This is a genomic window from Methylobacterium sp. E-066 (genome assembly GCF_022829635.1).
Classification (GTDB): Bacteria; Pseudomonadota; Alphaproteobacteria; order Rhizobiales; family Beijerinckiaceae; genus Methylobacterium.
Window position 1 is genome coordinate 1 of the sequence record NZ_JAKSYO010000031.1, and the last position, 57,671, is coordinate 57,671.

The following is a 57,671-nucleotide window of genomic DNA, read 5'->3' on the forward strand; positions in this document are numbered from 1 at the left end:
GCCCATCACCAGGTGGGGCTACGACGTGTAACAATCGTTGCCGGATGGAGACGAAGGCCGGACCCAAGAGCGTCTCCGCCCCCCCTCTGCGGGGGAGGGTGGGCCTCGCGTCAGCGAGGGTCGGGAGAGGGGAACCCGGCGTCCGGAGGAGGCAGCGCCGGCGGGCAGGCCGGAGCTTTGTCTTGCACCGTCGCTCCCCCCTCCCGACCCCCTTCGGGGGCCACCCTCCCCCGCAAGGGGGGGAGGGAGAGCCGCGGTGTCTCCAGCGTATCCTGCGACCCCGATGTGTGAATCCGCTAGCCCGCACGGGAGAGGGGGCGCGTCGCGGCCTGCCAAGAGCGCCTGCGCCTCAAACCCGCGTAGCCCGTGCAGAGAGATGGGGAGAGCGCATCTCTCGCCGGACCAAGCTCCTTCAGAACCGGGGAGGTGGCTCGAACAGCCGTCTCAGTTGTTCGCCGTCCGGAACGTGTCGCAGGCCTTGGTCTGGCCGCTCTTGAAGCCGGCGGTGAACCAGCGCTGGCGCTGGGCCGAGGAGCCGTGGGTGAAGGAATCCGGCACCACGTAGCCCTGCGAGCGCTTCTGAAGCGAGTCGTCGCCGATCTGGGCGGCGGCGTTCAGGGCCTCGTCGATGTCGCCCTGCTCCAGCTCGGCGTATTTGTCGTTGGAGTTCTTGGCCCAGACGCCGGCGAGGCAATCGGCCATCAGCTCGATCCGCACCGACAGGGCGTTCGCCTCGGTCTTGCTCGACGCCTGCTGCTGGCGGGCCTGGACCTTGCCGAGGATGCCGAGCACGTCCTGGACGTGGTGGCCGACCTCGTGGGCGATGACGTAGGCGTAGGCGAAATCGCCCTTCACGCCGAACTTGGTCGCCATCTCCTTGAAGAAGCCGGTATCGAGATAGACCTTCTTGTCGAGCGGGCAGTAGAACGGCCCCATGGCCGCCTGGGCCGAGCCGCAGCCCGAGCGGGTGCCGCCGGTGTAGAGCACCAGGGTGGTCGGGGTGTATTGCTTGCCGGTCTGCTGCGGCAGGATCTGGCTCCACACGTCCTCGGTGTTGCCCAGGATTTTTGACGCGAACCGGCCGCTCTCGTCCGTGGGGGCCTGGCGCCGCTTCGCCTGGGTCTGCGGATCGGCCTGCTGCTCCTGCTGGCTGCCGCCGCGGCCGCCGATCTGCTGGGCGCCGCCGATCAGGATCGCCGGGTTGATGCCGGTGAAGTAGCTGATGATCAGCAGCACCACGATGGTGCCGATCCCGAGCCCGCCCGCGCCGCCGCCCGGGAAGCCCATGCCGCCACCGCCGCCGCCCTCACCGCGGCGATCCTCGACGTTGTCGGAGCTGCGTAGATCGTCCCAGCGCATGGTCCCGCCCTGCATGCCGCGCAGCAGGGCGCGGTCCTAACTGTGCATCGCCTCGTGTCCGAAAGCCGGCAGACACCGTTCGGGACGAAGCTTTAATGACGGGAGGGAACGCCCGGTTCCGCGCCCACGGTCAAGCTTTTCCGTCGAGCAGGGCGCGCAGAGCCCGGAAATCGCGCCAGGCCAGGCGCTTCTGCACCGGCTGGCGCAGCAGGAAGGCCGGATGGAGCGTCGCCAGAAGTTTCGCCTCGCGGGTCGGCAGCTTGTACGGGAACAGCCGGCCGCGGGTGCGCAGGATGCCGTCCTTGGTGCCGGTCAGGGTCTGGGTCGCGGGAGCGCCGAGGCACACGATCACCTCCGGATCGACCAGCTCGATCTGGCGCTCCACGAATGGCCGGCAGACCGCCACCTCCTGGGGGGTCGGGTTGCGGTTGCCCGGGGGCCGCCAGGGCACGATGTTGCCGATATAGGCGCTGGTCCGGTCGAGGCCGACCGCCGCCATCATCTTGTCGAGGAGCTGGCCCGAGCGGCCCATGAACGGCTTGCCGATCCGGTCCTCGTCGGCCCCCGGCGCCTCGCCGAGAAACATCACCCGGGCTTCCGGATTGCCATCGGCGAAGACCAGGTTCTTGGCGGTGAAGCGCAGCGGGCAGGCGTCGAAATCCGCCAGGATCTTTTCGAGTTCGTCGAGGCTCTTGGCCTCGCGCGCCCGGGCGCGGGCGTCGATCGCCGCCTCGTCCGGCTGGGCGCTCGCCGCCCGCCCGAAGGTCCGGGCCGGCGCCGCCGGCGGGGGCGAGCCCGGGGGCGGCACGAGGCTGTTCGGCTGGGCCACGGGTCGGGGCGCCGCGGCCGGGCGACGGGGTGCCCGCAGGGTCGGGGCCGGCGTGTCGGCCTCGCCGAAGCGGTCATGCGGCTGCTCATCGAGAGCCGCGTCGGCGCCGGCCTCCACGTGGAAATCGAGATAGGCGATGAGGTCGGCTTGCGCGTCGTTGGGGCTCGGCATGCTGATCAGCATGTGGGGCGCTCGATGCCTGTGGACAACTCTTGAAACCCGCTCGACGACAAGGACTTGCGTGACCGAACGGCGCGGCTCCCCGCGCCGTGCCGCGCCCGAAGGGAACCGCCGAGTCGCCCCGCCCCCGTCCGCAGGCCCCACCCATGCGGCATAGGGGAGCGTTCGCTCAAGTCCGGGCCTCAGCACCTTGCCTTTCTAGCTTGGAATCGCTTGAGACGGCAGAACATCATGCCCACCCGGCAACGGATCGGGCATAGCGACAAGAAAACAGGAGGCTCGACGATGGCGCTGCCCGAACGCGAAAGCATGGATTTCGACGTAGTCGTGGTCGGCGCCGGCCCGGCAGGGCTCGCCACCGCGATCCGCCTGAAGCAGCGCGCGGCCGAGATCGGCGAAGAGATTTCCGTCGTCGTGGTGGAAAAGGGCTCCGAGGTCGGCGCCCACATCCTGTCGGGCGCGGTGATCGACCCGAACGGCCTCGACCTGCTGGTGCCGGACTGGCGCACCGATCCGGAGCGTCCGCTGAAGACCGAGGTCCGGCGCGACGAGTTCATGATGCTGACCAAGAACAGCGGCGTCACCCTGCCGAACGTGTTCTTTCCCAAGCTCATGTCGAACCACGGCAACTTCGTCGGCTCGCTGTCGAACGTCTGCAAGTATCTGGGCGTCCAAGCCGAGGCGCTCGGGGTCGAGATTTATCCGGGCTTCCCGGCCTCCGAGGTGTTGTTCGACGAATCCGGCGCCGTGGCGGGCATCGCCACGGGCGATCTCGGGATCGGCAAGTCGGGCGAGCCGCGCGACGACTACACCCGCGGCATGGAGTTGCGCGGCAAGTACACGGTGTTCGGCGAGGGCGCCCGGGGCAACCTGACCAAGGGCCTGGTCCAGCGCTTTTCCCTCAACCGGCACAGCGACCATCAGAAATACGGGCTCGGCGTGAAGGAGCTCTGGCAGCTGCCGGATTCCACCTTCGAGCCGGGGCTGGTGCGCCACACGATGGGCTGGCCCCTGCCCAACAAGGCCGGCGGCGGCTCCTGGCTCTACCATTTCGACGACAACCTGCTCTCGGTCGGCTTCGTCACGCACCTGAACTACGAGAACCCGACCCTGTCGCCGTTCGAGGAGTTCCAGCGTTTCAAGACCCACCCGATGATCGCCGACACCTTCGCGGGCGCCAAGCGCATCGGCTACGGCGCCCGCGCCATCATGGAGGGCGGCTGGCAATCGGTGCCCAAGCTGGTCTTCCCGGGCGGCTGCCTGGTCGGCTGCTCGGCGGGCTTCGTCAACGTGCCGCGGATCAAGGGCTCGCACAACGCGGTCCTGTCCGGGATCCAGGCGGCCGACGCCATCGCGGACGCCCTGAAGGCCGGCCGGGCCGGCGACGAACTCACCGCCTACGAGGCCGGCTGGCGCGACAGCCCGATCGGGCAGGACCTCAAGGCCGTGCGCAACGTCAAGCCGCTCTGGTCGCGCTACGGCACCCTGGTCGGCGTCGGGCTCGGCGGCATCGACATGTGGACCACCAGCCTGCTCGGCACCTCGCTGTTCGGCACGCTCAAGCACGGCAAGCCGGACCATGCCTGCCTCAAGCCGCTCTCGGAGGTGACGCCGATCACCTACCCCAAGCCCGACGGCAAGCTGACCTTCGACCGGCTCTCCTCGGTCTACCTCTCGAACACCAACCACGAGGAGGACCAGCCGCCGCACCTCAAGGTCCGGGACATGGAGCTGCAGAAGCACTCCGAGCACGACATCTACGGCGGCCCCTCAAGCCGCTACTGCCCGGCCGGCGTCTATGAATGGGTCGAGGACGCCGCCGCCAGCGACGGCGTGCGCTACCAGATCAACGCGCAGAACTGCGTCCACTGCAAGACCTGCGATATCAAGGACCCGAACCAGAACATCGACTGGGTGACGCCGGAGGGACCGGGCGGGCCGAACTATCCGAATATGTGAGGGGGGCCGATACCTATCGGCCGTCTCGCGCGCCCCCTGTTCGTTTGACAGGACAGGCGGGCGGACCCATATTTTCGCTATCAGCCGGCAGCGGGTTTGGGTCACCGAGCCCCGGCGCCTCCCACGGGACGGCGCGCCGGTTGACCCCCGTTTTTTCAGGGAAACACTTTTCGTCCGACCGTCAGGGCGTCGAGCTTTCGTCCGATCTGATGGATTGCCTTCTTGCTGGGCGCGGCATCGAGTTGCGCTTCACGCCATGTCGGCCAGGGAACGTTGGTCAGACTAGCGACCCGGAAATCCTGGATCAGCCTCTGTTCCTGTCGATAATATTTCAGTGAAAAGTACGCGACAATATCGACGCATTGGATGAGTCGGTTATTTGTCGATTGGACAAAATGAATCGAGTCCACGATCGAACTGATCTGGGTCGGCCGCCAGCCCATATTGGTGCCGCTCAGCTTGAAGATTTCAAGATCGTCGATCAGCTTCTGCTCGATTTCCTTATTCTCGTCGGCGACCAGCAGCCCGAGTTTCGGCTCGGCGCGACTCAGCCAATCTTCCAGGCGCTCGACTAAGAACAGGAATGCCATGCGATGTGGATGGCGGCTGGAATGGAGCTTCATCTTGTCCACGGCCGCCCACAGGACCGCCACGTCGTGCGTCGCGAGGGCATCCAGGATATCGTGGATGCAACCGATCCGTTGGTCTGGCCTGATCCCCTTGAAGAAGCCGTTGCCGCCGTACAGGTCGGCGGCATGCAATTCGAAACCCTCCGTCAGAACCAGGACGCCGAAGCGGGCCTTTACGATTTCCCGGACGGCCATCTCGATCGCGCGAATCCGGGACTCGTGGACACACAGGGCCGCGATGAGGTGAATCGGCTGATCGGGATCCTTGCGGGCGCCGGTGTTGCCGGATTCGTCCAAGTAGATGAGGTGCATGCCCCGAGCTTAACGGTGGAGACGGACCAGCCACAACGATGCAAGAGTTGAAGCAAGAGGCGAGGTATGACGCGCCACGTTGATTCCGAGACGGCGTAGGCGCGAGGACTCCGGCAGGATCGCGCGGGTGTCGAGCGCGACTTACGGGCGCGCGCTGTAGCGATCTTGACCGAGCATCAGACCGGCTTTCTCGCACCGCGGGTCCTCATCGAGCCGTTGCGCAAACTCGACCCGGCTGCCTCGGCCCGTCTGAAACTCAAGCTTGCGGAAGCCGCGTGAGAGATTGCCGGTCTCGATATCCCTGTGCGCGTGCCCAGCCTCGCGACGAATACGCTTCCAGGGATGCTTCCCAGCAAAACTCTGTCCGATCTGCTCGCCGCGGGCGGCAGCGTTGTCGCAGCAAGCGACGAGGGCCCGCGAGGGTGCGAGCCTGACAGAAGGGCACGAGTCCGAGGACGACGGCTACCGAGCCCGCCTGACCCCGACAGCCCCCCGCGCCATCCTTTCGCCTTGCGGGGCTGGCGGGATGAGTCCAGTGTCCCCAGCGATTTTCGGGGACGCCCCGCCATTCTCGCGCCCGGCCCTCATCGGGCCGGCGCCCAGGAGCCGCGACCGGTTCATGATGACAACACGCGCCCGCCGGAGCGTCTCGGCGCTCGCCCTGATGCTCGCCGCCGGCCTGCCTCAGATCGTTCTGGCCGCCCAGCCGCGCGAGTCGGCCCCGCTTCTCGAATACGAGCCCGCCGAATCCCTGGAGGGCAACTTCCTCTCCGCCTACATCGCGGGTGCCGCCCGGGACACGGCGGCGGCGGCGAGCTTCTACCGTGAGGCGGTCAAGGCCGATCCGCGCAACGCCGAGCTGGTCGAGCGCGCCTTCATCTCGCTCTTGGCCGACGGCGCCCTGCCGGACGCGTTCCGGGCCGCCGAGAAGCTGATCGCGCGCGATCCGACCAACGGCCTCGCCAACCTCTCCCTCGGGGTGCGCCAGATCAAGGCCGGCCAGTGGGCCGCCGCCCGCCAGAATTTTTCCAGGAGCGGCCGGGGTGCGGCCACCGACCTGACCGCGACCCTGCTGACGGCCTGGTCGTATGCCGGCGCCGGCGACGGCAAGAAGGCGCTGGAGACGGTCAACAAGCTTCGGGGTGAGCGCTACTACAACACCTTCCGCGACTACCATGCCGGCCTGATCGCCGCGGTGATCGGCGACAACGCCGAGGCCGAGCGGCGGCTCAAGGCCGCCTACGAGGCCGACCGCAACACCCTGCGGATCGTCGACGCCTATGCCCGGCTCGAGGCCAGCCTCGGCCGCACCGATCTGGCGATCCAGGCCTATTCCGATTTCGACCAGCTCTCGCCCCGCCACCCGCTGGTGCGCGACGCCCTGGACAAGCTCAAGGACGGCAAGCCCCTGACCCGGCTGATCGGCACCGCCCAGGAGGGCGCTGCCGAGGTGCTGTACGGGCTGGGCTCGGCGGGCTCGACGCAAGGGGACGAGCTGCCCGCGGTGATCTACCTGCGTCTGGCACTCTACCTCGCCCCGGACCACGCGCTGGCCCGGCTGACGCTCGCCGACACCCTCGACCGGATGAAGCAGACCGAGCGGGCCAACGAGGCCTACGCGCAGATCCCCGCGACCTCGCCGCTCAAGCTCAACGCCGACATCCAGATCGGCCTCAACCTCGAGCAGATGGGCAAGGGTGACGAGGCGCTCGCCCATCTCGACGCCGCCATGAAGGCGCATCCGGACGACATCGACGTGATCACCGCGCTGGGCAACGTCCAGCGGGCGCGCAAGAAATACGAGGAGGCGGCCGCCACCTACACCCGCGCCATCGACCTGATCGGCGACCGGCCGCTGGCGAATTACTGGACGACCTTCTACTTCCGCGGCACCGCCTACGAGCGCGCCAAGCAATGGCCCAAGGCCGAGGCCGACCTGAAGAAGGCCCTGTCCCTGGTGCCCGCGAGCCAGCCGGCCGCCAAGGCGCAGGTGATGAACTACCTCGGTTATTCCTGGGTCGACCAGAAGATCAACATCGACGAGGCGTTCAGGCTACTGCAGCAGGCCGCCGATGCCAGCCCCCGGGACGGCATGATCGTCGACAGCCTCGGCTGGGCCTATTACCGCCTCGGCCGCTGGGACGACGCGGTGCGCGAATTGGAGAAGGCGGTCGAGCTGAAGCCCGGCGACCCGACCATCAACGACCATCTCGGCGACGCCTATTGGCGTGCGGGCCGGCGCCTCGAGGGCAAGTTCCAGTGGCAGCACGCCAAGGACCTGAACCCCGAGCCGGACGACCTCGCCCAGATCAACGACAAGCTGAAGGACGGTTTGCCCGAGATCGAGAAGCCGACCGCCACCGCCGAGACCACGCCGGCACCGGTTGCCGCCCCGCACAACGCCGAGAACCCGGAACTGCCCAAGGGCGCCCCCCAGCCGCACGAGGCCCCGGGCTCCGCCGACAAGGCCAAGAAGTCCGGGGGCTGACGGCTCCCGGCAGCCGCCTCCGGGGGGCCCATCCTCTCCGCGCCGGCAAGACTAATTTGTCGGCCGGCTCATAAAAATCGACGGGCATTTTCGTCCGGTTTGACGCACAGTGCTGCCGCTGCTCGTCGGGCGGCCTCGCCGTGCGACCGCGTCCGCGCGAGACCGGCGCAGGCAGGACACCGCGAGGCAAGATCCCCGTACGATAACAGTCGGCGGGTGGGCGGGCGCCGTGCCCGCAGAGCCAGGGAGGAACGCCCATGCCGTCAGATATCGAGATCGCCCGCGCCGCGACCCTGAAGCCGATCGCGCAGGTCGCGGAGACGCTCGGCATCCCGGATGCGGCGTTGCACAATTACGGCAAGCACATCGCCAAGCTCGACCACGGCTACATCGCCGGGCTGGAAGGCCAGAAGCCCGGCAAGCTCGTGCTGGTGACGGCGATCTCCCCGACGCCCGCGGGCGAGGGCAAGACCACCACCACGGTGGGCCTCGGCGATGCCCTGAACCGCATCGGCGAGAAGACCATGATCTGCCTGCGCGAGCCGTCGCTCGGGCCCTGCTTCGGCATGAAGGGCGGGGCGGCCGGCGGCGGCAAGGCGCAGGTCGTGCCGATGGAGCAGATCAACCTGCACTTCACCGGCGACTTCCACGCCATCACGTCGGCCCACAGCCTCGCGGCGGCACTGATCGACAACCACGTCTACTGGGCCAACGAGCTCAACATCGACGTGCGCCGGATCCACTGGCGCCGGGTGGTCGACATGAACGACCGGGCCCTGCGCCAGATCAACCAGTCGCTCGGCGGCGTCGCCAACGGCTTCCCCCGGGAGGACGGGTTCGACATCACGGTCGCCTCCGAGGTGATGGCGGTGTTCTGCCTCGCCAAGGATCTCGCCGACCTGGAGGAGCGCCTCGGCCGGATCGTCATCGCCGAGACTCGCGACCGCAAGCTCGTCACCCTCAAGGACGTGAAGGCCACCGGCGCCATGACGGTGCTGCTCAAGGACGCCCTGCAGCCGAACCTGGTGCAGACGCTGGAGGGTAACCCGGCGCTGATCCACGGCGGCCCGTTCGCCAACATCGCCCATGGCTGCAACTCGGTGATCGCCACGCGGGCCGGCCTGCGGCTCGCCGACTACACGGTGACCGAGGCCGGGTTCGGCGCAGATCTCGGCGCGGAGAAATTTCTCGACATCAAGTGCCGGCAGGCCGGCCTGACCCCCTCGGCGGTCGTGGTCGTGGCCACGATCCGAGCGCTCAAGATGCATGGCGGCGTCGACAAGAAGAGCCTCGGATCCGAGAATATCGGCGCCCTGGAGAAGGGGTTTGCCAACCTCGCCCGGCACGTGACCAACCTGCGCGGCTTCGGTCTGCCCGTCGTGGTGGCGGTCAACCACTTCTACGCCGACACGGATGCCGAGCATGCCCGGCTCAAGGAGCTGTGCCGCGAGCGCCTCGACGTCGAGGCGATCACCTGCCGCCACTGGGCCGAGGGCGGCGCCGGCGCCGAGGATCTGGCCCGGGCCGTGGTGCAGCTCGCCACCGCCGAGCCGGCGCCGCTCCGCTACGCCTACGAGACCGAGGCGCCGCTCACGGAAAAGATCCGGGCGATCGCCACCAAGCTGTACGGCGCCGCCGACATCCAGATCGAGAGCAAGGCGGCGGGCAAGCTCGCCACCTTCGAGAAGGACGGCTACGGCCACCTGCCGATCTGCATGGCCAAGACCCAGTACTCGTTCTCCACCGACCCGAGCCTGATGGGCGCCCCCGAGGGCCACGTCGTCGGCGTGCGCGACGTCCGCCTCTCGGCGGGCGCGGGCTTCGTGGTGGCGATCTGCGGGGAGATCATGACCATGCCGGGCCTCCCCCGGGTGCCTGCCGCCGACACGATCCGGTTGGATGCCGATGGGCAGATCGACGGGTTGTTCTGAGCGGAAACGCTCGGGCTGCGCCTCCGCGGGGCTTGTCTGGATGCGGAACGTCGTTGGGATGTGGCACGTCGGGCGATCAAAGCCTACGCTTGATCAAAGCCTATGCTTGGCGGTTCGAAGATGTGCGCCGCCGGTCTGCCAGGAGGGCTCGTTGATGCTCGCCATCCATCCCCGGCCCGCACCACTCTGGCTGTCCGCGCTGAGATCGCCCGCCTGGCGATCGCTCCGGCGCTTAGCCTGATCCAGCTCACACGACCGTCCGCCGATCTGCAAACACGCATCCCCAACCCAAAGCGCAAACGACAACAAGCCGCCCATTACCATAGGCGATGGATATCTTAGTGCCTGTGGGGCAGAGCCCCTAACCCCGCCAAAGGGCTGAGCCCTTTGGGAACCCTAATCTCAGCGCCGTTTGAACGGCAGCATCGCGGCCACGGCCAGCGCGTCGACCCGGTTGTTCAGCGGGTCGCTGGCATGGCCCTTGACCCAGTGCCAGGCCACCTCGTGGCGGGCGTTGGCCGTGTCGATCCGGCGCCAGAGGTCCTCGTTCTTCACCGGCTTCTTGTCGGCGGTGCGCCAGCCCCGGGCCTTCCAGTTGTGGATCCAGCTGGTGATGCCCTGGCGCAGATACTGGGAGTCCGTGAACAGATCGACCCGGCAAGGCCGCTTGAGTGCCTCCAGGGACTCGATCGCCGCCAGGATCTCCATGCGGTTGTTGGTGGTGAAGGCCTCGCCGCCCGAGAGCTCCTTCTGGGTGTCGCCGAAGATCAGGATCGCGCCCCAGCCGCCCGGGCCGGGATTCCCCGAGCAGGCGCCGTCCGTGTAGATCTTCACCCGCGTCGGCTCGGCCGCGGTCTCGGTCACGTCGTCGCTCATTCCATCCTCAGGCCTGCCGCCCGTAATCCCGCGCGTCCTGCGCCTGGCGGTGGAACGTCAGCCGGCGATCGAACTCTCGCGGATCCTTGGGCTTCACCAGGGCGCCCGGCGGCACGTTCAGCCAGTCGACCAGGCGGGTCAGCATGAAGCGGAGCGCCGCGCCCCGGCACAGGATCGGCAGGGCCGCGACCTCCGTGGGCTCCAGCGGCCGCACCGCCTCGTAGCCGTCAATCAGGGCCGCCGCCATGTCCCGGTGGAAACGGCCGTCGGCCTCGAAGCACCAGGCGTTGAGGCAGATCGCGAGGTCGTACGCGAAGGCGTCCGTGCAGGCGAAGTAGAAGTCGATCAGCCCCGACAGGGCATCGCCGATGAAGAACACGTTGTCGGTGAACAGGTCCGCGTGGATCACCCCGCCCGGCAGATTTTGGGGCCAGGCGGCTTCGAGCAGCGCGAGGTCGGCGCGGGTGCGCTCCGCCAGCCCAGGCTCAACCGAATCGGCCTGGGCCTCGGCCTGGGCGAAGAGCGGTCGCCAGGAGGCCACCGAGAGGCTGTTCGCGCGCACCATCCCGAAATCGGCGCCGGCGGCGTGGAGTTCGGCCAGCGCCCGGCCGAGTTCCCGGCAATGCCCGACGCCGGGCGTCTTGACCGAGACGCCCTCCAGGAAGCTGACGATGGCGGCAGGCCGTCCGCAGAGCTGGCCGAGCGCCGTGCCGGCCCGGTCCCGCACCGGCTGCGGGCAGGCGAGGCCCCGGGCCGAGAGGTGCTCCATCAGCCCGATGAAGAACGGCAGGTCGCCCTCCCGCACCCGCTTCTCGTAGAGGGTCAGGATGTAGGAGCCTTGGGTGGTGTGCAGGAAGAAGTTGGAATTCTCGACGCCCTCGGCGATGCCCTTGAAGGAGAGCAGGCTGCCGATGTCGTAGGCAGACAGGAACTCAGAGAGCGCCGCGTCGGATACCTCGGTGTAGACGGCCACGTGATCGCGCTCGGGTTCGGGATTCTTTTGGGGTCAAGATCGCCGAGCGGTCGTACCGTCCAGACGATCCCGGTCTTCCGACACACCCCCTCATCCTGAGGTGCCAGAGCGCAGCGGAGGCCTCGAAGGAGACCTCCAGGGATCGCGCGGCCAGCTGGAGACCTCCTTCGAGGCTGCTGTGCAGCACCTCAGGATGAGGGGGTTGAATGGGATAAGCCCCCTTTGAGGGGAGGCTGGATCCTGGGGCCTACTCGGCGGCTTCGCTGCGCAATTCGCGCGGCAGCGGGAAGACCATGTCCTCGACCACCGTCGAGACCGTGTCGACGATCACGTCGTAGCGGGCCGCGAAGGCCTCGATGATCTCCTCGACCAGCACCTCGGGGGCCGAGGCGCCGGCGGTGAGGCCGAGCTTGCGGATGCCCTCGAAGGCCGGCCAGTCGATCTCCTCGGCGCGCAGCACCAGGCGGGTGATCGGGCAGCCGACGCGCTCGGCGACCTCGCGCAGGCGCTGCGAGTTCGAGGAGTTCGAGGAGCCGACCACGATCAGGGCGTCCACAAGCGGGGCCACCTGCTTCACCGCCTCCTGGCGGTTGGTGGTGGCGTAGCAGATGTCGTCCTTGTGCGGCCCGGTGATGTTCGGGAACTTCTTCTTGAGCGCCTCGACGATGTGGCGGGTGTCGTCAACCGACAGGGTCGTCTGGGTGACCCAGGCGAGGTTGTCGGGATTCTCGGGGGTCAGGGCCTGGATCTGGTCCAGATCCTCCACCAGGGTGATCGAGCCCTTGGGCAGCTGGCCCATGGTGCCGACCACCTCGGGGTGGCCGGAATGGCCGACCAGCAGCACGTGGCGGCCGCGCTTATGGTGGATCTCAGCCTCGCGGTGGACCTTGGTCACCAGCGGGCAGGTGGCGTCGATGGTGGTGAGGCCGCGGGAATCGGCGTTGGCCGGCACGGTCTTCGCGACGCCGTGGGCGGAGAAGATCACCGGGGCGCCGCTATCGGGCACCTCGTCGAGTTCGCGCACGAACACGGCGCCCTTCCGCTTCAGGCTCTCGACCACGTACTTGTTGTGAACGATCTCGTGCCGGACATAGACGGGCGGTCCGTAGAGGGCGAGTGCCCGCTCGACCACGTCGATAGCCCGCACCACGCCGGCGCAGAAGCCGCGGGGGGCACAGAGCAGGATCTCCAGCGGCGGCTTGCCGGTGGTGCCCTGAACGGGCGCGAGGGACGCGAGGTCTGCGGTCATGGGGGCGATGTGGCGAGGGCGGGGCTGTCCTGTCAACGGTCCTGGACTGCGAACCGGGCAGGAAGACGACCGCGGAGCGCCTCTGTAGCACGTTTGCCGCGCAATTTGGACCCGGGCGCCCCAATCCGTGATCTAGAGTCTTCGGATTCCGGTCACGGCGCCGAAACTGTTCTCGCGAATCCGGGCGACCGCGCCGGCCAGCGGCTCGACCGCCACGGCCATGTGGTGGCCGTTGGCGTGGATCAGCGTCTCGGCGTCGCGCATCAGCCCGACATGGCCGCGCCAGAACACGACGTCGCCCCGGCGCAATCCGTCGAGGGCGAGGGGCAGCGCGTGGCCTAAAGACCGCTCCTGCATGTCGGCGTCGCGGGGGCAGGGCAAGCCGCCGGCGTCGAGGCAGAGCTGCACGAGGCCGGAGCAGTCGAGCCCGAGGCTGGTGCGGCCGCCCCAGAGATAAGGAATCCCGATGAGCCGCTCGGCCGTGGCGACGTAGTCCGGCTCGTGCTGCGCCAGCGGAGCGCAGTGACTCGCATAGACGTAGCCGCCGGGCGTCTCCAGGTAGGCCCCCGTCTCCCCGGTGACCACGAGGCGCGCGCCCAGGCTGAGATGCCCGCGCACCGGCCGCTTCAGGTCCGGCTCGGGATACAGGAAGGTGCGCAACGCCGTGACGCGATGGCTCGGCTCGGGATCCGCCGGGCCGAGGCAGGCGGCGGGCAGGTAGCCGACATAGCCGTCCCGGCCGAGCTGCACGAAGGCGAAGCCGTCCTGCTCGGCGTAGAGATCGACCGCGTCGCCGAGCAAAGCCTCGGTGTCGAGCCCGGCTTCTGGAGCGGGCGCCCGGCGCAGCGGTGCGACCGGGGCGACCACCCGGCGCGGGGTGGCGGCGACGAAGCGCGCGGCCGTGACCCGGCCGCGCAGGCGCAGGTCGGCGACGTCCGGGCGCGCCGGGGTGAGGCGGGGATCGAGCGATTCGGTCATGGCGGTGAGCTTAACGCATCCGCCCTTTCCGAAAGGCAGCACCCCGCGGTCGGGCGGCGGCTCGGCGCGTTCGCCGGGTGGCTCGGGAGCCGATCGCGATCTCCGTGTGGCGTCCGGCGCGGGCGCGCGCTATTATGCCGCAGCGCGATGCCGGCGGCCGGCCGGATGATTTCCGCCCTGGAGAAACGAGCCGCTGGCATGCCTGATGCTCAGGTTCCGTGGTGAGGCATGTTCCCGGGACGGGCGGCCGCCGATTTTGATGCACTGCACAACCCGCCGGGAAGGCGCTATGTCTTGCCCATGATGACCGCGAGTCGCCCCGTGAAGAAGACGCAGAAGAGCTTCGCCGACCTGCCGCCGATCCGCGTGCGCCGCGAGCCGCCGACGGTGAACGAGGCGGTCGCCGCCGCCCAGGACCTGTCCGACGATGTCGAGCAGCAGGTCGAGATCGCCGCGGGCCTGATCGGTCTGCCGGCCGACGAGGTCCGCCCGCACGTCCTGGCAGCCAAGAAGGCCAAGCCGGAGCGCGTGCCGGAGCGGATCCTGACCCATGCGAGCCCGAGCCGGGCGCCCCGCACCGTCGTGGTCGAGCGCCGCACCCGCCCGACCGTGGTGATCGAGCGCCGCACCCGGCCCCTCGCCCCGCCGCGCTGACGGGACCGGCTGGTTCTCCAAGCCTGTTCGACCCGTCTTTCCGACCCTTGACCTCATCCTGAGGTGCCCGCGCCAGCGGGCCTCGAAGGAGCCCTCCAGCCGGCCGCGCAATCCCTGAAGGCCTCCTTCGAGGCCGAACGATCTTCGATCGCCCGGCCCCTCAGGATGAGGGGAGAAATGAGGGGATCCGTCGCCTGAAACGGTCGTTCGAGCGTGATCGCGACATCGACAAGCTCCCACTGGGACTCGTCGGCACCCTTCGCGGTGACGCGGGCCCAGCGGCAAAAATCCCAAAAAGATCAATCGGCCGTCTGGACCGACCAGGTTGCGTGGCGGATGCCCGGAGCCTTGGCGAGATCGGCCGTGACCGCATCCAGCTCGTCCGCCTTGACGGCGCTGGCGGTGAGCGTCGCGACCACGTCGACCGCGCCTTCGCCGCGCTCCTCCACTTCGACGTTGCTGACCGGATAGTTCGCCGCCTCCAGGCGCTCGACCAGCAGGTCCTGGGCGGGTCCGGCCTCGCCCGGCGCCGTGGTCACCTGGACCTCGTAGGTCGCCTCGGTCGAGGATTCGCGGATCGGCGCGCGGTTGATGGCGTTGACCAGCGGGCGGAGCGCGGTGTTGCAGGTCAGCACCGTGACGGTGACGAATACGGCCTCCAGCGGCAGGTCGGCGCCGCAGAACGCGCCCACGGCAGCGGAGCACCACAGGGTGGCGGCCGTGTTGAGGCCGCGCACGTTCATCCCCTCCTTCATGATCACGCCAGCGCCCAGGAAGCCGATGCCGGAGATCACGTAGGCCACCGTGCGGACCCCGCCGTCCGGGCCGGTGAGCCGCATGCCGAGATCCACGAAGGCCGAGGCGCCGATCGCCACCAGCACCGCCGTGCGCAGGCCGGCGGTGCGCTGCCGGTACTGCCGCTCGGCCCCGATCGCCGTGCCGAGCACGAAGGCCACGATCAGGCCGATGCCGGATTTCAGTTCCTCGGGGAAGGCGGCGTAGCTGGTCATGCCGGTCTCTTGCGAGCGGAGAGGTGACGAAACCGTGACATCATGGCCAGCTTGGCGCGTCGTCCTGGGCATCGGACCCAGGATGACGCGCTAGGCTTTTGATTTTCCATCATCTTTTTCCGAAAGCCGGCGACCGCCTTGCGGGATGATGCTCTGCCCCAACCAAAGGGGGAACCCACCGGGATTGACGGCCCTACCGGGCAGCGGGCACACCGGCTGCAACCTGAGGATCCCTTGAGAAGACGGGACCCGGCCGAGGAGACGTGCAGGATGCAGGACGCGGCCCCCGCGGCAGGAGTTTTTCTCCGCGCACGAGCGTTTCCCGCATGAGCAGCGCCCTCGCCGAAAGCCCGCCCGGTCTCGCTCCGGATGCAGCCTTGCACGGGCGGGTCATGGCGCTCCGTGACGGGCTGGAGCGCGGCCTGATCGGCAGCACCGGCCTGGTCGAGCGTCTGCTGATCGGGCTGCTGACCGGCGGCCACCTGCTGATCGAGGGCGCGCCCGGTCTCGCCAAGACCCGCGCGGTCAAGCGGCTCGCCGACGGGCTCGACGGCTCCTTCGCGCGCATCCAGTGCACGCCGGACCTGATGCCGGCCGATCTCACCGGCACCACCGTCTGGCGCCAGGACAGCGGCAGCTTCGAGTTCCTGCAAGGCCCCCTGTTCCACGCCCTCGTGCTGGTGGACGAGGTCAACCGGGCCCCCCCGAAGGTCCAGTCGGCCCTGCTCGAAGCGATGGCCGAGGGGCAGATTACGGTCTCCGGGCAAACCCACCCGCTCGCCGATCCGTTCATGGTCGTGGCGACCCAGAACCCGATCGAGCATGCCGGCACCTTCCCGCTGCCGGAGGCGCAGCTCGACCGCTTCCTGCTGCATGTCGTGGTCGAGATGCCCGACGAGGCCACCGAGCGGGCGATCCTCGACCTCGTGGAGGGCGAGATCACCCACCATGTCGAGGCCATGCCGGTGCGCCTGTCGCTCGCCGACGTCCGCGCCGCCCGGGAGGCTGCGCTCGCCACCTACGTGTCGCCGGCGCTCAAGGATTACCTGGTCCGCCTGGTGGCGGCGACCCGCACCGACGCGGCGGCCCCGGACCTGCGGGCGATGATCGAGCACCCCGCTTCGCCGCGCGGCACCCTGGCGCTGATGATGGCCGGCAAGGCCCGGGCCTGGCTGCGCGGCCGGGACCACGTCACCCCGGAGGACGTCACCGAACTCGCCCGGGACGCGCTCTCCCACCGTATCGGCCTGACCTGGCGGGCGGCGGCCGAAGGCAAGACCGCCCGCGGCCTGGTCGGCGAGCTGGTGCAGCGGGTGCGGGCGCTCTGAGGGTGTTTGGGTTCGGAAAAGCGCACCGCCCATCCCCTCGCCCCTCCGCGGGGGGAGGGGAGGGCATGGGATCCGCCCCATCCCAAATGAACGGCATCCATCTCTCGGGCGAGGCGCTGATGGGCCTGCGCCACCTCGCCCGGCGGGGCGCGGCGCCCGCGACCCGGACGCTGGCGGGCCTGCCCGGCGGCATCGTCACGAAGCGGCGCGGGCGTGGCTCCGAGCCGGAGGATGTGCGGCTCTGGTCCGAAGGCGACGATCGCCGGTTCATCGACCGCAACGCCACCGCGCGCACCGGGCAGCTGCACGTACGCACCCATCACGACGAGCGCGACCGCGCCGTGGTGCTGCTCGCCGATTTCCGGCCCGCGATGCTGTTCGGCACCCGCCGGGCCCTGCGCTCGGTGGCCGCCGCCGAGGCCCTGGCGCTGCTCGGCTGGCGGGTGGCGGCCGATGGCGGCCGGGTCGGCCTCGCGGTGGCGGGCTCCGGCGCGCCCACGGTGCTGCGGCCGGCCGGCGGCGAGCGCGCCATGATCGCGGTGACCGGAGCCCTGGCCCAGGCGCATGCGAACGCCCTCGAGACGGCCGGCGCCGCCGGGTCCGACGCGCCCCTGGAATCGACCCTCGGACTGGCCCGCAGCCTTCTGCCGGCCGGCGGCCACCTGGTCATCGCCAGCGCCCTCGATGCCCCCGGCCCGGGCTTCGACGAGACGCTGACCCTGCTGGCCGAGCGGGTCGCGATCCGGCTGATCCTGGTGAGCGACGCCTTCGAGCGCACCCGCCCGCCGGGCTTCTATCCCTTCGCCCTGGCGGATGGCCGGCGGGGGACCGCGCTCCCGGCGGTGCTGCCGGGCGAGACCGCCGAGGCCCGGCTCGCCGATTATGCCCGCCGGGGCATCGCCGGAGTGCGCCTCGACGTCGAGGCCGGCCCCGAGGCCTACGCGCCGCTGATGGAGCGCCTCGATGCGGTGCTGTGAGGCCGGAACCCATCTTCGCCGTCCGGGCTCGGCGCGATGAATCCCGTCGCGATCGCCCCGTCCCTCGATCAGCTCCGTGGCCTCCACCTGCCCGGGGGCGCCGCCGGGGCGGTGCAGGGCGAGATCGTCGCGGCGGCCGCTTTGGGCTTCCTCGCCGCCCTGCTGGTCGGGCTCGTTCGCTATCTGCGCGGCCGGGCCCGGGCGAGCCTGCGCCGGGCGGCGCTGGCCGAGCTCGCCGGCACCCGCGCCCTTGATCCGGAGTCCCGGCTCGTGGCCCAGGCCCGCCTGCTGCGCCGCCTCGCCCGGACGCTCGCGGGGGACGAAGCCGCCCGGGAAACCGGCGCGGCCTGGGCCACACGCCTCGACGCGCTCCTGGCCACCGACTTCTTCACGCGAGGGTCCGGCCGGGTCCTGGCCGACGGGCTCTACCGGCGCCAGACGCCCGACCTCGACGGGCTCGACGCCGAGCTGGGCCGCCTGATCGGACGGTTGCGGCCATGAGCGGCCTCCTCCCCGCCTGGCTCGCCGCGCAGCTCTCGGCCTTCGATTTCGCGGTGCCCTGGATCATGCTGGCCTTGCCGCTGCCGCTGCTCGCCGCGCGCCTGCTCCCGGCCGAGCCGGAGGGGGGCAGCGGCGCCCTGCTGGTGCCCGGGACCCTGGTCGGCACGGCGCGCTCCGGCGCCGACCTCGCCGCACGGGGCCGCCGCCGCGCCGCCCTGGTCTGGATCCTGTGGGCGGCCCTGGTGATCGCGCTCGCCGGCCCGCGCTTGGTGATGCCGGCCGCCGCGCTCCCCGCCTCCGGCCGGGAGATCATGATCGCCATGGACCTGTCCGGCTCGATGGAGCGGCGGGATTTCGCGCTGGACGGCGAGACCGTGAACCGCCTCACCGCGGTCAAGCGCGTCGGCACCGACTTCATCCGGCGCCGGGCCGGGGACCGGATCGGCCTGGTGATCTTCGCCGACCAGGCCTACGTGGCCGCGGCCCCGAGCTTCGACACCGCCGCGGTCGCCCGCGCCCTCGACGAGGCGACCATCGGCATCAGCGGCCGCTCCACCGGCATCGGCGACGGGCTCGGGCTCGCCCTGCGCCGGCTCGATCCGAAGGACCCCGCGACGAACGGCGACGGCGCGGCCGCGCCCTCGGCGAAGGCGGTGATCCTGCTCTCGGACGGCGCCAACAATGCCGGCCAGACCGCCCCCAAGGACGTGGCCGCCCTGGCCAAGGAACTGGGCATCAAGATCTACACGATCGCGCTCGGCCCCCGCGACATGGCCGATGCTGACGGCGAGCAGGACGTGGTCGACACCGAGACCCTGCGCGACATGGCCCAGGCCAGCGGCGGCGAGGCGTTCCGCGTCCGCACCACCGACGACCTCGTCCGGGTCGCCGACGCCATCGACCGGCTGGAAGGCGGTCGCGCCCTCGCCCCACCGCTGCCGCTGCGCCGGGATTTTTGGCCTTGGCCCGCCGCCTTAGCGCTCGCCGCCGCCGCGGCGTTGCTGGCGACCCGGAGGGGGGTATGAGGCATCCGAACACCACCTCCCCAACCCACGCCCTCATCCTGAGGTGCCGCGTCAGCGGCCTCGAAGGAGCGCTCCAGCCGGCCGCGCGATCCCTGGAGGCCTCCTTCGAGGCTGCTGCGCAGCACCTCAGGATGAGGATGCGGGCGGGAGGACAGCCCGCATGAGCGCCCTCGACGCCTTCGCGTTCCTGCGCCCCTGGTGGTTCCTGGCGATCCCGGTCGTGGCCCTGCTGGCGCTCCGCGCCGCCTGGCGGGCGGCGCCGCTGGGCGATTGGGGGCGGGCGGTCGATCCGGCGCTGATGGCCCATCTCGCCCGCGCCGGCGCCGTGCTCGGCGGAAAACGGCAGGCGAACCGGGCCGCCGCCCTGGCGGCCGGGGCGATTGCCCTCGCCCTCACCGGGCCGGCGGTGGAGCGCCAGGATACCGCGACCTTCCGCAACCTCGACGAGACCGTGATCGTCCTGGACCTCTCCCGCTCGGTCACGGAGGGCGGCAACCTCCAGGGTGTCCGGCAGGCCGCCGCCGCGATCGCCGAGGCCGCCGGCACCCGGGCCGTGTCGCTCGTCGTCTATGCCGGCGACGCCTACCTCGCCGCCTCGCCGACAACCGACCGGGACAGCTTCGGCACCACCCTGTTCGCCCTCGACGCCGACACCGTGCCGGATCGCGGCAGCCATCCCGAGCGCGGGTTGGCGCTGGCCCGCCGCACCCTGGCGGAGGCCGACGTGGTCGCGGCCGACGTGGTGCTGATCACCGACGGCGACGGCATCGGCGCGGCGGCCGACCGGGAGGCCCGGGCTCTGGCCGATCGCGGATGGCGCCTCCAGGCCCTGTTCGTCCCGGCCGACAAGCCCCTGCCGCCCGGCGCCCCGAAACCCGACCGGGCCGGCCTGGATGCGCTCGTGCGCGCCGGCGGCGGTCGGGTCGCCGACATTGCCGAACCTGGCCCAGTGCTCGACGCCGTCGGGGCCGGGACCGCCCAGCATCTCGTGGCCGGCGGCTACGGCGTGCTGGCCTACGCGGATCTCGGGCGCTGGCTGCTGCTGCTCGCGGCCCTGCCGGCCCTGGCCCTGTTCCGCAGGAGCGCGTGATGGAGCGGTTTTTTCCCAAGACCGACCTCCCCAAGACCGGCCTCGCCTTTCCGATCCGCGCTGGCCTGCCTGCCGGCTGGCGACGGTTCGCGCGGATGGCCGGGCTGGCGCTCGCCGGCCTCGGCCTCGTGGCTTTGCTCGCCGTCTCGCAGCCCCGCACCGGGTTCGGTCGCCTGCTGATGGCCCTCGGCCTGCCCGGGCTCGCCGCCGACCTGATCGTCGATCCCGCCTGGCGCGCCGCCGCCCTGTACGAGGCCGGCCGCTACGGCGAGGCGATCGCGCTGTTCCGCACCGGCGGAAAGCGGGCGCGCTACAATCTCGGCAACGCCCTGGCGCGGGCGGGCGACCTCGACGGGGCCCTCGCCGCCTACGACGAGGCCTTGCGCTTCGACCCGCGCGACGCCGACGCGCAGGCCAACCGCTCCCTGGTCGCCCGGATGCAGGCCGAGGTGATCGACCGCGGCCCCGGCGGTGGCATCGCCAACGGCACCGCGCAGTATGGCGCCCGCTACAACAACACCGCCAACCAGGACCAGAACAACGACATCAACGCCGCCTCCAGCGGCGAGGGCCTGGCCGGCAACAAGGAATCCAACGCCAGCGCCTCGCTGCCCGGCAACAGCAAGGTCGCCCGCCGGGGCAAGGCCGAGCAGCAATCGATCGATGCCGGCAAGGGCCAGGCCCGGGGCTCGGCCGGCGACGCGGCCGGGCGGGGACGCACCGGAGGGGGTTCGGCCATGGTCGCGGAGGCGCCCGAGCGCGAGGTCCGCCGGGTGACGAAGAGCTTCGAGGCCCACGAGATCCGCCCCGACCGGCTCTGGCTCCAGACCCTGCCGGACGATCCGGGCCGCTTCCTCAAGCTGCGCCTGCGCGCCGAGCAGACCCGCCGGGTCGAAGCCGGCACCGCCATCCCGGCCGGGAGCAACCCGTGGTGATTGTTTTTGGGATTTTGGCGCGCGTCTTTGCAGGCCCGACGCGCGTCCTCCCTCCCCCCTCTGCGGGGGAGGGTACCCTGCGCAGCAGGGAGGGAGAGGGGCGGCGCGACGTTTTCGGATACGGCGCTTCTCTCCGTCGCAACCACCGGACTCATGCGTCTCTGGATGCGGCGCGGGTCCCCTCTCCCGTGCGGGAGAGGGACAGGGTGAGGGGTGCGACCTCTTCGGAAGACCCTGGTCCCTCACCCCAACCCTCTCCCGCACGGGAGAGGGGGCCTGTCGCAGCCGACGTAACGCGATGCGGGAGCACTGGAACCCGTAGCCGGAGGCGACAGAGCTGGCTCCTGGCCCTCGCGCTCCTCGCCCCGCTCCCGGCCCAAGCCGAGATCGAGCCCGGCGACCTCAGCCTCACGGTCACCGCCGAGTTCAACGGCAACAGCGCGCCCTTCGCCCGCGAGATGGTGCTGTTGAAGATCCGGGGGGTCTACAAGCAGCCGATCCTGCTGGAGGAGGTCGTCCAGCCCTCGCTCGCCAACTTCTCCTGGACGCAGCTCGGCCGGGACCATTGGAGCCGGACCAAGCTCCCGGACGGCCAGAGCGCCATCGCGTTCGACCGCACCGTGGCGGTGTTCCCGCACCATGCGGGCGACTTCGTCATCGAGCCCTTCACCCACAAGCTCACGGTCAACGATGTCGGCGAGCGGCGGGTGGTCGAGGTGCGCTCGAAGCCGATCCCGTTTCCGGTGGCGGCCTGGACCGCCCCCGGCGGCGGTCCGGACGTCAAGGAGCCGTGGTGGCTGCCGGCCGGCGACGTGGCGGTCACCGATTCCTGGAGCCCGGATCCCGAGACCGTGAAGCTCGGCGAGACCACAAGGCGGATCGTCACCCTGGAGGTCCAAGGCATGGTCGCCGAGGGCCTGCCGCCTCGGCCGGTGATGCGCACCCGCGGCATCCTCACCTTCGCCGGCCCGGTCACCCGCGAGACCCTGCTGACGCCCTCGGGGCCGGTCGCCCGGGCGACCTACCAGTGGGACGTGAAGCCCGGCGTGCCCGAGGTGATCCCCCTCGATGCCATCGCGATCCCGTGGTTCGACACCAACACCCGCACCATGCGGGAGGCCGAGATCCCGGCCCGCCAGATCGGCGGCGGCCTGCCCGACCGGGAGGGCGACCGGGCGCCGCCGCCCATCCCGTCGCCGGTGGTGGCCGCCGCCGCGGCGCTCGCCGCCTTCGGCCTCGGCCTGGCGCTGATCGGTTACGGCACGGGCCGTCCGCGCCTGCGCCTCTCCGCCGCCACCCGCCGGGCCCTGAACCGGGCCGCCCGCGCGGGTGATCCGGCCGAGTTCCGCGCCGCTCTGGAGACGGCTCGCCGGGAAGCGCCGGCGCTCGCCCGGATCTGGCAGGCGCAGCCCGAACTCGCGGCGCCGCTTGCCGCCCTCGACCGGGCGGTGTTCGGAACCGCGGGCGCCGCCGCCCCGGACCTGCCTGCGCTCGCCCGCGCCCTGTCGCGGCCCGAATTTTCAGCGACCACTCCCGGGCCGGACCGCCTGGCTCCCCTCGACGGGCCGGCGACCTGAAATCACTGCACAGGACTTGAGCACGTACTATTCCTGTGCAACGGCTCAAGTTCTCATCAGGCATCAATATTTTGCACGGTCTTGCGTCACCTGATTTCGCTTCGAAGTCTTCGATTCCTGAACAACGAAGCCTCATAACGAACATCAGGGAGGAACGCCGTGACCCGCACCAACGACATCAAGGACCGGTTCCGCGCGCGGCTGCAGGATGCCGATGCCCGCAGCAACGATTTCCGCAGGAAGCTGCTGGAGGAGGGCAGCCGCGCCCTCGAGCCGGTGGTCGACGTCCTGAACCTGATGGCCGAGGTCCTCAACGAGGAGGACAACGTTCACGGCAGCATCACCGGCCTCGAGGCCAAGATCGACCAGGACAACTTCATCAGCCTGTGCGCCAAGCTGCGCGGGACCGACACCGAGCAGAAGATCAAGATCAAGTACGGCCCCGAGCTCGGCGGCAGCAACTACATCTCGGTCTCGGGCCTGAACCAGCGCTACAACGAGCGCCTGGTCCCGGGCGCGGCCGGCGCCGCCCTCGGCCGCAGCGTCGGCAGCGACATCCACCTGGACGAGAACCGCGGCACCGAGCTGGCCGAGGTGGTCCGCGAGGTCGTCGAGGATTTCTACGCCGCCCAGATCGAGCAGCGCAGCCACTTCGCCGCCGTCCAGTAACGCGGGCGCCGACCCGGATTTCCCTCGGACCCATCCTGCGCTAGATCTGCTCGGGATGGGGATGGAGCTCCCCGATAACCGCCTGGCGTTCATGCCGGGCTGATGGCTCCTACCGCACGGGCGCTCCGGTCGTCCGCGGTGGGGCCCTGTGCCGACGCCGCCCGACCGAACAGGAAGGGCAGGCATGGTCAACACCCTCATCGTCATCCTCGGCGCCGGGCTCGGCGGCGGGGTCCGCCACGGCATCAACGTCGCTGTGGCCCGGCTGCTGCCGGGCTTCGGGTTTCCCCTCGCGACCCTGGTGATCAACGTGCTCGGCTCGTTCCTCATGGGCGTGCTGGCCGAGGGCTTCGCCTTGCGCGGCGCGGCCGGCCACCCGGCGCGGCTGTTCCTGACCACCGGGATCCTGGGCGGCTTCACCACCTTCTCGACCTTCTCGCTCGACGCGATCAGCCTGTACGAGCGCGGCGAGCCGGCCCTGGCCGTCCTCTACGTGGGCGTCTCGGTGGCGGGCGGCCTGCTCGGCCTCATCGCCGGCATGGCCCTGATCCGCGCGCTCTGAAAAAGTCCTGGTTTCACAAGGTCCGAGACCTTGTGCGGGTCCAGGGCAGAGCCCTGGAGTCATGGGGCTCCGCCCCAATCCCCGCCAAAGGGCTTGCCCTTTGGGATCCCGGACCTGTCTCAGTCCGCGATGAACTTCAGGCGGTGGTCGCGGTAGAGGTCGACGATCGCCGCGGCGGTCTCCTCGATCGAGCGGCGGGTCACGTCGATGGTCGGCCAGCGGTTCTTCGTGAACAGCCGGCGCGACATGGTGATCTCGTCGGCCACCGCCGAGCGGTCGACATACATCGAGGATTCGTCGGCGTTGAGGCTCGACAGCCGGTTCTGCCGGATCTGCACGATCCGCTCCGGCGAGGCGAACAGGCCGACCACCAGGGGCTTGCGCGCCCGCTCGATCGCCGGCGGCAGCGGCATGCCCGGCACCAGCGGCAGGTTCGTGGTCTTGAGCCCGCGATTGGCGAGATAGATCGAGGTCGGCGTCTTCGAGGTCCGGCTGACCCCGAGCAGGATCACGTCGGCATCCTCCAGGTCCTCGGGCAGGTTGCCGTCGTCGTGGGCCAGCGTGAAGTTCATCGCGTCGATGCGCTTGAAATACTCCGCGTTGAGCATGTGCTGGGCGCCCGGCCGGGCCGTGGTCTCGGCGCCGAGATAGGCGCGCAGCAGGTCGTGGACCGGCCGCAGCACCGACAGGCAGGGCGAGCCGGTCTCCCGGGCGACCTCTTCGAGCCGCTCGCCGAGGTCGCCGCCCACCAGGGTGTAGAGCACCAGGCCCGGGGCCGCCCGGATCTCCGAGATCACCCGGTCGAGCTGCGCCGCCGAGCGGACCAGCGGATAGACGTGCTCGATCGCCGAGACGCCCTCGTACTGCGCGGCCGCCGCCCGGCCGACATTGATCAGCGTCTCGCCGGTGGAGTCGGAGACGAGGTGGAGGTGGAAGTAGCTGCGGCCCATCCGGTCTCCTTCGCCTCGGGCAATCGGGTTATCCACCGCCGGCCGCCAGGGGAGTTGATGAGTGTGGATAGGATGCGGCTTCGGGCAGGTCCAGGGCGCAGGGGCTGCGCTTTATCGACTCCGCCATTCACAGGTCCGCCATAAGGGCACGCGGAATCCGGGCGCCTGGGAGAATCCGGGACGCAACAGGGGTGCGTACCGGACTCGGCGTTCGCAAGCCGCTGTTGGACTTGGCCGTTCTCGCAATATGGAGCGAATCCTTTAAAGCCTCGTTAACGGCGCGGCGGCGGGGACGGCCTGTGGACCCGCTTGCACCACCGTGTTGAGGCCCTCCAATAGAAAAAACAGAGTCTCAGAATCTCTCTTTTCTTTTCGAGAGGGGCCTGTGTGGGGATCCGGCGCGCCTCGACTCGACAGGGCGGCCGCCGACAGGCATGCCGGGTGACGGATACGGGATGGGAGCGACGATGACGGGGACGGAGCGCATGTCCGAAGGCCAGTCCGAGCGGACGGTGCTGCGCGTCCTCGACGGCGAGGCGATCGGACCGCCCCCCGCCTGGATGATGCGCCAGGCCGGCCGCTACCTGCCCGAATACCGGGCGAGCCGGGCCGAGGCCGGTTCCTTCCTCGACCTCTGCTACAACCCGGACTTCGCCGTCGAGGTGACGTTGCAGCCGATCCGCCGCTTCGGCTTCGACGCGGCGATCCTGTTCTCGGACATCCTGGTCGTCCCCCATGCGCTGGGCCAGGACGTGCGCTTCGTCGAGGGCGAGGGGCCCCGTCTCGATCCCCTGGACGGCCGCGACGCCTTCGGGCGGCTGCGCGAGGCCGGCGATCCGGCGATCTTTTCGCACCTGGCTCCGGTCTTCGAGACGGTGAAGCGGCTGCGTGCCGAACTGCCCAATGAGACCACCCTGCTGGGCTTCTGCGGCGCGCCCTGGACGGTGGCGAGCTACATGATCGGCGGCCGCGGCACCCCGGACCTCGCCCCGGCCCGGGCGCTCGCCGAGGGCGACACCGCGTTGGTCGACAGCCTGATCGACCGCCTCGTCACGGTGCAGACCGCGTATCTCGTCCGCCAGCTCGAAGCCGGCGCCGACGCGGTGCAGATCTTCGAATCCCATGCCGGCACCCTGCCGCGCGCCGTGCCCGCGTCCGGGGATGTCGTCGAGCCGGTCGGCGACGTGACCGAGAGCGCCCTGCCGGACGATGCAGCGACGGACGCCCTGACCCGCTGGTCGCTCCGCCCGATCGCCCGGATGATCGCAGGCGTCCGGGAAAAGGTGCCGGGCGCAAAAATCATCGTGTTCGCCCGAGGCTCGGGCCTCGACGGCCATGCCCGGGTGGTGCCCGAGACCGGAGCTGACGCCGTCGGCGTCGACTGGGCCGTGGACCTGAAGGCCCTGCGCGGACACGTGCCGGCCACCACGGTGACCCAGGGCAACCTGCATCCCGACACGCTGATCGCCGGCGGCGACGCCCTCGACGCCGCGGTTGACACCGTGCTGGAGGCGACCGCGGGCCTGCCGCATATCTTCAACCTCGGCCACGGCATCACCCCGCAGACGCCGGTCGCCCATGTCGAGCGCATGCTCGCGCGGCTGCGCAGGTAGGCCGTGCTCTACGATTGGCTCAAGGCCGGGCACGTCATCAGCTTGATCGCCTGGATGGCGGGCATGCTCTACCTGCCGCGGCTGTTCGTCTACCACGCGAGCCTGCCGCCGGGCTCGGAGGCCCAATCGGCGACCTTCAAGGTGATGGAGCGCCGCCTGCTCAAGGCGATCATGAACCCCGCCCTGATCGCCACCTGGGCGTTCGGGCTGGTGCTGGCCTGGATGAGCGGCTTCTACGCGAGCCCCTGGCTCCAGGCGAAGTTCGTGCTGGTGCTGGCCATGTCGGGCATCCACGGCTGGCTCGCCCGGATGGTCAAGGATTTCGCTGCCGACCGGAACACCCGCGGGCACAAGTTCTACCGGGTGCTGAACGAGGTGCCGACGCTCTTGCTGATCGGCATCGTCATCCTGGCGGTGGTCAAACCGGGCCTCTGATCCCGGGATCCTATGATCCGACTGCGATTCACCACGCCGATGGCCCCGCCGGAGCCTTTCGCCGGCCGGGCCGTTGGGGGGTCATGACCAAGGTTTCCGCGCTCCTTCTGCCGCTGGCTCTGCTCACCGCCGCCCCCGCCCGGGCCGCGAGCTTCGCCTGCGACAAGGCCGAGACCCCCGACGAGAAGGCGATCTGCGCCCACCTCCCCCTCAACGACATGGATGTCGAGATGGCGACCCGCTTCGCCATCCTGAAGGATGTCCTGCCGATGGGCGGCCAGACCAAGCTGCGCGACGACCAGGAGACCTGGCTCAAGGAGCGCCACGCCTGTGGCGCCGAAATCGCCTGCCTGCGCGGCCTCTACGAGACCCGGCTGAAGGTGCTGCGCGGCGTGCTGTCGGAATTCGCCAAGCAGGGGCCGCAGTGACGGTTCTCCTGGAAACGCATCACAACCCGAGAAACACTGCAGCCGGGAAGGCGAAGCGCTCGCTCAGCGCCTTGGCTTGGCGGAGATTGATCTGCCGCTTCCCGCTCAGGATCTCGGAGAGCACGGATTGGGTGCCCACCTCCGGCAAATCGCCCTGGCTGAGACCCCGCTCATCCATGATGGCGCGGAGCGCCGCCGCGCCCGTGACCTGCGATATGGGTCGATGGGCCTCGTCATAGGCTTCGATCAAGTCGCCCATCCGAGACGCCAGGAGCGCCAGAGGATGATCCTCATCCTCGCCGACGAGGGCCAGGATCTGATCCATCGCCTGAACCAGCCGATCGTAATCCTTCTGGTTGGTCGGCATGGTGAGCAACGGCGCGACATGGGGCCAATGCTCGACAGCTTCCTTGACGAGGGGACGCATCGTCTTACGCCTTCCATCTGCCCGTGTCGTATTCGGCGTGATCCATGATCGCTTGGATATAAACTTTCTTGAACTTGTATTGTACCACGGAGATAAGCCGTATTTTATTGCCGCCGATGTCGAACACATGAAAACGGCCGACCTTGTCGGTTGCCGGAAACAGCGCTTTCATGCCGGCGAAGTCGCTCGGCTCGGATACCTTCATCAACCTGTACCAGGCGTCGAGAGCGCTCGCGGCTTGCGGCCACCGCTTCTTCGCCGCCCAGATCCGGGCCTGGGTGATGATGTGCATGAGGCAGCATCGCGCGAGACTCCACCGCGATTGTAGGGACACGCAGCACGTATCGCAATATGCGATATCACCCGCCCATCACGCCACGAGCGGCCGCATCACCGCATCGGCTTGGCTGACCGCGAGGCACGTTTGCGAAACCTGCTGGGCGTCTCAAAGCCGCGCCAGCAGCCGCTCCGCCAACAAGTTCTCGGCCGCGAAGGCATAGTCGACCCGTCGGACCGTGACGGCCCGGGCGCCGGCCTCGACCAGGGCGCCGGCGAGCTCGAACACGACGCCCTCGGGGCAGCGCATCACGATCTCGCCGTCGCTTCCCCGCGGGGCGCCGTAGGGCAATTCGGCCTCGTGCAGGCCCGCGATCGTGGCGAGGTCGATGGTGCCGCTCTCCGGCAGGGCCGCCCGGACCTCCCGGGTGGTGCGGGCGCGCTCCTCGGCGGCGATCCGGCCGAGCACGGTGCGCAAAGCCGCCCGCTGGCTCTCGCCCCAGGGGGCCTTCAGCGAGGCGACCAGGTTGGCCTCGGAGCGCAGGATGATGCCGTCGTCCAGCACCTTCAGGGCGTTGGCGCTGAGCGTCGCCCCCGTGGTGGTGATGTCGACCACGATCTCGGCCGAGCCCGCCGCCGGCGCACCCTCGGTGGCGCCCAGGCTTTCGACGATGCGGTAATCGGCGACGCCCTTCTCGGCGAAGAACCGGCGGGTCAGGTTCACGTATTTCGTCGCCACCCGCAGGCGGCGACCGTGGCGGGTGCGCATCAGCGCCGCGACCTCGTCGAGGTCGGCCATCGCCCGCACGTCGATCCAGGCCTGGGGCACCGCCACCACCACGGTGGCGTTGCCGAAGCCGAGCGGGGTCAAGAGCTCCACCTGGCCGCGTACGTCCGGCAGGGTCTCGCGGATCAGGTCCTCGCCGGTCACCCCGAGATGGGCGGCGCCGGAGGCGAGCTGCGCGGCGATCTCCGAGGCCGAGAGGTAGCGGACCTCGACCCCCGGCACGCCGACGAGCTTGCCGCGATAGTCGCGGGCGCCGGCGCCCTGGGCGAGCCGCAGGCCGGCCCGGCCGAAGAACGCGCTGGCATTCTCCTGGAGGCGTCCCTTGGACGGGACGGCGAGGATCAACGGCATGGCGCCCGAGTCCGAAGAAGTCATCGGCCGGCTCCCGCCACGCGCTCGACCCAGAAGGTGCAGCCCACCGCGGGCAGGGGCGCCGGGCTGCCGAGATGCCCGAGCAGGCCGTCGTAGCGGCCGCCGCCGACCAGCATCGGGCCGTCGCCCTCGTTCACCTCGAAGATGAAGCCGGTGTAGTAGTCGAGGTTGCGGGCGAAGCCGCCCTGGAAGCGGAAGCGGTCGATCGGCAGACCCCGGGCCGCGATGAAGCCGGTGCGCTCCTCGAACAGGTCGAGGGCGGCCGAGAGGGCGTCGTGGCGCAGGCCCGCCTCGGCCACCAGCCCCCGCAGGTCGCGGGCCGCGGCGTCGGGATGGCCGGTGATCGCCCGGTAGCGGTCGAGCACGGCGCGGTTCTCGGCGTTGAGCCCCGCCCCGCCATTGGCCTGCGCGGCCGCCTTGCCGAGGAAGCGCTCGGCGATCTCGCCGGCGCTGCGGCCGCCCACCGCCGAGATGCCGGCGATGGCGAGCACATCCTCCACGAAGGCGCGCACGCCCCGCGGGTCCTGGCCCTGGATCGCGGCCAGCAACCCGGCATGCGGATCCTCGGGGCGCGCGCCCTCGCCGCCATTGGTGACCTCGTCGAGGGAGCGCCCGGCCGCGAGCGCCCGCAGGGTCCGGCGCTTGGCCGCGGGCGGCACCGCCAGCCCGTCGAGGAGCGCTACGGTCAGGCCCATATCGCCGAGCCGCACCGCCGGGTCGGTCCGGCCGAACAGGGCGAGACCCTCGAGCGCCAGCCCCAGTACCTCGGCATCGGCGGCCGGCGTGTCGGTGCGGCCGATCGATTCGATGCCGGCCTGGAAGAACTCGTCGGGCTCGTCGGCGGCGAGCCGGAAGACCGGACCGCAATAGCTGTAATCGGCCGCCTGGCCGTCGGCCTGGGCCCGGTGCAGGCGGCAGACGGGAATGGTGAATTCCGGCCGCAGGCACAGCTCGGCCCCGGCCGCGTCCTGGGTGACGAAGATCCGCCGGCGGATATCCTCGCCGGACAATTCCAGGAACGGCTCCACCGGCTGCAGCACCGGGGGCGTCACCGGCCGGTAGCCGGCCGCACTCAGATGCGCGAGCAGCCGCGCCCGCGCCGCGTCCCCCGCCCCCGTCTCGCCGGCCTCCGGTCGTGTCATCGCATATCCCTCGCGGGCGCTCTCTAGCAATCGCGGCAGCGCTTGGCGACACGCGAACATCATGAGATCCCAAAGGGCTCAGCCCTTTGGCGGGGTATCGGGGCAGAGCCCCGATGGACCAGGGCTCTGCCCTGGACCCGCAAAAGGTCGAAGACCTTTTGAAACCGGGACTAGCTTGTGGTGGCCGGGAAGTGGCGGGCCAGGACGGCGCGGACCTGGGCGACCATGTCGGCCTCCGGGCAGGACACTTGCGCCGGGCGCGCGGCCTTCCACTCAGCGTTGCTGCCGATGGATTCGGCGGCGCGGGCGCCCTCGATCAGGTCCTTGATCTGGATCTCGCCGGCCAGGCGCTCGTTCGAGCCCTGGATGATCGCCACCGGGGCGCGGCGGCGGTCGGCATATTTCATCTGCGCCTTCATGCCGGCGGCGCCGAGATAGAGCTCGGCCCGGATCCCGTCGGCCCGCAGCAGGGCGACCAGCCGCTGGTAATCGGCCATGTTCTCGCGGTCGAGGACCAGCACCACCACCGGGCCGGGGGTCTCGGTGCCGGCGAGCAACGGGCTCTTCACCAGCTGGAGCGCCGAGAACAGCCGCGAGACGCCGATGGAGAAGCCCGTGGCCGGCACCGGCTCGGCCCGGAACCGCCCGACCAGGCCGTCGTAGCGCCCGCCGCCGGCCACCGAGCCGAAGCGCACGGTCTGGCCGTCCTCGTTGGTCACCGGAAACGTCAGCTCGGCCTCGTAGACCGGGCCGGTATAGTATTCGAGCCCGCGCACCACGCTCGGATCGGCCCGTATCACGTCGTGGCCGTAGCCGGCCGCTGCGCAGAGCCGCATGATCGCGTGCAACTCGGCGATGCCCTCGCGGCCGGTCTCGGACTCGCCCACCGCCTCGTGCCAGCCGGCGAAGAACTTTTCCCAGAACGCCATCCGGTCGGCGCCGTCCCCGGCATCGGCCTGGAACGACACGTAGGCCAGGATCCGCGACACCGCAGTGGCGTCGAGGCCGGCGCCCTTGGTGAAGTCGCCGCTCTCGTCCTTGCGGCCGGGGCCGAGCAGGTCGCGCACGCCGTCGACGCCCAGGCGGTCGAGCTTGTCGATCGCCCGCAGGACGGTCAGCCGCTGGCCGGCCTTGTCGGGACCGGCGAGGCCGATCGCCTCCATGACCCCGTCGAGCACCTTGCGGTTGTTGACCTTGACCACGTACCGGCCGCCGAGCCCGAGCCGGTCGAGGGTGTCGGCCATCAGCATGCAGGTCTCGGCATCGGCCGCGACGCTGCCGGCGCCGACGATGTCGGCATCGAACTGCATGAACTGGCGGAACCGGCCCGGCCCCGGCTTCTCGTTGCGGAACACGTAGCCGGCCCGGTAGCTGCGATAGGGCTTGGGCAGGGCGTCGTAATTCTCGGCCACGAACCGGGCCAGCGGCGCGGTGAGGTCGTAGCGTAAGGAGAGCCAGGCCTCGTCATCGTCCTGGAACGAGAACACGCCGGCGTTCGGGCGGTCGAGGTCGGGCAGGAACTTGCCGAGCGCCTCGGTGTATTCGACGAACGGGGTCTCCAGGGCCTCGAAGCCGTAGAGCTCGAAGCTCTTGCGGATCGTCTCCAGCATCCGCCCCTGGGCGGCGATCTCGTCGGCGCGGCGGTCGACGAAGCCGCGGGGCAGGCGGGGTTTCAGGATTTCGGCCCGGCTTTCGGCCTTCTCGGTTTCGGGCTTGGACATGTGAGCGCGTTCGCTTCTCGCGGACCCGTCGCCCGGATCCGGTGTGAGTCGTCTCCGGCACGGCGGAGATCCTGGGCCGGGCTCTAGAGCATGACGGGCGAAAGGGGAATTCGGTTTCCCGCGGGCTTGCTTGGCCGGGCCGTCGCTGCAGATGCAATGACGCGGCGCAGCTGCCAACCTTACGGATATCCTACCCTCTCCCCTCATCCTGAGGTGCGGCGAAGTCGCCTCGAAGGGGGCCTCCGCTTCGCTGCGTCGCCTCAAGATGAGGGGGGGAGGGTGGGAGGACGCGTCAAACCGTCGGACAAGCCATCAATACGGCGCCGTCAGCTTGAGCCAGAGCAGCACCGCCAAGCTCACCACGGCGATCGGCATCTGCAGCGGACGCAGGCGGGCATGGGCCAGCGGCACCTCGCCGGCCCGTGCCGCGATCGGATCCAGGATCCCGATGGCCGCGTAGCCGATGATCAGCATGGTCAGGGCGGGCACTGCCTTGCCCATCACCGCCGAGAACAGGCTGAACAGCCCGAGCCCGTACAGGATCAGCATCGTGACGATCTGGGAGAGCCGCGGCCCGCTCTCGGTGCGGAAGCTGACGCCCCGGTGGACGCCGGCCAGGAACAGCAGGATCGAGGCGGCGTAGAGCAGGGTGAACAGGGCCACGAGATAATCGAGGGGCTGCCCGTTCAGCCACCAGGCCGCGGCGGCGCCGACGGCGATCGGCACCATCGGGCCGAAGCCGAACACGATGTCGAGCCACGGGATCCGACGCGGCTCGTGCGCGGTGATGGTGCGTCCGGTGGCGTCGTCGCGCATGTCTGTGGGGCCGGGCTCTCGGGTGAAAAGTTTGCTGCGCTGCAGCGCCGGGACGGGGAACGGCTCCGTGAGAACACAGTTCCGCGCACAGCGCTTTAGCGCCGCGCAAGCGAAATCGCGAGATCAGGCGTGTGCGGGGGTGTTCAACGGATCGTGACAGGTGTCTCGCGGGCTGCCGTGGCTTTGATGAAGAGCGCTTCGCCCGATCTTCGGAGGCGGGGTTTTTGCATCCTGGAAATCGCCCCCCGAACTCTCGCTCAGCCGACACGGTGAAAGCTGCCAAATAAACCACTGTGTCATTCCGGGACCGCGAAGCGGAACCCGGAATCCATAACCACTGCCGGTTCAAAGCTTTGCACTGTCGACGGCTCTGGCTTCCGGGCTCGCCTGCGGCGCCCCGGAATGACGAAGCGGATGTTTAGAGGATCGTGCAAATCCCGAACCCGCGGGATCGCCATTCGCATATGCGATCGCCTGATCCCGCGACGATGCAGGCCCATCGTCACCGATCCCGCGCCGCCCCGGGCGCCCCCGATCCATCAGCCCCTTGAGTGCGGTGGAAAAACGCGTTATTTCTTGTGGGCCCTCTTCACAAGGTCAGCGCCGCAGCGCGCCCGTGAGCCACGAGGGTCCTGCCGAAAACGGTCCAGCCAAGACGATCTTTCGGGCCCCTCGCTGTTCCAGCGCGGCCCGCTCTCCGGCGCCCGTCCCCCGGGTTGCTTGGCGCAGAACCGGCCCTCCCACCTTCTCCGTCGGTTGCAAGACACCCCATGACGCCACATCCCGACGCCTTCGCCGATCCCCTGGCCGATCCCGAGACCGCGGATCCGGCCGACGCCCCGGCGACCGGTACCGTCGCCGCCCTCGAGGGCGTGCGCGAGGTCAAGCTGTTCGATCTCAAGGCCAAGACGCCGACCGACCTGACCGCTTTCGCCGAGGAGGTCGAGGTCGAGAACGCCTCGACCATGCGCAAGCAGGAGCTGATGTTCGCGATCCTGAAGCAGCTCGCTGCCAAGGAGGTCGAGATCATCGGCGCCGGCACCGTCGAGGTGCTGCAGGACGGCTTCGGCTTCCTGCGCTCGAACGACTCGAACTACCTGCCGGGCCCGGACGACATCTACATCTCGCCGACCCAGATCCGGCGCTTCGGCCTGCGCACCGGCGACACCGTCGAGGGCCCGATCCGCGGCCCCAAGGACGGCGAGCGCTACTTCGCGCTGCTGAAGGTCAACACGATCAATTTCGAGAATCCCGAAAAGATCAAGCACAAGGTCCATTTCGACAACCTGACGCCGCTGTTCCCGACCCAGCGCTTCAAGCTCGAACTGGACAACCCGCCCAAGAAGGATTTCAGCCCCCGGATCATCGACATCGTCGCCCCGATCGGCAAGGGCCAGCGCGCCCTGATCGTGGCGCCGCCGCGCACCGGCAAGACCGTGCTGATGCAGAACATCGCGCAGTCGATCACCATCAACCACCCGGAATGCTACCTCATCGTGCTGCTCATCGACGAGCGCCCCGAGGAGGTCACCGACATGATCCGCTCGGTGAAGGGCGAGGTCATCGCCTCGACCTTCGACGAGCCGGCCACCCGCCACGTGCAGGTCGCCGAAATGGTGATCGAGAAGGCCAAGCGCCTGGTGGAGCACGGCCGCGACGTCGTCATCCTGCTCGACTCGATCACTAGGCTCGGCCGCGCCTACAACACCGTGGTGCCGTCCTCCGGCAAGGTGCTGACCGGCGGTGTCGACGCCAACGCCCTGCAGCGGCCCAAGCGCTTCTTCGGCGCCGCCCGCAACATCGAGGAGGGCGGCTCGCTCTCGATCATCGCCACCGCGCTCATCGATACCGGCTCGCGCATGGACGAGGTGATCTTCGAGGAGTTCAAGGGCACCGGCAACTCCGAGATCATCCTGGACCGCAAGGTCTCGGACAAGCGCATCTTCCCGGCGATCGACATCACCCGCTCCGGCACCCGCAAGGAGGAGCTGCTGGTCCCGCCGGACGCCCTCAAGAAGACCTACGTGCTGCGCCGCATCCTCAACCCGATGGGCGTCACCGACGCGATCGAGTTCCTCATGGACAAGCTCCGGCAGACCAAGAGCAACAGCGACTTCTTCGACTCGATGAACACCTGATCGGGTCAGGTCCTGGATCCACGAGGTCCGAGACCTGTCTCAAGGGCTCCGCCCCTGAACCCCGCCAAAGGGCTGGGTCGACGACCTTTTGAATACAGGATTCCGAAGGATCGATGCCGAGCCCCGGGGCGCTGGCTTCAATCCGTCTTGCCGTCGAGGCCCAGCCAGTGGCGGCCGTCCCGGGCCAGGAGGTCGTCGGCTTCCTTCGGCCCGGTGCTGCCGGCCGGATAGAGTTTCACGTCTGCCTGCGGCCAGCCCTTGAGCAGGGGATCGACCGCGGCCCAGCCGGCCTCGATGTTGTCGGCCCGCTGGAACAGGGTCGCGTCGCCGATCATGCAATCGTACAGCAGGGTCTCGTAGCCGACATTCGGCTGATCAGCGAAAAAGTCCTTGTAGCGGAACGCCGCGCTCACCCGGCCGATCTTCATCTCCGGGCCCGGGACCTTCACGTTGAACTCGGTGCTGACCCCGTGGTCCGGGTCGATCATGATCCGCATCACGGTCGGGCCGAGATCGGCGTTGGGCGTGTCCTCGAACATCTTGAACGGGGCCGGCTTGAACAGCACGGCGATCTCGGTGCGCCGCCCGGTCATGCGCTTGCCGGTGCGGACGTAGAACGGCACGCCGGCCCAGCGCCAGTTCTCGATGTTGAGCTTGAGGGCGATGTAGGTCTCGGTGACCGAGTCCTTGGCGACGTGCGGCTCGTCGCGGTAGCTCGGCACGTCGCGCCCCTCCGACGTGCCGGCCGTGTACTGGCCGCGCACCGCGTCCTCCGGCGGGATCGGCCGGACGGCCTCGGCGAGCTTGGCCTTCTCCGAGCGGACCGCTTCGGCGTCGAAGGAGTTCGGCGGCTCCATGGCGACCATGCAGAGCAGCTGGAACATGTGGTTCGGCACCATGTCCCGCAGCGCCCCGGTCGGCTCGTAGAAGCCGCCGCGCTCCTCGACCCCCACGGTCTCGGCCGCGGTGATCTGGACGCTGTCGATGTATTCTCGCCGCCAGACCGGCTCCAGCAGGCCGTTGGCGAAGCGGAAGGCCATGATCGACTGGACCGTCTCCTTCCCGAGGAAGTGGTCGATCCGGTAGAACTGGCTCTCGTCGCCCTGCTTCAGGATCCGGGCGTTGAGCTCCCGGGCGGAGGCGAGGTCGGAGCCGAACGGTTTTTCGATCACCACCCGGCGGAAATCGCCGTTCTCCTGCTTGAGCAGCCCGGCCTGGCCGAGCCCATCGACGATCGTGCCGAAGAACCGGGCCGCCACCGCACAGTAGAACACCGCGCAGCCGCTGACCTTCTCTTTGACCGCGGTGAAGGTCTCGGGCTTCTCGAAATCGCCCTTCAGGTAGTGGAGCCGGTCGCGGATGAAGCCCCAGCTCTTCGGATCGATATGGTCGGCGTGGAATTCCGAGGTCGGGTCCTTGCTGAACGCCTCCATGGTCTTGGTGAGGCTGTCCCGCAGGGACTCGTCGGTGCCGTCGGAATGATCGACGCCCAGGATCGAAAAGCCCTCCGGCAGGAGCCCGGCCCCCGCGAGGTTGTAGAGCGAGGGCATCAGCAGGCGCTTGGTCAGGTCGCCGCCGGCCCCGAAGATCACCAGCGTGCAGGGCGGCGCCGGCTTGGTGCCGCTGGCCGCGTCGTCCTTGAGGGCTATCGTCTGCTCGGCCATTCCTGGCTCCCATCCGGCTGCGGTGCAGCAAATCGGCGTGACAACCCGTCGTAGCAATGCCCGTTCCGGCTGTCCGTCTCTATGCTGCGCCGAGCTTATGATGGGGCGATTCGCATGCACAGCCATTCCCTCGAACCCTGGAGCCACGGCCACGTCTTCCTGGGAGATCGGCACGATCGCCACGCGCGCCGGACCTGGGCCGTGGTGGCGCTGACGGCCGTCACGATGGTCGTCGAGATCGCCGGTGGCACGTGGTTCGGGTCGATGGCCCTGGTGGCCGATGGCTGGCACATGTCGACCCATGCGGCGGCGCTCGGTATCGCGGCCATGGCCTACCGCTTCGCCCGGCGGCACGCGGAGGATCCGCGCTTCAGCTTCGGCACCGGCAAGTTCGGGGATCTAGCGGCCTTCGCCAGCGCGATCATTCTGGGCCTGATCGCCCTGCTGATCGGCGCCGAGAGCCTCGACCGGCTGCTCCACCCGGCGCCGATCGGTTTCGGGCAGGCGATCCCGATCGCGGTCCTGGGGCTGGCTGTGAACCTCGCCAGCGTCTGGCTCCTGCACGACGACCATGGCCCTCACGGCCACGCGCATGGCGGACACGGGGGCCACGGCCATGGCGGTCACGACACCAATTTCCGCGCCGCCTACATCCACGTGCTGGCCGACGCGCTGACCTCGGTCCTGGCGATCGCCGCCCTGCTCGGCGGCCTGTATCTCGGCCTCCCCTGGCTCGACCCGGCCATGGGCGTGGTCGGCACGGTGGTGATCCTGGCCTGGTCCTGGAGCCTCCTGCGCACGGCCGGCCTCGTGCTCCTCGACGCCCGGCCGTCACCGGCCGCCACCGCGGAGATCCGCGCCCGCCTGGAGACGGACGGCGACCGGGTGAGCGATCTGCATCTCTGGCAGGTCGGGCCGGGTCATCGGGCCGCCGTGATCGCCCTGGTCAGCGACCACCCGCAACCGCCGGCGCACTACAAGGCCCGGCTCGCCGGGCTGCGGGGCCTGAGCCACGTCACGATCGAAGTGCAGCCCTGCCCAGAGCATACGGAGCGTGCCTGATCCGGGATCCCAAAGGGCTCAGCCCTTTGGCGGGGGTCGGGGCAAGATCTCCAGGACTCGGCCCCCGATGCATCGGGCCAAGCCCGACACCAGGGCTCTGCCCTGGATCCGCAAAAGGTCCCGGACCTTTTGAAACCAGGATCGTGCGCGCTACTCGTCCACGCGGACGGCTTGGCCGCCCCGGTCGATCGGCAGGGTCGGGCCTTTCAGTTCGGCATCGCTCGGCAGGGAGCGCACGTCCCAGCCGCCGCCGAGCGCCCGGATCAGCGTGACCGCCGCGGTGAAGCGGTTGAGCCGGACCTGGAGGGCGTTGATCTCGTTGCTCACGAGCAGGCCCTGCGCGGTCACCACCGTGGTGAAGTTCTGCGTGCCGGCCCGATACTCGTTCAGCGTGATCTCCACGGCCTTGCGGGACGATTCGACGGCGGCGTCCTGGGCGCCCTGCTGCAGGCCCAGGATGCGCAGGGCCGCCATCTGGTTCTCGACCTCCGCCAGGGCGGCGAGCACCACCTGCCGGTAATTGGCCACCGCGGCGTCGTAGCCGGCTTCAGCCGAGCGCACGGCCGCCGTGCGGGCGCCGCCGTCGAACAGGACCTCGGTTCCCGCCGCCGTCGTCGACCAGACCTGGTTGGCGGCCGAGAACAGGCCGTTGCGGGTCAGCCCGGAGACGCCCCCCTGGGCCGAGATCGTCACCGAGGGGTAGAAGGCCGCCACGGCGACGCCGATCCGCTCGCTCTGCCCCTGCACCAGCCGCTCGGCCTGGGCCACGTCCGGCCGCCGTTCGAGCAGGTCCGACGGAATCCCGACCGGCACGGGCGGCGGGTTGCGGCCGATGCCGGCCACCGGGATCGAGACCTCCGAGGGCGGGCGCCCGATCAGGGTGGCGATGGCGTTGACGTACTGAACCCGGGTCAGCCGGATCGCGATGGCCTGGGCCTCGATGGTCTGGACCTGGGTCTGGGCGGTGATCACGTCGGAGCGGGCCGCCACCCCGGCCGCGTACTGGTTCTCGGTGATGCCGAGCGTCTTCTTGAAGTTCGCGACGTTCTCGTCGAGCACCTTCTGAAGGGCGTCGGCGTAGCGCACGGTCAGGTAATCGGCGGCGATTTCGGCCTGGATGGTCAGGCGGGTCGCAGCGATCGTGGCGGCGTCGGCCTGGGCCAGCGCCGCCTCGCTCTCGATGTTCCGGCGGGTGCCGCCGAACAGGTCGAGCTCCCAGCTCGCCTGGCCGAGCAGCGAGGCGCTGGTGCGCACGGTGCTGCCGCTGCCGGTCCGGGTGATGCTCGGGGCGCCGACCACCGTCGGGTACAGGGCGGCCTGGGCCGAGGCGACGAGCGCCCGGGCCTGCCGGTAATTCGCCACCGCCTGCCGCAGGGACTGGTTGTCGACATCGACCAGGCGGATCAGGCGGTCGAGGGTCGGGTCCTTGAACACCCGCCACCAGTCGCCGCGCTCCACCGCATCGTTGGGTCGGGCCTCACGCCAGCCCTTTTTGCGCGCCGCCACGACGGCCGGGCTGTCCTCGCGCTGGCCGCCCTCTCGGTAGGCGAGCGGCGTCTCGACGGAGGGCCGGGTGTAGTCGGGGCCGACGACGCAGCCGGCTAGAGCCGGGGTGAGGGAGAGGAGGAGAAAGGCGCGACCCAACCCTTGGGCACCTCTCCCTCCCCCCTCTGCGGGGGAGGGTGGGCCGGCCGTCAGGCCGGGTCGGGAGAGGGGAGCGACGGTGCCGGAGAGGTCGCGACGGGAGCCGAAACCCGCTCCGTCGCGCTGCCCCTCTCCCCCCCTGCTGCGCAGGGTACCCTCCCCCGCAGAGGGGGGAGGGAAAACCGCGCCAGCGGGTGCCGCCGGTGTTTCACGTGAAAACGAACGCATCACTCTCCGGCCGGCAGTGCCGCTGCGCCGCCGGGCCCGGCGCCGCGGCGGCGGCGGGCGAGCACCCGGTGCCGGAGGCGGTCGAGGGTCAGGTAGACGACGGGGGTGGTGTACAGGGTCAGGATCTGGCTCACGATCAATCCGCCCACGATGGCGATGCCCAGGGGCCGGCGCAGCTCGGCGCCCTCGCCGGTGGCCAGGATCAGCGGCACGGCGCCGAGCATCGCGGCGAGCGTGGTCATCATGATCGGCCGGAAGCGCACGAGACAGGCCTCGCGGATCGCGTCCACGGGATTCGCGCCCCGGGTCCGCTCGGCGTCGAGGGCCACGTCGATCATCATGATCGCGTTCTTCTTCACGATGCCGATCAGCAGGAACACCGCGATCAGCGCGATGATGGTGAATTCGGTGCCGGTCACCAGCAGCGCCAGCACCGCGCCCACGCCCGCCGACGGCAGGGTCGAGAGGATCGTCAGCGGGTGCACGAAGCTCTCGTACAGGATGCCGAGCACCGCGTAGACCGCCAGGATCGCGGCCAGGATCAGCAGCGGCTGGCGCGAAGCCGAAGCGACGTAGTTCTTGGCTGCGCCGGCATATTCGCCGTGGATCGTGGCCGGCAGGCGCAGGGACGACATCGCCCGGTCGATCGCCTCGGTGGCGTCCGACAGGCTCTTGCCCGGCGCGAGGTTGAACGAGATCGTGGTCGCCACGAACAGGCCCTGGTGGCTCACCTGCACGGGGGCGCTGCCGGGCTCGATCCGCGCGAAGGCCGAGAGCGGGATCATCGTCTCCTTGGCGGCCGAGACCGGCGCGCTCGACGAGGCGCCGCCCTTGCTCGCCGCGATGGCGTTGGAGGAGGCGTTGCGGGCGGAATCGGAGGCGATCGCGGCGGCGTTCGAGGACGCATCGGCCGTGCTCGCGGCGGCCGCGGCCGCCGCGGCGACGCCGGTGGACGCGCTGCCGACCGCCCCCGTACCGGTGGTCGCCCCGGTCGAGGCCGCGGCGCCGCTCCCCGGGCTGCTGGTGCCGGTGGCCGCGTTGGTGTTGACCCCGCCTGCCGCCGCCACGGTGCCGGCCACCGCGTTGGTGGTGGCCGAGCCCGGCGCATTGCCCCCGGAGGTCGAGACGAAGATCTGCTTCAGGGTCTCGGGGGATTCCAGGTAGCGCGGGGCGATCTCCATCACGACGTGGTACTGGTTCAGGGGGTTGTAGATCGTCGAGACCTGGCGCTGGCCGAAGGCGTCGTAGAGAGTGTTGTCGATCTTGTTCGGGGTGATGCCGTACCGGAACGCGGTGGCGCGGTCGATCACCACCCGGGTCTCCAGGCCGCCCTCCTGTTGGTCCGAGGTGACGTCCGCGAAGGTCGGATCCTTCTGCAGGGCGGCGAGCAGCTTCGGGGCGGCGGCGAACAGCTCCTCCGCGGTGTCGCCCTGGAGGGTGTACTGGTACTGGGCGAAGCTCTGGCGCCCGCCCATCTGCAGGTCCTGGCGGGGGAAGACGTAGAGCCGCGCCCCCGCCACCTGGGCCAGCTTCGGCCGCAGCCGCGCCATCACCTCCGAGATCGGCGCCCGCTCACCGATGGGCTTCAGGCCGATGAACACGTTGGCCGAGTTGGTGCCGCGCCCGCCCGTGAAGCCGACGACGCTCTCCACCGCCGGATCCGCACCCACGATGGTGGTGGCCTGCCGGAGCTTGGCCTCCATGGACTGGAACGAGATGCGCTGGTCGGCCTGGATGCCGCCCATCATCTGGCCGGTATCCTGCTCGGGAAAAAAGCCCTTCGGTACGATGACGTAGAGGTAGACGTTGAGCCCCACGGTAGCGAGCAGGCTCAGCAGCACGAGGCGCGGATGGGCGAGCGCCACTTCGAGCGTCCGCGCATAGGCGTCGAGCAGCCAGGAGAAGCCACCCTCCAGGCCGCGAATCAGAATGTTCGGGCGGCGTCCCGCCGGGCGCCCGTGCCCCTCGGGCCGCAGCAGCCGGGCACACATCATCGGTGTGGTCGTGAGCGACAACACCAAGGAAATCAGGATCGACAGCGACAGGGTGACGGAGAATTCCTGGAAGATGCGGCCGATCAGGCCGCCCATCAGCAGGATCGGCAGGAACACCGCGATGAGCGACAGGCTCATCGAGATCACCGTGAAGCCGACCTCCCGGGCGCCGATCAGGGCCGCCTGGAGCCGGGGCTTGCCCTCCTCGATGTGGCGCTGGACGTTCTCCAGCACCACGATCGCGTCGTCGACCACGAAGCCGGTGCCGATGATCAGCGCGGTGAGCGACAGGATGTTGAGCGAGTAGCCGAGCAGGTACATCGCCGAGAAGGTGCCGATGATCGAGATCGGCACCGCCACCGCGGGGATCAGCGTCGCCCGGCCGGAGCGCAGGAAGCCGAACACCACCAGGATCACGAGGCCGACCGCTACCAGCAGCGTCTCCTCGGTGGCCGCGAGCGACGCCCGGATCGTGGCGCTGCGGTCGCCGGTGAGCTTGATGTCGATGCCGCCCGGCAGCGCCGCGGTGAGCTGCGGCAGGGCCGCCTTCACGGCGTCGATGGTCTCGACCACGTTGGCGCCGGGCTGCTTGTAGACGAACAGCAGCACCCCGGCCTTGCCGTTGACGATGCCGAGGTTGCGCTTGTCCTCGACGCCGTCGAGCACTTGGCCCACATCCGTGAGCTTCACCGCGGCGCCGTTGCGGTAGGCCACGATGATGTCGCGGTAATCCTCGGCCTTGCGGCCCTGGTCATTGGCGTAGAGCTGGTAGCGCCGGCCCCCGGCATCGATCTCGCCCTTGGGCGAATTGGCGTTGGCCGAGGCGAGCGCCGCCCGGATGCCCTCCAGGCCGATGCCGTAGTTGAACAGGGCGGTGGGATCGAGCTCCACCCGCACCGCCGGCAGGGACGAGCCGCCGATATCGACGTTGCCGACGCCGGGCAGCTGCGACAGCTTCTGCTGCACCACGGTCGCGGCCGAATCGTAGACCTGGCCGCGGGTCAGCGTCTCCGAGGTCAGGCCGAGGATGATGATCGGCGTGTCGGCGGGGTTGAACTTGCGGTAGGTCGGGTTCTGCCGGAGCGAGGCCGGCAGGTCGGCGCGCGCCGCGTTGATCGCCGCCTGCACGTCGCGCGCCGCCCCGTCGATGTCGCGGTTCAGGCCGAACAGCAGCACGATCCGGGTGGAGCCGAGCGCGTTCGTGGAGGTCATCTCGTTGACGTCCGCGATGGCGCCGAGCCGCCGTTCGAGGGGCGCCGCCACGGTGGTCGCCATGGTCTCAGGGCTTCCGCCCGGCATCTGGGCCTGGACCAGGATCACGGGGAAGTCGATCTGCGGCAGCGGCGCCACCGGCAGCTTGAGGAACGCGAACAGGCCGGCGAGCAGCACGCCGATCGTGAGCAGCGTGGTCGCGACCGGCCGGCGGATGAACGGCTCGGAGATGTTCACGGGAGCGCCTCGCCGCCCGCGACATCCGGCGCCCGCCGCCCGGCGATCCGGCGTTCCAGCCGATCAAAGGCCAGATAAATCACCGGGGTCGTGAACAGGGTCAGGACCTGGCTGACGATCAGGCCGCCGGCGATGCAGATGCCCAGCGGCTGGCGCAGCTCCGAGCCGACGCCGGTGCCGAGGATCAGCGGCACCGCGGCGAACAGGGCCGCCAGCGTCGTCATCAGGATCGGGCGGAAGCGCAGCAGGCAGGCCTGGAAGATCGCCTCCCGGGGATCGAGCCCGTCCTCGCGCTCGGCCTGGAGCGCGAAGTCGATCATCATGATCGCGTTCTTCTTCACGATGCCGATCAAGAGCACGATGCCGATCACCGCGATGATGTCGAGGGACAGGCCGAACAGCATCAGGCCGAGCAGCGCCCCGATGCCGGCGGACGGCAGGGTCGACAGGATCGTGATCGGGTGGATGAAGCTCTCGTAGAGCACACCCAGCACGATGTAGACGGTGATGATCGCCGCGAGCACCAGGAACAGCTCGTTGCTGAGCGCCGACTGGAAGGCGAAGACCGAGCCCTGCGGCACCACCCGGAACGAGGGCGGCAGGTCGATCGCGGCCTTGGCCTGCTCGATCGCCTCGACCGCCTGCCCAAGGGCCGCGCCGGGTGCGAGGTTGAACGACACCGTGGTGGCGGGGAACTGCCCGAGATGCGAGATCAGCAGGGGCGCCCGCCGCTCGCTGATCCGCGCCACCGCGGAGAGCGGCACCTGGCCGTTGGTCGCCGTCGAGGACGGCAGGTAGATCGTCTCGAGGCTGCGCACGGTCGTGTGCAGGCTCGGGTCGGCCTCCAGGATCACCCGATACTGGTTGGACTGGGTGAAGATCGTCGAGATGATCCGCTGGCCGAAGGCGTCGTAGAGGGCGTTGTCGATGGTCGCCGGGGTGATGCCGTAGCGGCCCGCGGTGGGGCGGTCGATGGTGACGTAGGCAGCGAGCCCCTGTGCTTGGTGGTCGCTCGCCACGTCGGCGACCACGGGGGATTTCGCCAGCGCCTCGGTGAAGCGCGGCACCCAGGTCTCGAAATCGTTGAGGTTCGGGGTCTCGAGGATGACCTGGTACTGGGTCGCCGAGACCGCGGTGTCGATGGTCAGGTCCTGGACCGGCTGCATGTACAGGCGCATGCCGGGCTCGGCCCGGGTCGCCGCGTTGATCCGCCGGATGATCGCGCCGGCCGACTCCGTCCGCTGGTCGCGCGGCTTGAGGTTGATCAGCATCCGGCCGGAATTGAGCGTGACGTTCTGGCCGTCGACCCCGATGAACGAGGACAGGCTCGCCACGTCCGGATCCTGCAGGACGAGCGCGGCCATCCGCTGCTGCCGCTCGGCCATGGCCCCGTAGGAGACCGACTGGTCCGCCTGGGTGATGCCCTGGATCACCCCGGTATCCTGCACCGGGAAGAAGCCCTTGGGGATGACCACGAACAGGTAGACGGTCAGGACCAGGGTCCCGAGGGCCACCAGCAGGGTCAGGCCCTGATGGTTCAGCACCACCTGGAGCGCGCGGCCGTAGGCGGCGATCGTGCCGTCGGTGGCGCGCCGGCCCGCGCGGGCGAACACGCCCTCGCGGCGGCGGATCTGGGCCTCGGGCGCGTGCTTGAGCAGGCGCGCGCACAGCATCGGCACCAGCGTCAGCGAGACCACCGCGGAGATCACGATGGTAGCCGCCAGCGTGATCGCGAATTCGTGGAACAGGCGCCCGACCACGTCGCCCATGAACAGCAGCGGGATCAGCACCGCGATCAGCGAGACGGTGAGCGAGATGATCGTGAAGCCGATCTCGCGCGACCCCTTGAGCGCCGCCTCCAGGGGCGAATCGCCGGCCTCGACGTGACGGGCGATGTTCTCGATCACCACGATGGCGTCGTCGACCACGAAGCCGGTGGCGATGGTCAGCGCCATCAACGACAGGTTGTCGAGGGAGAAGCCGTACAGGTCCATCACCGACAGGGCGCCGATCAGCGACAGCGGCACGGACAGGCTCGGGATCAGCGTCGCTGACAGGCTGCGCAGGAACAGGAAGATCACCAGCACGACCAGCGCGATCGCCAGGCCCAGCTCGAACTGCACGTCCTCCACGGAGGCGCGGATCGTGGTGGTGCGATCGGTGAGCGGCGTCACCGCCACGGCGGTGGGCAGGCTCGCCTGCATCTGGGGGAGCAGCGCCTTGATCTTGTCGACCGTGGCGATGACGTTGGCGCCCGGCTGGCGCTGGATGTTGAGGATCACCGCCGGGGTCCCGTCGGCCCAGGCGCCGAGCTTGGTATTCTCCGGCCCCTCGACCACGTCGGCGACCTCCGAGAGCATCACCGGGGCGCCGTTGCGATACGCGATGATCGCCGCGTTGTAGGCCTTCGGGTCGCGGATCTGGTCGTTGGCGTTGATCGCGTAGGATTGCTTCGGCCCGTCGATCGAGCCCTTGGGGGTGTTGACGTTGAGGTTGGTGATGGTCGTGCGCAAATCGTCGATGTTCAGCCCGTAGGCGGCGAGCGCCCGGGCGTTGAACCGCACCCGCACGGCCGGCCGCTGCCCGCCCGAGATGCTGACGAGGCCGACGCCGGCCACCTGGCTGATCTTTTGGGCCAGGCGCGACTCGGCCAGGTCCCGGACCTGGGTTAGCGGCATGGTCTTGGAAGTCAGGGCCAGGGTCAGAACGGGCGTGTCGGCCGGGTTGACCTTGGCGTAGATCGGCGGCGCCGGCAGGTCCGACGGGAGCAAGTTGCCGGCGGCGTTGATCGCCGCCTGGACCTGCTGCTCGGCGATGTCGAGGGGCAGGTCCAGGTTGAACTGCAACGTGATGACCGAGGCGCCCGCGGAGGATTGCGAGGTCATCTGGTTGAGGTTGGCGAGCTGGCCGAACTGCCGCTCCAGCGGCGCCGTGACCGAGGAGGTCATCACCTCGGGGCTCGCGCCCGGATAGAAGGTCTGGATCTGGATCGTCGGGTAGTCGACGGCCGGCAGCGCCGAGACCGGCAGGTTCAGGTACGACACGCCGCCGACGATCAGGATCGCCAGCATCAGGAGCGTCGTGGCGACCGGCCGGAGGATGAAGAGGCGGGACGGGTTCATGGCAGGCGCACCATGGCCGGGCTCACTGCGCCGACCGGCGCCCGTGCCGGCGGCCGCCCTCCGGCGCTGTTGGAGGCGACGTATCAGTCGCCGGCTTCGCACCCGGCTTGTCGCCCGCCCCCGTGACCGCTCCGGTCGCGCCCGCCGCCTGCGCGCCGTCGGTGATCCGCACCTCGGCGCCGTCCTTGAGCCGGTCGGTGCCGTCGGTGACGATCCGGTCGCCCGGGTTCAGGCCGGAGACCACGACGGTGTTGGTCCCGTCGGTCTCCCCGGTCTTGATCGGCCGGACCGTGACCTTGCTGTCCCCGTCCATCAGGTAGACGTAGGTGCCGGGCGTGCCCTGCAGCAGGCCGGAATTCGGCACCAGCGTCGCCGCCCGCACCGTGTCGACGGTGAGCTTGGCGTTGACGAACTGGTTCGGGAACAGCTCCTCGTCGGCGTTGTCGAACAGGGCGCGCAGCTTCACCGTCCCGGTGGTCGTGTCGATCTGGTTGTCGACCGTGTCGAGGGTGCCGACCGCGATCTGGTGGGCGTCGCCGCGGTCGTAGGCGCGCACGGCGAGCTTGGCGCCGGCCCGGACCTGGCGCATCACCCGGGCGACGTCGTCCTCCGGCAGGGTGAAGATCACTGAGATCGGGTGGAGCTGGGTCACCACCACGATCGCCGTGGAGGCGGCCGAGATGTAGTTGCCCTGGTCGACCTGCCGCAGGCCGACCCGCCCGTCCACCGGCGACGTGACGTGCGTGTAGGCGATGTTGAGCTTCTGCTGGTCGACCAGCGCCTGATCGGCCGCCACCGTGCCCTCGTTCTGCTTCACCAGGGCGGCTTGCGTGTCGACGTTCTGCTTGGAGATCGAATCCTGCCGGTTCAGGGTCTGATAGCGCTGGAAGTCGAGCTTCGAGTTCTGCAGCAGCGCCTGATCGCGGGCGAGCTGGCCCTGGTACTGGGCGAGCAAAGCCTCGTAGGGCCGGGAATCGATCTGGGCGAGCTCGTCGCCGGCCTTGACCGCCTGGCCCTCGCGGAACTTCACCGCCATCAGGTAGCCGCTGATCTGCGACTTCACCGTCACGGTGGCGAGCGGCGTCACGGTGCCGAGGCCTTGCAGCACCACCGGCATGTCGCCGGTCGTCACGCTGGCGATGCCCACCGCCTGCGCCATGTCCCCGCCGCCGTGCCGCCCGCCGCGACCGCCGCCCTTGTGGGCCGCGGTCGGCTCGGCGCCCTTGTCGGTGCGGGCCTCGTACCAGCGATGGCCGATCGCCCCGGCCCCCGCCAGCAGGGCCAGGATCACCAGCCAGCGGATCGGCCGGAAGCGCCGCGTGCGAACCTCGCGCGCCGGCGCCTCGCCGGGCTGGTAGGCGCGCGCCGTATCGGTGCGGATCGGTGAACTCTCGTTCATGCCTGACTAGAGCACATGCCGGACGCCTGCGCGACCGGCGGTACCCTATCCCTCGCTGTGCACGCCCCCATGGCGCATGTCCCGGCCGCCCGATGCTTCGCGGCTCGGACGGTCGCATCTCGGCCTAAGCGGCTATACGGGCCGGACGGCGTCGGGCCGCTGCGGCATATTCCATCGCCGGGCAGGCGTTGGATGCCCGGCCAATGCGCCGTCACTAGGGCGACGAGGTTTCAGCCGTGTTGCTGGGCTCCGCGGCGGACGGATCCGGTGTCGCATAGGCCTTCAGCACCGCGCGGAACGGCGCGTCCACGGGCGCGACCGGCAGCGCCAGCCGGAGGGCGAGGCCGGTTCCGGCGATCAGCAGGGCGAGGAGAAGGCAGCGTGTCGTCCGCATGGGGCATCCGGTGGCACCGGATACGCTACCAGACCGATCGGGCCTCGACATGACGAAAAGGGCCACCGATCCGGAGATCGATGGCCCTGATGACGAAGACCGAAGCGGCGTCTCTGATGACGGGGCGAGGGGGCAAAGCCCCGCCGGCGAGAGCGCCGCTCCGGCCGTGAAACGAACCTACGATACGACTGATGAAAGTCAACATTCGTCACAAGGGCGGCCGGCGCGGGAGCGCCGGGTCTGTGCGGCCGCGCACATTCCGCACGCCGCCGACCCCATGCTACATCCCGGCCATGCTCCGATCGTCCGCCGCGCCCGACCTCGCATGAACCCGGTCTTCGCCACCCTGCCGACCACGGTGTTCGAGACCATGTCGCGACTCGCCCGCGCCCACGACGCGGTCAATCTCGGGCAGGGTTTTCCCGACGATCCCGGCCCGGCCGATGTGCGTGAGCGTGGCGCCCGGGCGCTCCTCGACGGCTGGAACCAGTACCCGCCGATGATGGGGCTGCCGGCCCTGCGCGAGGCCGTGGCCGCGCATTACGCCCGGCACCAGGGCCTCGCCCTCGACCCCGAGACCGAGGTGATGGTGACCTCCGGGGCCACCGAGGCCCTGGCCGGCGCCCTGCTGGCCCTGATCGAGCCCGGCGACGAGGTCGTGCTGTTCGCGCCCATGTACGACGCCTACCTGCCGCTGGTGCAGCGTGCCGGCGGCGTGCCGCGGATCGTCGCCCTGCAGCCGCCGGCCTTCCGGCTCGACGAGGCGGCGCTCGCGGCCGCGTTCGGCCCGCGCACCAAGGTTTTGGTGCTGAACAACCCGCTCAACCCGAGCGCGACCCTGTTCGCGCCGGACGACCTGGCGTTGCTCGCCCGGTACTGCACGCGGTTCGACGTCACCGCGATCTGCGACGAGGTCTGGGAGCACGTGGTCTTCGACGGCGCCCGCCACCAGCCGCTGATGGCGCTGCCCGGGATGCGCGAGCGGACGGTGAAGATCGGCTCGGCGGGCAAGATCTTCTCGCTCACCGGCTGGAAGGTCGGCTTCGTGATGGCCGATGCCCGGCTGATGCGGGTGCTCGCCAAGGCGCACCAGTTCCTGACCTTCACCACGCCCCCGAACCTCCAGGATGCGGTGGCCTACGGCCTCGCCAAGCCGGACTTTTGGTTCGAATCCATGCGGGCGGGCTACGCGGCCTCCCGGGATCGGCTGGCCTCAGGCCTGCGCGACCTCGGCTTCCGGGTGCTGCCGGCGCAGGCCACGTGGTTCCTCAACATCGACATTGCGGATCTCGGCTATGGCGACGACGTGGCCTTCTGCGAGGCTTTGGTCGCCCGCCACGGGGTCGCCGCGATCCCGGTGAGCGCGTTCTATCCGGATGGCTCCGTGCGCAGCCTCGTGCGCCTGTGCTTCGCCAAGGCCGACGCCACCCTGGACGCGGCCCTGGAGCGGATGCGGGGCCTCGCCGGGGGTGCGGCATGATGGTCGCAGGCCCCCGCCTTGCGGGGATCCGGCCGGGGGGCCACGTCGTTGAATGTGATGGCTCTCCGACGGATCCCCGCGATGGAATTCACCCAGGCTTCCCGACAGGCTCCCGGGGCCGGACCCTTCGCCGGCGCCAAAACCTTTGCCGGCAGCGCATCGACGCGGTTGCCTCCGTTCCTGTCGACGGATCTCGACCGGGAGGCGAGCCTCGCCCGGCTGGAGACGCTGGCCCATTTCATGGACACGGCCTTCGTGATCCCGGGGATCAACCGGCGGGTCGGGTTCGACGCGCTGATCGGCCTCGTGCCGGTGATCGGCGATGTGGCCGGCATGGTGATCTCGTCCTTCATCGTCTACGAGGCCAAGCGCCTCGGCGCGCCGCGGTGGCTGGTGGCCCGGATGGGGCTGAACGTCGCCTTCGACGGTCTGCTCGGCGTGGTGCCCCTGGCGGGCGACCTGTTCGACGCCGCCTTCAAGGCCAACCGCCGCAACGTCCGCCTGCTGCGCCGCTGGATGGAGCGCACCGGCGGCGTCCGCCCGAACGAGATCGAAGGTACCGCGATCCGCCTCGACGCCTGATTCTTTTTCGACAATCGCGATCGGACGAGGCTGCTTTCACACCTGTGAACGTCGCTTTCGCGCACCGCGAACTTCGGTATTCCCACATAGCCGTATGCCGGACGCGACGCGCCCCCTCTCCCGAGCGGGAGAGGGGACCCGCGCGTCATCCGGTATCGCCTGGATCCGGTAACCTGCTCTGTCATAGCAAGAATCTTCCAGTTCTGCAGGGGCGGCGGCCATGAACGAGATCGCGCGCCCCGGCGAAAGCGAGGTCGTCCCGGCGCCGATGCCGGGCGCCCAGCCGATCGTCCTGCGGCCCGATGAGGCCGTTCCGGCGCCGGCCCCGGTCTCGGATGGCCGCGGCTGGCTGTCGCCGCTCGCCCGGCGCCGGCTCGACAATTTCCGCCGCAACCGCCTCGGCTACGGGTCGTTCCTGATCTTCGCCGCGCTGTTCGTCCTAAGCCTGTTCGCCGAGTTCATCGCCAACGACCGCCCGATTGTCCTCTCCTACAAGGGCGAGTGGCTGGTCCCGGTGCTGGTCGACTACCCGGAGGAGAAGTTCGGCGGCTTCCTGGCGGTGACGGATTTCCGCTCCCCCGAGATCCGCAAGGAGATCGCCGAGCACGGATGGGCGCTCTGGCCGCCGATCCGGTTCTCGTACGACACGATCAACGAGGACCTGCCCACCCCCTCGCCGTCGCCGCCGACCTGGATGCTCTCGGACGCCCAGTGCAAGCCGGTGGCCGAAAAACTCGGCGGGGCGACCTGTGCCGACATCCCCTGGCACTGGCTCGGCACCGACAACACCACCCGGGACGTGCTGGCGCGGGTGATCTACGGCTTCCGGATCTCGGTGCTGTTCGGGCTGATCCTGGCCGCTGTCTCCTCGGCGATCGGGGTCGTGGCCGGCGCCGTGCAGGGCTATTTCGGCGGCTGGGTCGATCTCGCCTTCCAGCGGTTCATCGAGGTCTGGGGCGGCATCCCGACCCTCTACCTGATCATCATCATCTCGGCCTTCATCGCGCCCGGCTTCTTCGTGCTGCTCGGGATCATGCTGCTGTTCTCGTGGGTGGCCTTGGTCAGCGTCGTGCGCGCCGAGTTTTTGCGGGCGCGCAACTTCGAATACGTCCGGGCCGCGCGCGCCCTCGGCCTCTCGAACCTGCGCATCATGACGGTTCATCTTCTGCCGAACGCCATGGTGGCGACGCTGACCTTCCTGCCGTTCATCCTCAACGGTTCGATCACCACCCTGACCTCCCTGGACTTCCTGGGCTTCGGCCTGCCGCCGGGCTCCCCCTCGCTCGGGGAGCTGCTGGCCCAGGGCAAGGATAACCTGACGGCGCCGTGGCTCGGGCTCACCGGATTCCTGGTCATCGCCGTGATGCTGAGCTTGCTGGTCTTTGCCGGCGAAGCAGTGCGCGACGCCTTCGACCCCCGCAAATCCTTCGCCTGAGGCCGAATCGGCCGTCGGTGCGGGGCCGGAACCCACAGCCGATCCGCGTGTCTGCAAAAATATTTTGTGTCTTCGCGGCAAGACAGGTCGACGGCCGGGAAAGACTCGCCAAGACCGCCCGCGGCGATCGCTCATCTAGGCCGTAACGGTCTCTCCCGCCAACGAAAACCCTGTTTCGGGCTCGCGCCAGCATTCGTCGCATCTGCCAGGATAAAGGGCTGCGCAAGTGTGGTGAAAATCCGGCCAATGCAACTTCAACCTGTAACCGTGGCCGGTCGATGCAGACCTGAACTTTCAATCGATCACACGGAATTGTATGGGTCACCTTGCTTTTTTCGGTGGCTGTCTTAACTCGCAGTCAGAGGCTACCTCAACGAGCGTCAAACCCAGGGAAAGTGAGAATGTCCGAAGAAGCGCCGGCATCCCAAGTGCACTATATCGAACGGACCGTGGACGTCGTCGCGGCCTATGTCGCCAACAACTCCCTGCCCCCCACCGAATTGCCGTCGCTCATCGCGAGCATCCACGAGGCGCTCAATGCGATCGCCTCCGGACCTTCCACTGCGGCTGAAGACACTGTCGATCGGCCGACCCCGGCCCAGATCCGCAAGTCGATCCGGCCCGATGGTCTGATCAGCTTCATCGATGGCAAGTCGTACAAGACGCTGAAGCGTCACTTGACCAAGCACGGCCTCGACCCGCAGGCCTACCGCGAGCGCTACGGCCTGCCGGCCGATTACCCGACGACCTCGGCGAACTATTCGGCGCAGCGCTCGGCCCTGGCCAAGAGCCTCGGCCTCGGCCAGCCCGGCCGGTCCCAGCAGGCCGACAAGGAGTCGGACGCCGAGACCGATGCTGAGCCGACACCCGCGCCCGCTCGCGGTCGCCGCAAGACCGAGTCCGCCCCGGCTGCCAAGACCCGCTCCAGCCGTAAGGCCGTCGAAGCCGCCTGAGGCTTCTGCCGCACCTTCCTCTGCGCCGTCAGGTGCGGAGGGAGGTGCGCGTGCTCTCTTAGCCCTCCTGCTGGATCGCCATTTTTATCGGCGCGAAGCACACACCCGACGCGATTGTAGAAGCGCCCGCCAATCTTCGCGATCGACACAATAACTCGTTAACGGGGCCACTATAGCGCTATTATAGAGCGTTATTAGAGCGTGTCCTGGTGGGTTCGAAGTCTAATATCCCGTTCGTCGCATGGGCGACCCGGTGCAGCTGGCGGCGCGCCTTCGACCTGCGCGCCTGGGCGGCGCTCGGGCTCGCGCTGGTCATCACGGGCTCGGCCGCCCTGTTCATCGTCCACCTGGAGACGCGGGCGGTCGAGGACAACGAGCGCAGCCTCGGCGGCCTCGCCACGATCCTGTCCGACCAGGCCGACCGGGCCCTGCAGGCGATCGAGCTGGTCCAGGACGCCGTGCTGGCCGAGTTCCGCACGGCGGGCATCGCCACGCCCGAGCATTATACCGAAGCAGCCTCCCGGCCGGCCATGCACGCGGCCCTGCAGACCTGGATCGCGGCGCTGCCGCAGGCGAACGCCATCACGCTGATCGACCGGACCGGACGGCTGCTCAATTTCAGCCGCTACTGGCCGATCCCGACCGTCAACATCGCCGACCGGGACTACTTCAAGGCGCTCTCCACCGACCCGAACCTGCAGCGCTACGTGGGCCGGCCGGTGGCGAACCGGGGCGACGGCGCCTGGACGATCTACATCGCCCGGAAGGTCGCGGCCCCGGACGGCACGTTCCTCGGCCTGATCCTGGGCGCGGTGGAACTCGGCTATTTCCAGGGCCTGTACGACCAGACCGCGCCGGCGGACGACGCCGTCGTATCGCTGTTCCGCAACGACGGCATGCTGCTGGTCCGGCACCCGCAGCGCGAAGGGACGATCGGCCGGATCTTCCCCCGGGCCGGCGCATCCCTGATCACCGCGCGGACCGCGCAGGGCGGCGCCACGCGCACCGTCAGCCCGATCGACGGCCAGGATCGGCTGATCGCCGCCCGCGCCCTCGAGAACTACCCGCTGGTCCTCAGCGTCAGCCGCACCGCGGAGGCCTGCCTGGCGGCGGCGCGCCAGCAGGCGGCCATCGTGGGCGCGGCGGCGATCCTGCTGGATCTCGGTCTGCTCGGGCTGGTCCTGCTCGGTCGGCGGCAGGCCCGTGCACAGGAACGGCTCGCTCAGTCCGAGGCCGCCCGGGCCGCGGCCGAGGCGCGCGAGCGCGGCGAGCGAGCCTTGCGCCTGCAGGATGCCCGGTTCGGCATCGCCCTCGACAACATGGTCCAGGGCCTGTGCCTGTTCGACCGGGACAGCACCCTCATCGTCATGAACGCGCGCTACGCGCGGATGTACGCGGTCCCCGATGCCCTGCGGCGGCCCGGGACCGCGCTGGCCGCCCTCCTCGACCATCTGGGTGCGCGGGAGCGCGGTCTCGGCGCGGCAGCCGCGGCGGCCCTGGTGGCGGCCTGCGAGCGCACCGCCGCGCAGGGCCATCCGGTCTCGCTGACCTGCGACTTCGCCGACGGGCGGGCGGTCGATGTGGTCCACGCCCCGATCCCCGGCGGCGGCTGGCTCTGCACCCACGAGGACGTCACCGAGCGCCGCCGGAGCGAGGCCCGGGTCGCCCACATGGCCCGGCACGACGCGCTCACCGGCCTGCCGAACCGCCTGGTCCTGAAGGAGCGCATGGATGCGGCGCTCGCCCGCTGCGATGCGCGCGCGCCGGCGACCGTGCTGTGCCTCGACCTCGACGGCTTCAAGACCGTCAACGACACCTACGGGCATCCGGTCGGCGACGCGCTGCTCTGCGCGGTGGCGGCCCGGTTCGCCGCCACGGTGGCGGGCGACGACCTCGTAGCCCGGCTCGGCGGCGACGAGTTCGCCATCGTCCTCGGCGCGGCCGCCCTGCCGACGGACGCGGCGCGCCTGGCCCGCTGCCTGGTCGCGGCGCTCGAAGCGCCGGTGACCGTGAACGGCCACAGCCTCGCGATCGGCACCAGCATCGGCATCGCGAGTGCCGACGACGCGTCCGGCACTGCCGCCACGCTCCTGCGGCAGGCCGACATCGCCCTGTACCAGGCCAAGGCCGCCGGGCGTGGCACCTGGCGCTTCTTCGACCCGGCCATGGATGTCGAGATCCAGCGGCGCCGCCAGCTCGGAACCGACCTGCGCCGGGCCCTGGCCGAGGGCGAGTTCGCCCTGCATTTCCAGCCGATCGTCGGGGCGCACAGCCAGGCCCTGCACGGTTTCGAGGCCCTGCCGCGCTGGCACCACCCGGAGCACGGCGAGGTCGGCCCGGCGGAGTTCATCCCGCTGGCCGAGGAGGTCGGGCTGACCAAGCCGCTGGGCGCCTGGATCCTCGCCGCCGCCTGCCGGGCGGCCGCATCCTGGCCGGACCCGGTCCGGGTCTCGGTCAACCTGTCGCCCCAGTCCTTTGCCGCCGACGGGCTCGAGGCGGATGTGCGGACCGCGCTCGCCGCGAGCGGCCTGAGCCCGGAGCGCCTGGAACTCGAGATCACCGAATCGGTCCTGTTGCAGGACAATGCCGCGAACCTGTCGCTCCTGCGGGCGCTCCGCACCGCGGGCGTGCGGATCGCCATGGATGCGTTCGGCACCGGGTATTCGAGCCTCGGCACCCTGCACCGGTTCCCGTTCGACCGGCTCAAGATCGACCCGGGCTTCGTGCGCAGCCTCGCCCGCGACGGCGGCAGCGTCGAGATCCTGCGGGCCATGGTCTGGCTCGGGCGCGCCCTGAAGATCGATGTCCTCGCCGAGGGGGTCGAGACCCCCGAGCAGGCCCGGATCCTGCGCGAGGAAGGCTGCCACGAGCTGCAGGGCACCCTGTTCGGCCGGCCCGCCCCGGCGGCCGACCTCGCCGCGATCCTGGCCCGGACCGCCGACAGCCTGCGCAAGCCCGAGGCCGATCAGGCCCGCGACGGCGTGGCGGCCTGACCGAGAGCCGGAGCTTCGTCAGGGCTCCGCCCTGGCAACCCGCCAAAGGGCTGAGCCCTTTGGAATCCCGGGACTTAGGCCGCCTTCGCTTCGAGTCGTCCTTCCAGGGGGAAAACCTTGGCGGGGTTGAGCATCCAGTCGGGGTCGAACACCGCCTTCACCCGCATCTGCTGCTCCAGGTCGGCCTGGGTGTACTGGAAGCGCATCAGCTCGCGCTTCTCGATGCCGACGCCGTGCTCGCCGGTCAGGCACCCGCCGACCTCGACGCAGAGCTTGAGGATCTCGTCGCCGGCCGCCTCGGCCTTCTGCAGCTCGCCCGGCTTGTTGATGTCGAACAGGATCAGCGGGTGCAGGTTGCCGTCGCCGGCATGGAACACGTTGGCCACCCGCAGCCCGTGGCCGGCGCAGATCGCCCCGATCCGCTCCAGCACCGGCCCGAGCTGGCCGGTCGGAATGGTGCCGTCCATGCAGATGTAGTCGGAGATGCGGCCCGTGGCCCCGAAGGCCGACTTGCGGCCCTTCCAGATCGCGGCGGATTCGGCCTCCGAGCGGGAGACCCGCAGGCTGGTCGGCCGAAAATCCTGGGCGATCGCCTCGATGCGGGCCAGCATCGCGTCGCACTCGGCATCCGAGCCCTCGACCTCGATGATCAGCATCGCCTCGGCGTCGCGCGGGTAGCCGGCTTTCGCGAAATCCTCGGTGATCAGGATCGCCTCGCGGTCCATGTACTCGATCGCCACCGGGATGATACCGGCCGCGATGATCGCGGCGACGCAATCGCCCGCATCCTCGACCTTCGAGAACCCGACCAGCACCGGCCGGGCGCCCTCGGCCGCCCGCAGGATCCGCACCGTCGCCTCGGTGACGATGCCGAGCTGGCCTTCCGATCCGCAGATGAGGCCCAGGAGATCGTAGCCGGGGCTGTCGAGGTGCTGGCCGCCGACCTCCACCACGGTGCCGTCGTTGAGCACCAGGGTGACGCCCAGCAGGTTGTTGGTGGTCACGCCGTATTTCAGGCAATGCGCGCCGCCGGAATTCATCGCGATGTTGCCCGCGATGGTGCAGGCGAGCTGGCTCGACGGGTCCGGGGCGTAGAAGAAGCCCTCATGGGCCACGGCGCCCGAGATCGCCAGATTGGTGAGCCCGCTCTGGACCCGGGCGGTGCGGTTCTCGAAATCGAGGTCGAGCACCTGGGTCATCTTGCCGACGCCCAGGATGATCGCATCCCCTTGAGCGATCGCCCCGCCGGCGAGCGAGGTGCCGGCGCCCCGGGGCACCACCCGCACACCTTGCGCGTGGCAATAGGCCATCACGGCCGCGACCTCCTGGGTGGTCGAGGGCAGGACCACGGCCAGCGGCATCTGCCGGTAGGCGGTCAGCCCGTCGGTCTCGAAGGCCCGGCGCTCGTCCTCGCTGGTCACCAGCGCCTCCGGGGCGACCAGGGGCGCGAGGCCCGCCAGGATCGCCTCCCGCCGGGCGAGAATGTTGGGGTCGGGCTCGGGGAAGCGGATGGTCATGGGGCTCGGGCCCTTTTTTAGCTGGCGTATGGGGAGCATGGACCCGCCGGAGCGGGCCTTCAACCGCCCGGCGGACAGAGAGGGGCGGCATGTCGTCCCGGCGTCACATTTCAACCATGACGGCTCCCTAGCGTCGCGCCGCTCGCTTCGCATCGCCCATTGGGCGCCGGATCCGCCCGACGGGTCCAGAACGGAACCGATGAACGCTCCCGCCTCCAGCGCCCTGCGCGACGATCTCTACGATTCCGCGGCCGCGAACCTCGCCAGCACCCGCGATGTCGGGATCCGCAGCCTGCAGCTCGGCATCGCCGCCCTGCAGGAGACCAGCGCGGCGTTCCAGGGCCGGCTCGGCGTGGCCTTCGAGGAGGCGGTGCAGACCATCCTGCAGAGCAAGGGCCGGGTGATCGTCAGCGGCATCGGCAAGAGCGGCCATATCGGCCGCAAGATCGCCGCGACCCTGGCCTCCACGGGCACCCACGCCTTCTTCGTCCACCCCACCGAGGCGAGCCACGGCGATCTCGGCATGATCGCCCGCGACGACGTGATCATCGCCCTGTCC

The 57,671-nt window shown here is 69.8% G+C and carries 46 protein-coding genes and 1 riboswitch (1 of these 47 running past the window's edge); of the genes, 24 read left to right on the forward strand and 22 right to left on the reverse strand.

Annotation, left to right across the window (positions count from 1 at the left end):
* Window positions 1-444: 444 nt before the first annotated feature.
* Together MKL20_RS01795 and MKL20_RS01800 are read right to left on the reverse strand one after the other, a co-directional pair.
* Complete coding sequence (locus MKL20_RS01795; RefSeq protein WP_244035233.1) at window positions 445-1,359, reverse strand: neutral zinc metallopeptidase; 915 nt, start codon at window positions 1,357-1,359, stop codon at window positions 445-447.
* A gap of 130 nt (window positions 1,360-1,489) precedes the next feature.
* On the reverse strand, window positions 1,490-2,371 hold the full coding sequence (locus MKL20_RS01800; protein ID WP_243969238.1) for a uracil-DNA glycosylase family protein: 882 nt from the start codon (window positions 2,369-2,371) through the stop codon (window positions 1,490-1,492).
* A 282-nt stretch (window positions 2,372-2,653) separates the two neighbouring features.
* Between MKL20_RS01800 and MKL20_RS01805 the strand changes: the two genes are divergently transcribed.
* Entirely contained in the window at window positions 2,654-4,327 is a 1,674-nt protein-coding gene (locus tag MKL20_RS01805; protein WP_244035234.1) for an electron transfer flavoprotein-ubiquinone oxidoreductase, read from the forward strand.
* Between the two features lie 155 nt (window positions 4,328-4,482).
* Here MKL20_RS01805 and MKL20_RS01810 read toward each other — a convergent pair whose 3' ends face one another.
* Window positions 4,483-5,268: a DUF3800 domain-containing protein gene (locus MKL20_RS01810; protein WP_244035235.1), complete on the reverse strand. Its 786-nt coding sequence runs from the start codon at window positions 5,266-5,268 to the stop codon at window positions 4,483-4,485.
* Window positions 5,269-5,887: 619 nt separating this feature from the next.
* Here MKL20_RS01810 and MKL20_RS01815 point away from each other — a divergent pair.
* Window positions 5,888-7,756 carry a tetratricopeptide repeat protein gene (locus tag MKL20_RS01815; RefSeq protein WP_244035236.1) on the forward strand — a complete coding sequence of 623 codons (1,869 nt, stop codon included), beginning with the start codon at window positions 5,888-5,890 and terminating at the stop codon, window positions 7,754-7,756.
* Window positions 7,757-8,013: 257 nt separating this feature from the next.
* On the forward strand, window positions 8,014-9,687 hold the full coding sequence (locus MKL20_RS01820; RefSeq protein WP_244035237.1) for a formate--tetrahydrofolate ligase: 1,674 nt from the start codon (window positions 8,014-8,016) through the stop codon (window positions 9,685-9,687).
* 402 nt (window positions 9,688-10,089) lie between these two features.
* Here MKL20_RS01820 and rnhA read toward each other — a convergent pair whose 3' ends face one another.
* From rnhA to MKL20_RS01840, 4 genes are all read right to left on the reverse strand, one after another.
* A complete protein-coding gene (gene rnhA / locus MKL20_RS01825; RefSeq protein WP_244035238.1) occupies window positions 10,090-10,563 on the reverse strand; it encodes a ribonuclease HI in 474 nt (157 codons plus the stop codon).
* Window positions 10,564-10,570: 7 nt separating this feature from the next.
* A complete protein-coding gene (gene thrB, locus MKL20_RS01830) occupies window positions 10,571-11,536 on the reverse strand; it encodes a homoserine kinase (protein ID WP_244035239.1) in 966 nt (321 codons plus the stop codon).
* Window positions 11,537-11,783: 247 nt separating this feature from the next.
* Entirely contained in the window at window positions 11,784-12,785 is a 1,002-nt protein-coding gene (ispH, locus tag MKL20_RS01835) for a 4-hydroxy-3-methylbut-2-enyl diphosphate reductase (RefSeq protein WP_244035240.1), read from the reverse strand.
* Between the two features lie 132 nt (window positions 12,786-12,917).
* Complete coding sequence (locus MKL20_RS01840) at window positions 12,918-13,763, reverse strand: C40 family peptidase (protein ID WP_244035241.1); 846 nt, start codon at window positions 13,761-13,763, stop codon at window positions 12,918-12,920.
* A 321-nt stretch (window positions 13,764-14,084) separates the two neighbouring features.
* On the opposite strand from MKL20_RS01840, the gene MKL20_RS01845 reads away from it, so the two are divergent.
* Window positions 14,085-14,417 carry a hypothetical protein gene (locus tag MKL20_RS01845; protein ID WP_244035242.1) on the forward strand — a complete coding sequence of 111 codons (333 nt, stop codon included), beginning with the start codon at window positions 14,085-14,087 and terminating at the stop codon, window positions 14,415-14,417.
* 299 nt (window positions 14,418-14,716) lie between these two features.
* On the opposite strand, the gene MKL20_RS01850 is transcribed toward MKL20_RS01845, so the two are convergent.
* Window positions 14,717-15,427 carry an MgtC/SapB family protein gene (locus MKL20_RS01850; RefSeq protein ID WP_243969255.1) on the reverse strand — a complete coding sequence of 237 codons (711 nt, stop codon included), beginning with the start codon at window positions 15,425-15,427 and terminating at the stop codon, window positions 14,717-14,719.
* Between the two features lie 326 nt (window positions 15,428-15,753).
* Here MKL20_RS01850 and MKL20_RS01855 point away from each other — a divergent pair, with 326 nt between their 5' ends.
* The 9 genes from MKL20_RS01855 to crcB all read left to right on the forward strand — a co-directional run bounded on the left by MKL20_RS01855 (window position 15,754) and on the right by crcB (window position 24,091).
* Window positions 15,754-16,755: an AAA family ATPase gene (locus tag MKL20_RS01855; protein ID WP_244035243.1), complete on the forward strand. Its 1,002-nt coding sequence runs from the start codon at window positions 15,754-15,756 to the stop codon at window positions 16,753-16,755.
* A gap of 65 nt (window positions 16,756-16,820) precedes the next feature.
* A complete protein-coding gene (locus tag MKL20_RS01860; protein ID WP_409568094.1) occupies window positions 16,821-17,732 on the forward strand; it encodes a DUF58 domain-containing protein in 912 nt (303 codons plus the stop codon).
* Between the two features lie 36 nt (window positions 17,733-17,768).
* Entirely contained in the window at window positions 17,769-18,233 is a 465-nt protein-coding gene (locus MKL20_RS01865) for a DUF4381 family protein (protein ID WP_244035244.1), read from the forward strand.
* On the forward strand, window positions 18,230-19,258 hold the full coding sequence (locus MKL20_RS01870; RefSeq protein ID WP_244035245.1) for a VWA domain-containing protein: 1,029 nt from the start codon (window positions 18,230-18,232) through the stop codon (window positions 19,256-19,258). The genes MKL20_RS01865 and MKL20_RS01870 overlap by 4 nt, the downstream gene beginning before the upstream one ends.
* Window positions 19,259-19,418: 160 nt before the next feature.
* Window positions 19,419-20,348 carry a VWA domain-containing protein gene (locus tag MKL20_RS01875; RefSeq protein WP_244035246.1) on the forward strand — a complete coding sequence of 310 codons (930 nt, stop codon included), beginning with the start codon at window positions 19,419-19,421 and terminating at the stop codon, window positions 20,346-20,348.
* Entirely contained in the window at window positions 20,348-21,283 is a 936-nt protein-coding gene (locus MKL20_RS01880) for a tetratricopeptide repeat protein (RefSeq protein WP_244035247.1), read from the forward strand. The genes MKL20_RS01875 and MKL20_RS01880 overlap by 1 nt, the downstream gene beginning before the upstream one ends.
* A gap of 467 nt (window positions 21,284-21,750) precedes the next feature.
* Window positions 21,751-22,860, forward strand: coding sequence for a hypothetical protein (locus MKL20_RS01885; RefSeq protein ID WP_409568095.1), 1,110 nt, complete (start codon window positions 21,751-21,753; stop codon window positions 22,858-22,860).
* Between the two features lie 159 nt (window positions 22,861-23,019).
* On the forward strand, window positions 23,020-23,529 hold the full coding sequence (locus MKL20_RS01890; RefSeq protein ID WP_244035248.1) for a hypothetical protein: 510 nt from the start codon (window positions 23,020-23,022) through the stop codon (window positions 23,527-23,529).
* Window positions 23,530-23,577: 48 nt separating this feature from the next.
* Window positions 23,578-23,648, forward strand: a riboswitch (Fluoride riboswitch).
* Between the two features lie 65 nt (window positions 23,649-23,713).
* Window positions 23,714-24,091: a fluoride efflux transporter CrcB gene (gene crcB, locus MKL20_RS01895; protein WP_244035249.1), complete on the forward strand. Its 378-nt coding sequence runs from the start codon at window positions 23,714-23,716 to the stop codon at window positions 24,089-24,091.
* Between the two features lie 119 nt (window positions 24,092-24,210).
* Here the strand turns inward: crcB and MKL20_RS01900 are convergent, their stop codons facing one another.
* Entirely contained in the window at window positions 24,211-25,041 is an 831-nt protein-coding gene (locus tag MKL20_RS01900; protein ID WP_058190745.1) for a pyruvate, water dikinase regulatory protein, read from the reverse strand.
* Window positions 25,042-25,496: 455 nt separating this feature from the next.
* Between MKL20_RS01900 and MKL20_RS01905 the strand changes: the two genes are divergently transcribed.
* The 3 genes from MKL20_RS01905 (at window position 25,497) to MKL20_RS01915 (ending at window position 27,517) form a co-directional block, all read left to right on the forward strand.
* The gene (locus MKL20_RS01905; RefSeq protein WP_409568096.1) at window positions 25,497-26,654 is read left to right on the forward strand and encodes a uroporphyrinogen decarboxylase; all 1,158 of its coding nucleotides are present in this window, start codon (window positions 25,497-25,499) and stop codon (window positions 26,652-26,654) included.
* A gap of 3 nt (window positions 26,655-26,657) precedes the next feature.
* Window positions 26,658-27,089: a protoporphyrinogen oxidase HemJ gene (gene hemJ / locus MKL20_RS01910; RefSeq protein ID WP_243969277.1), complete on the forward strand. Its 432-nt coding sequence runs from the start codon at window positions 26,658-26,660 to the stop codon at window positions 27,087-27,089.
* 83 nt (window positions 27,090-27,172) lie between these two features.
* Complete coding sequence (locus MKL20_RS01915) at window positions 27,173-27,517, forward strand: lysozyme inhibitor LprI family protein (protein ID WP_244035250.1); 345 nt, start codon at window positions 27,173-27,175, stop codon at window positions 27,515-27,517.
* 19 nt (window positions 27,518-27,536) lie between these two features.
* Here the strand turns inward: MKL20_RS01915 and MKL20_RS01920 are convergent, their stop codons facing one another.
* The 6 genes from MKL20_RS01920 to MKL20_RS01945 form a co-directional block, all read right to left on the reverse strand.
* Window positions 27,537-27,944 carry a type II toxin-antitoxin system HigA family antitoxin gene (locus MKL20_RS01920; RefSeq protein WP_244035251.1) on the reverse strand — a complete coding sequence of 136 codons (408 nt, stop codon included), beginning with the start codon at window positions 27,942-27,944 and terminating at the stop codon, window positions 27,537-27,539.
* 4 nt (window positions 27,945-27,948) lie between these two features.
* The gene (locus tag MKL20_RS01925) at window positions 27,949-28,236 is read right to left on the reverse strand and encodes a type II toxin-antitoxin system HigB family toxin (RefSeq protein WP_244035252.1); all 288 of its coding nucleotides are present in this window, start codon (window positions 28,234-28,236) and stop codon (window positions 27,949-27,951) included.
* A 153-nt stretch (window positions 28,237-28,389) separates the two neighbouring features.
* Window positions 28,390-29,382, reverse strand: a complete 993-nt coding sequence (hisG, locus tag MKL20_RS01930) for an ATP phosphoribosyltransferase (RefSeq protein ID WP_244035253.1) — start codon at window positions 29,380-29,382, stop codon at window positions 28,390-28,392.
* Window positions 29,379-30,521 (reverse strand): ATP phosphoribosyltransferase regulatory subunit, encoded by a 1,143-nt coding sequence (locus MKL20_RS01935; protein WP_244035254.1) that lies wholly within the window; start codon window positions 30,519-30,521, stop codon window positions 29,379-29,381. The genes hisG and MKL20_RS01935 overlap by 4 nt, the downstream gene beginning before the upstream one ends.
* 170 nt (window positions 30,522-30,691) lie before the next feature.
* Window positions 30,692-32,242 carry a histidine--tRNA ligase gene (gene hisS / locus MKL20_RS01940; RefSeq protein ID WP_244035255.1) on the reverse strand — a complete coding sequence of 517 codons (1,551 nt, stop codon included), beginning with the start codon at window positions 32,240-32,242 and terminating at the stop codon, window positions 30,692-30,694.
* 312 nt (window positions 32,243-32,554) lie between these two features.
* On the reverse strand, window positions 32,555-33,058 hold the full coding sequence (locus tag MKL20_RS01945; protein ID WP_244035256.1) for a DUF3429 domain-containing protein: 504 nt from the start codon (window positions 33,056-33,058) through the stop codon (window positions 32,555-32,557).
* Between the two features lie 770 nt (window positions 33,059-33,828).
* Between MKL20_RS01945 and rho the strand changes: the two genes are divergently transcribed.
* Complete coding sequence (gene rho, locus MKL20_RS01950; RefSeq protein WP_243969292.1) at window positions 33,829-35,196, forward strand: transcription termination factor Rho; 1,368 nt, start codon at window positions 33,829-33,831, stop codon at window positions 35,194-35,196.
* 137 nt (window positions 35,197-35,333) lie between these two features.
* On the opposite strand, the gene zwf is transcribed toward rho, so the two are convergent.
* Window positions 35,334-36,860 (reverse strand): glucose-6-phosphate dehydrogenase, encoded by a 1,527-nt coding sequence (gene zwf / locus MKL20_RS01955; protein ID WP_244035257.1) that lies wholly within the window; start codon window positions 36,858-36,860, stop codon window positions 35,334-35,336.
* A gap of 114 nt (window positions 36,861-36,974) precedes the next feature.
* Between zwf and dmeF the strand changes: the two genes are divergently transcribed.
* A complete protein-coding gene (gene dmeF / locus MKL20_RS01960; RefSeq protein WP_244035258.1) occupies window positions 36,975-37,922 on the forward strand; it encodes a CDF family Co(II)/Ni(II) efflux transporter DmeF in 948 nt (315 codons plus the stop codon).
* 150 nt (window positions 37,923-38,072) lie between these two features.
* Here dmeF and MKL20_RS01965 read toward each other — a convergent pair whose 3' ends face one another.
* The 5 genes from MKL20_RS01965 to MKL20_RS01985 form a co-directional block, all read right to left on the reverse strand.
* Entirely contained in the window at window positions 38,073-39,566 is a 1,494-nt protein-coding gene (locus MKL20_RS01965; protein WP_244035259.1) for an efflux transporter outer membrane subunit, read from the reverse strand.
* Window positions 39,567-39,793: 227 nt separating this feature from the next.
* A complete protein-coding gene (locus MKL20_RS01970) occupies window positions 39,794-43,237 on the reverse strand; it encodes an efflux RND transporter permease subunit (RefSeq protein ID WP_244035260.1) in 3,444 nt (1,147 codons plus the stop codon).
* Window positions 43,234-46,359 carry an MdtB/MuxB family multidrug efflux RND transporter permease subunit gene (locus MKL20_RS01975; protein ID WP_244035261.1) on the reverse strand — a complete coding sequence of 1,042 codons (3,126 nt, stop codon included), beginning with the start codon at window positions 46,357-46,359 and terminating at the stop codon, window positions 43,234-43,236. Before MKL20_RS01975 ends, MKL20_RS01970 begins: the two co-directional genes overlap by 4 nt.
* A gap of 22 nt (window positions 46,360-46,381) precedes the next feature.
* Window positions 46,382-47,758 carry an MdtA/MuxA family multidrug efflux RND transporter periplasmic adaptor subunit gene (locus MKL20_RS01980; RefSeq protein ID WP_244035262.1) on the reverse strand — a complete coding sequence of 459 codons (1,377 nt, stop codon included), beginning with the start codon at window positions 47,756-47,758 and terminating at the stop codon, window positions 46,382-46,384.
* Between the two features lie 214 nt (window positions 47,759-47,972).
* On the reverse strand, window positions 47,973-48,152 hold the full coding sequence (locus tag MKL20_RS01985) for a hypothetical protein (RefSeq protein ID WP_244035263.1): 180 nt from the start codon (window positions 48,150-48,152) through the stop codon (window positions 47,973-47,975).
* Between the two features lie 325 nt (window positions 48,153-48,477).
* Here MKL20_RS01985 and MKL20_RS01990 point away from each other — a divergent pair, with 325 nt between their 5' ends.
* The 5 genes from MKL20_RS01990 to MKL20_RS02010 all read left to right on the forward strand — a co-directional run bounded on the left by MKL20_RS01990 (window position 48,478) and on the right by MKL20_RS02010 (window position 55,595).
* Complete coding sequence (locus MKL20_RS01990; RefSeq protein WP_244035264.1) at window positions 48,478-49,632, forward strand: aminotransferase; 1,155 nt, start codon at window positions 48,478-48,480, stop codon at window positions 49,630-49,632.
* Window positions 49,633-49,713: 81 nt separating this feature from the next.
* Complete coding sequence (locus MKL20_RS01995; RefSeq protein WP_243969309.1) at window positions 49,714-50,214, forward strand: DUF4112 domain-containing protein; 501 nt, start codon at window positions 49,714-49,716, stop codon at window positions 50,212-50,214.
* A gap of 220 nt (window positions 50,215-50,434) precedes the next feature.
* Entirely contained in the window at window positions 50,435-51,649 is a 1,215-nt protein-coding gene (locus tag MKL20_RS02000) for an ABC transporter permease (RefSeq protein ID WP_243969311.1), read from the forward strand.
* A gap of 401 nt (window positions 51,650-52,050) precedes the next feature.
* Complete coding sequence (locus MKL20_RS02005) at window positions 52,051-52,602, forward strand: MucR family transcriptional regulator (RefSeq protein WP_244035265.1); 552 nt, start codon at window positions 52,051-52,053, stop codon at window positions 52,600-52,602.
* Window positions 52,603-52,811: 209 nt separating this feature from the next.
* Window positions 52,812-55,595 (forward strand): EAL domain-containing protein, encoded by a 2,784-nt coding sequence (locus MKL20_RS02010; protein ID WP_244035266.1) that lies wholly within the window; start codon window positions 52,812-52,814, stop codon window positions 55,593-55,595.
* Between the two features lie 74 nt (window positions 55,596-55,669).
* Here the strand turns inward: MKL20_RS02010 and MKL20_RS02015 are convergent, their stop codons facing one another.
* A complete protein-coding gene (locus MKL20_RS02015) occupies window positions 55,670-57,112 on the reverse strand; it encodes an FAD-linked oxidase C-terminal domain-containing protein (protein WP_244035267.1) in 1,443 nt (480 codons plus the stop codon).
* 199 nt (window positions 57,113-57,311) lie between these two features.
* Here MKL20_RS02015 and MKL20_RS02020 point away from each other — a divergent pair, with 199 nt between their 5' ends.
* Window positions 57,312-57,671 carry the beginning of an SIS domain-containing protein gene (locus MKL20_RS02020; RefSeq protein WP_243969319.1) on the forward strand. The gene runs 666 nt beyond the window's last position, so only the first 360 of its 1,026 coding nucleotides appear in the window; it begins with the start codon at window positions 57,312-57,314; its stop codon lies beyond the right edge, outside the window.

Coding starts and splice junctions, on each gene's coding strand:
- MKL20_RS01795 (WP_244035233.1), bottom strand. CDS start 1,359: ATGCGCTGGGACGATCTACGCAGCTCCGACAACGTCGAGGATCGCCGC.
- MKL20_RS01800 (WP_243969238.1), bottom strand. CDS start 2,371: ATGCTGATCAGCATGCCGAGCCCCAACGACGCGCAAGCCGACCTCATC.
- MKL20_RS01805 (WP_244035234.1), top strand. CDS start 2,654: ATGGCGCTGCCCGAACGCGAAAGCATGGATTTCGACGTAGTCGTGGTC.
- MKL20_RS01810 (WP_244035235.1), bottom strand. CDS start 5,268: ATGCACCTCATCTACTTGGACGAATCCGGCAACACCGGCGCCCGCAAG.
- MKL20_RS01815 (WP_244035236.1), top strand. CDS start 5,888: ATGATGACAACACGCGCCCGCCGGAGCGTCTCGGCGCTCGCCCTGATG.
- MKL20_RS01820 (WP_244035237.1), top strand. CDS start 8,014: ATGCCGTCAGATATCGAGATCGCCCGCGCCGCGACCCTGAAGCCGATC.
- rnhA (WP_244035238.1), bottom strand. CDS start 10,563: ATGAGCGACGACGTGACCGAGACCGCGGCCGAGCCGACGCGGGTGAAG.
- ispH (WP_244035240.1), bottom strand. CDS start 12,785: ATGACCGCAGACCTCGCGTCCCTCGCGCCCGTTCAGGGCACCACCGGC.
- MKL20_RS01840 (WP_244035241.1), bottom strand. CDS start 13,763: ATGACCGAATCGCTCGATCCCCGCCTCACCCCGGCGCGCCCGGACGTC.
- MKL20_RS01850 (WP_243969255.1), bottom strand. CDS start 15,427: ATGACCAGCTACGCCGCCTTCCCCGAGGAACTGAAATCCGGCATCGGC.
- MKL20_RS01855 (WP_244035243.1), top strand. CDS start 15,754: ATGAGCAGCGCCCTCGCCGAAAGCCCGCCCGGTCTCGCTCCGGATGCA.
- MKL20_RS01860 (WP_409568094.1), top strand. CDS start 16,821: ATGGGATCCGCCCCATCCCAAATGAACGGCATCCATCTCTCGGGCGAG.
- MKL20_RS01865 (WP_244035244.1), top strand. CDS start 17,769: ATGAATCCCGTCGCGATCGCCCCGTCCCTCGATCAGCTCCGTGGCCTC.
- MKL20_RS01870 (WP_244035245.1), top strand. CDS start 18,230: ATGAGCGGCCTCCTCCCCGCCTGGCTCGCCGCGCAGCTCTCGGCCTTC.
- MKL20_RS01875 (WP_244035246.1), top strand. CDS start 19,419: ATGAGCGCCCTCGACGCCTTCGCGTTCCTGCGCCCCTGGTGGTTCCTG.
- MKL20_RS01880 (WP_244035247.1), top strand. CDS start 20,348: ATGGAGCGGTTTTTTCCCAAGACCGACCTCCCCAAGACCGGCCTCGCC.
- crcB (WP_244035249.1), top strand. CDS start 23,714: ATGGTCAACACCCTCATCGTCATCCTCGGCGCCGGGCTCGGCGGCGGG.
- MKL20_RS01900 (WP_058190745.1), bottom strand. CDS start 25,041: ATGGGCCGCAGCTACTTCCACCTCCACCTCGTCTCCGACTCCACCGGC.
- MKL20_RS01905 (WP_409568096.1), top strand. CDS start 25,497: ATGGGAGCGACGATGACGGGGACGGAGCGCATGTCCGAAGGCCAGTCC.
- MKL20_RS01915 (WP_244035250.1), top strand. CDS start 27,173: ATGACCAAGGTTTCCGCGCTCCTTCTGCCGCTGGCTCTGCTCACCGCC.
- MKL20_RS01920 (WP_244035251.1), bottom strand. CDS start 27,944: ATGCGTCCCCTCGTCAAGGAAGCTGTCGAGCATTGGCCCCATGTCGCG.
- MKL20_RS01925 (WP_244035252.1), bottom strand. CDS start 28,236: ATGCACATCATCACCCAGGCCCGGATCTGGGCGGCGAAGAAGCGGTGG.
- hisG (WP_244035253.1), bottom strand. CDS start 29,382: ATGACTTCTTCGGACTCGGGCGCCATGCCGTTGATCCTCGCCGTCCCG.
- MKL20_RS01935 (WP_244035254.1), bottom strand. CDS start 30,521: ATGACACGACCGGAGGCCGGCGAGACGGGGGCGGGGGACGCGGCGCGG.
- hisS (WP_244035255.1), bottom strand. CDS start 32,242: ATGTCCAAGCCCGAAACCGAGAAGGCCGAAAGCCGGGCCGAAATCCTG.
- MKL20_RS01945 (WP_244035256.1), bottom strand. CDS start 33,058: ATGCGCGACGACGCCACCGGACGCACCATCACCGCGCACGAGCCGCGT.
- rho (WP_243969292.1), top strand. CDS start 33,829: ATGACGCCACATCCCGACGCCTTCGCCGATCCCCTGGCCGATCCCGAG.
- zwf (WP_244035257.1), bottom strand. CDS start 36,860: ATGGCCGAGCAGACGATAGCCCTCAAGGACGACGCGGCCAGCGGCACC.
- dmeF (WP_244035258.1), top strand. CDS start 36,975: ATGCACAGCCATTCCCTCGAACCCTGGAGCCACGGCCACGTCTTCCTG.
- MKL20_RS01975 (WP_244035261.1), bottom strand. CDS start 46,359: ATGAACCCGTCCCGCCTCTTCATCCTCCGGCCGGTCGCCACGACGCTC.
- MKL20_RS01980 (WP_244035262.1), bottom strand. CDS start 47,758: ATGAACGAGAGTTCACCGATCCGCACCGATACGGCGCGCGCCTACCAG.
- MKL20_RS01985 (WP_244035263.1), bottom strand. CDS start 48,152: ATGCGGACGACACGCTGCCTTCTCCTCGCCCTGCTGATCGCCGGAACC.
- MKL20_RS01990 (WP_244035264.1), top strand. CDS start 48,478: ATGAACCCGGTCTTCGCCACCCTGCCGACCACGGTGTTCGAGACCATG.
- MKL20_RS01995 (WP_243969309.1), top strand. CDS start 49,714: ATGGAATTCACCCAGGCTTCCCGACAGGCTCCCGGGGCCGGACCCTTC.
- MKL20_RS02000 (WP_243969311.1), top strand. CDS start 50,435: ATGAACGAGATCGCGCGCCCCGGCGAAAGCGAGGTCGTCCCGGCGCCG.
- MKL20_RS02005 (WP_244035265.1), top strand. CDS start 52,051: ATGTCCGAAGAAGCGCCGGCATCCCAAGTGCACTATATCGAACGGACC.
- MKL20_RS02015 (WP_244035267.1), bottom strand. CDS start 57,112: ATGACCATCCGCTTCCCCGAGCCCGACCCCAACATTCTCGCCCGGCGG.